General features: G+C 70.4%; 46 protein-coding genes and 4 pseudogenes. 28 read left to right on the forward strand and 22 right to left on the reverse strand.

Translation table 11 applies throughout. From position 1 onward, the window contains the following. Positions 1–41 precede the first annotated feature (41 nt). The 4 genes from ACIQZO_RS38145 to ACIQZO_RS38160 form a co-directional block, all read right to left on the reverse strand. Positions 42–560 carry a rhodanese-like domain-containing protein gene (locus ACIQZO_RS38145; protein WP_403635685.1) on the reverse strand — a complete coding sequence of 173 codons (519 nt, stop codon included), beginning with the start codon at positions 558–560 and terminating at the stop codon, positions 42–44. Positions 561–641: 81 nt separating this feature from the next. After that, positions 642–1,388, reverse strand: coding sequence for a sulfite exporter TauE/SafE family protein (locus ACIQZO_RS38150; RefSeq protein ID WP_403635687.1), 747 nt, complete (start codon positions 1,386–1,388; stop codon positions 642–644). After that, positions 1,385–1,744: a rhodanese-like domain-containing protein gene (locus ACIQZO_RS38155; RefSeq protein ID WP_403635752.1), complete on the reverse strand. Its 360-nt coding sequence runs from the start codon at positions 1,742–1,744 to the stop codon at positions 1,385–1,387. The genes ACIQZO_RS38150 and ACIQZO_RS38155 overlap by 4 nt, the downstream gene beginning before the upstream one ends. A 41-nt stretch (positions 1,745–1,785) precedes the next feature. Further along, positions 1,786–3,162 (reverse strand): rhodanese-like domain-containing protein, encoded by a 1,377-nt coding sequence (locus ACIQZO_RS38160; protein ID WP_403635688.1) that lies wholly within the window; start codon positions 3,160–3,162, stop codon positions 1,786–1,788. Positions 3,163–3,315: 153 nt separating this feature from the next. Between ACIQZO_RS38160 and ACIQZO_RS38165 the strand changes: the two genes are divergently transcribed. Together ACIQZO_RS38165 and ACIQZO_RS38170 are read left to right on the forward strand one after the other, a co-directional pair. Continuing rightward, a complete protein-coding gene (locus ACIQZO_RS38165; RefSeq protein WP_403635754.1) occupies positions 3,316–4,227 on the forward strand; it encodes an ABC transporter ATP-binding protein in 912 nt (303 codons plus the stop codon). Next, positions 4,224–5,045, forward strand: a complete 822-nt coding sequence (locus tag ACIQZO_RS38170; protein WP_403635690.1) for an ABC transporter permease subunit — start codon at positions 4,224–4,226, stop codon at positions 5,043–5,045. The genes ACIQZO_RS38165 and ACIQZO_RS38170 overlap by 4 nt, the downstream gene beginning before the upstream one ends. A 14-nt stretch (positions 5,046–5,059) precedes the next feature. On the opposite strand, the gene ACIQZO_RS38175 is transcribed toward ACIQZO_RS38170, so the two are convergent. The 3 genes from ACIQZO_RS38175 to ACIQZO_RS38185 form a co-directional block, all read right to left on the reverse strand. Further along, complete coding sequence (locus tag ACIQZO_RS38175; RefSeq protein WP_403635692.1) at positions 5,060–5,713, reverse strand: CBS domain-containing protein; 654 nt, start codon at positions 5,711–5,713, stop codon at positions 5,060–5,062. A gap of 9 nt (positions 5,714–5,722) precedes the next feature. Further along, positions 5,723–6,184: a Crp/Fnr family transcriptional regulator gene (locus ACIQZO_RS38180; RefSeq protein ID WP_403635693.1), complete on the reverse strand. Its 462-nt coding sequence runs from the start codon at positions 6,182–6,184 to the stop codon at positions 5,723–5,725. A 93-nt stretch (positions 6,185–6,277) separates the two neighbouring features. Then, a complete protein-coding gene (locus ACIQZO_RS38185; protein WP_403635695.1) occupies positions 6,278–7,705 on the reverse strand; it encodes an MBL fold metallo-hydrolase RNA specificity domain-containing protein in 1,428 nt (475 codons plus the stop codon). A 206-nt stretch (positions 7,706–7,911) separates the two neighbouring features. Between ACIQZO_RS38185 and ACIQZO_RS38190 the strand changes: the two are divergent. The 12 genes and pseudogenes from ACIQZO_RS38190 to ACIQZO_RS38245 form a co-directional block, all read left to right on the forward strand. Then, positions 7,912–8,067: pseudogene (locus ACIQZO_RS38190) on the forward strand (alcohol dehydrogenase); the annotation flags it as partial. A gap of 110 nt (positions 8,068–8,177) precedes the next feature. Continuing rightward, positions 8,178–8,858, forward strand: a complete 681-nt coding sequence (locus ACIQZO_RS38195) for a helix-turn-helix domain-containing protein (RefSeq protein WP_403635697.1) — start codon at positions 8,178–8,180, stop codon at positions 8,856–8,858. 377 nt (positions 8,859–9,235) lie between these two features. Then, the gene (ppsA, locus tag ACIQZO_RS38200; RefSeq protein ID WP_403635699.1) at positions 9,236–11,683 is read left to right on the forward strand and encodes a phosphoenolpyruvate synthase; all 2,448 of its coding nucleotides are present in this window, start codon (positions 9,236–9,238) and stop codon (positions 11,681–11,683) included. A 61-nt stretch (positions 11,684–11,744) separates the two neighbouring features. Continuing rightward, positions 11,745–12,248, forward strand: a complete 504-nt coding sequence (locus ACIQZO_RS38205) for a flavodoxin domain-containing protein (protein WP_403635700.1) — start codon at positions 11,745–11,747, stop codon at positions 12,246–12,248. A 97-nt stretch (positions 12,249–12,345) separates the two neighbouring features. Continuing rightward, entirely contained in the window at positions 12,346–12,939 is a 594-nt protein-coding gene (locus ACIQZO_RS38210; RefSeq protein ID WP_403635702.1) for a hypothetical protein, read from the forward strand. Next, positions 12,932–15,613, forward strand: coding sequence for a cation-translocating P-type ATPase (locus ACIQZO_RS38215; RefSeq protein WP_403635704.1), 2,682 nt, complete (start codon positions 12,932–12,934; stop codon positions 15,611–15,613). Before ACIQZO_RS38210 ends, ACIQZO_RS38215 begins: the two co-directional genes overlap by 8 nt. A 21-nt stretch (positions 15,614–15,634) precedes the next feature. Then, positions 15,635–15,934, forward strand: a complete 300-nt coding sequence (locus ACIQZO_RS38220; protein WP_403635706.1) for a DUF1876 domain-containing protein — start codon at positions 15,635–15,637, stop codon at positions 15,932–15,934. Between the two features lie 168 nt (positions 15,935–16,102). Continuing rightward, the gene (locus ACIQZO_RS38225; protein ID WP_403635707.1) at positions 16,103–17,005 is read left to right on the forward strand and encodes a universal stress protein; all 903 of its coding nucleotides are present in this window, start codon (positions 16,103–16,105) and stop codon (positions 17,003–17,005) included. Continuing rightward, positions 17,005–17,862 carry a universal stress protein gene (locus tag ACIQZO_RS38230; RefSeq protein ID WP_403635708.1) on the forward strand — a complete coding sequence of 286 codons (858 nt, stop codon included), beginning with the start codon at positions 17,005–17,007 and terminating at the stop codon, positions 17,860–17,862. The genes ACIQZO_RS38225 and ACIQZO_RS38230 overlap by 1 nt, the downstream gene beginning before the upstream one ends. A 7-nt stretch (positions 17,863–17,869) precedes the next feature. Then, positions 17,870–18,037 carry a cation-transporting P-type ATPase gene (locus ACIQZO_RS38235; protein WP_403635709.1) on the forward strand — a complete coding sequence of 56 codons (168 nt, stop codon included), beginning with the start codon at positions 17,870–17,872 and terminating at the stop codon, positions 18,035–18,037. Further along, positions 18,010–19,245 carry an HAD-IC family P-type ATPase gene (locus ACIQZO_RS38240; RefSeq protein WP_403635711.1) on the forward strand — a complete coding sequence of 412 codons (1,236 nt, stop codon included), beginning with the start codon at positions 18,010–18,012 and terminating at the stop codon, positions 19,243–19,245. The genes ACIQZO_RS38235 and ACIQZO_RS38240 overlap by 28 nt, the downstream gene beginning before the upstream one ends. After that, complete coding sequence (locus ACIQZO_RS38245; protein WP_403635712.1) at positions 19,178–19,336, forward strand: DUF1918 domain-containing protein; 159 nt, start codon at positions 19,178–19,180, stop codon at positions 19,334–19,336. The genes ACIQZO_RS38240 and ACIQZO_RS38245 overlap by 68 nt, the downstream gene beginning before the upstream one ends. 226 nt (positions 19,337–19,562) lie before the next feature. Here ACIQZO_RS38245 and ACIQZO_RS38250 read toward each other — a convergent pair whose 3' ends face one another. The 3 genes from ACIQZO_RS38250 to ACIQZO_RS38260 all read right to left on the reverse strand — a co-directional run bounded on the left by ACIQZO_RS38250 (position 19,563) and on the right by ACIQZO_RS38260 (position 21,548). Continuing rightward, positions 19,563–20,279 carry a response regulator gene (locus tag ACIQZO_RS38250; protein ID WP_403635714.1) on the reverse strand — a complete coding sequence of 239 codons (717 nt, stop codon included), beginning with the start codon at positions 20,277–20,279 and terminating at the stop codon, positions 19,563–19,565. Between the two features lie 114 nt (positions 20,280–20,393). Next, positions 20,394–21,038 carry a CBS domain-containing protein gene (locus ACIQZO_RS38255; protein WP_403635716.1) on the reverse strand — a complete coding sequence of 215 codons (645 nt, stop codon included), beginning with the start codon at positions 21,036–21,038 and terminating at the stop codon, positions 20,394–20,396. Between the two features lie 45 nt (positions 21,039–21,083). Then, on the reverse strand, positions 21,084–21,548 hold the full coding sequence (locus tag ACIQZO_RS38260; protein WP_403635717.1) for a Crp/Fnr family transcriptional regulator: 465 nt from the start codon (positions 21,546–21,548) through the stop codon (positions 21,084–21,086). Positions 21,549–21,728: 180 nt separating this feature from the next. On the opposite strand from ACIQZO_RS38260, the gene ACIQZO_RS38265 reads away from it, so the two are divergent. Then, positions 21,729–22,214 carry a pyridoxamine 5'-phosphate oxidase family protein gene (locus ACIQZO_RS38265; RefSeq protein ID WP_403635756.1) on the forward strand — a complete coding sequence of 162 codons (486 nt, stop codon included), beginning with the start codon at positions 21,729–21,731 and terminating at the stop codon, positions 22,212–22,214. A gap of 222 nt (positions 22,215–22,436) precedes the next feature. On the opposite strand, the gene ACIQZO_RS38270 is transcribed toward ACIQZO_RS38265, so the two are convergent. The 5 genes and pseudogenes from ACIQZO_RS38270 to ACIQZO_RS38290 all read right to left on the reverse strand — a co-directional run bounded on the left by ACIQZO_RS38270 (position 22,437) and on the right by ACIQZO_RS38290 (position 26,361). Further along, positions 22,437–22,649 carry a hypothetical protein gene (locus ACIQZO_RS38270; RefSeq protein ID WP_403635760.1) on the reverse strand — a complete coding sequence of 71 codons (213 nt, stop codon included), beginning with the start codon at positions 22,647–22,649 and terminating at the stop codon, positions 22,437–22,439. A gap of 95 nt (positions 22,650–22,744) precedes the next feature. Then, positions 22,745–23,284, reverse strand: a pseudogene (locus ACIQZO_RS38275) (recombinase family protein); the annotation flags it as partial. A 303-nt stretch (positions 23,285–23,587) separates the two neighbouring features. Further along, positions 23,588–24,814: a PP2C family protein-serine/threonine phosphatase gene (locus ACIQZO_RS38280; RefSeq protein WP_403635718.1), complete on the reverse strand. Its 1,227-nt coding sequence runs from the start codon at positions 24,812–24,814 to the stop codon at positions 23,588–23,590. A gap of 245 nt (positions 24,815–25,059) precedes the next feature. Then, positions 25,060–25,473, reverse strand: coding sequence for an SHOCT domain-containing protein (locus ACIQZO_RS38285; protein WP_403635720.1), 414 nt, complete (start codon positions 25,471–25,473; stop codon positions 25,060–25,062). A 51-nt stretch (positions 25,474–25,524) separates the two neighbouring features. Next, positions 25,525–26,361 (reverse strand): class II glutamine amidotransferase, encoded by an 837-nt coding sequence (locus ACIQZO_RS38290; protein ID WP_403635722.1) that lies wholly within the window; start codon positions 26,359–26,361, stop codon positions 25,525–25,527. A gap of 282 nt (positions 26,362–26,643) precedes the next feature. On the opposite strand from ACIQZO_RS38290, the pseudogene ACIQZO_RS38295 reads away from it, so the two are divergent. Next, positions 26,644–26,924, forward strand: a pseudogene (locus ACIQZO_RS38295) (LLM class flavin-dependent oxidoreductase); the annotation flags it as partial. A gap of 305 nt (positions 26,925–27,229) precedes the next feature. Here ACIQZO_RS38295 and ACIQZO_RS38300 read toward each other — a convergent pair. The 4 genes from ACIQZO_RS38300 to ACIQZO_RS38315 all read right to left on the reverse strand — a co-directional run bounded on the left by ACIQZO_RS38300 (position 27,230) and on the right by ACIQZO_RS38315 (position 31,839). Beyond that, positions 27,230–28,660 (reverse strand): DUF2252 domain-containing protein, encoded by a 1,431-nt coding sequence (locus ACIQZO_RS38300; RefSeq protein WP_403635724.1) that lies wholly within the window; start codon positions 28,658–28,660, stop codon positions 27,230–27,232. Between the two features lie 28 nt (positions 28,661–28,688). Next, the gene (locus ACIQZO_RS38305) at positions 28,689–28,832 is read right to left on the reverse strand and encodes a hypothetical protein (protein WP_403635725.1); all 144 of its coding nucleotides are present in this window, start codon (positions 28,830–28,832) and stop codon (positions 28,689–28,691) included. 354 nt (positions 28,833–29,186) lie between these two features. Further along, the gene (locus ACIQZO_RS38310) at positions 29,187–30,281 is read right to left on the reverse strand and encodes a glutamate--cysteine ligase (RefSeq protein WP_403635726.1); all 1,095 of its coding nucleotides are present in this window, start codon (positions 30,279–30,281) and stop codon (positions 29,187–29,189) included. A gap of 199 nt (positions 30,282–30,480) precedes the next feature. Then, on the reverse strand, positions 30,481–31,839 hold the full coding sequence (locus tag ACIQZO_RS38315; protein ID WP_403635727.1) for a chloride channel protein: 1,359 nt from the start codon (positions 31,837–31,839) through the stop codon (positions 30,481–30,483). 483 nt (positions 31,840–32,322) lie between these two features. On the opposite strand from ACIQZO_RS38315, the gene ACIQZO_RS38320 reads away from it, so the two are divergent. The 5 genes and pseudogenes from ACIQZO_RS38320 to ACIQZO_RS38340 all read left to right on the forward strand — a co-directional run bounded on the left by ACIQZO_RS38320 (position 32,323) and on the right by ACIQZO_RS38340 (position 35,755). Next, positions 32,323–32,571, forward strand: coding sequence for a hypothetical protein (locus ACIQZO_RS38320; RefSeq protein WP_403635729.1), 249 nt, complete (start codon positions 32,323–32,325; stop codon positions 32,569–32,571). A gap of 414 nt (positions 32,572–32,985) precedes the next feature. Beyond that, entirely contained in the window at positions 32,986–33,435 is a 450-nt protein-coding gene (locus ACIQZO_RS38325) for a DUF6325 family protein (RefSeq protein WP_403635730.1), read from the forward strand. Position 33,436: 1 nt separating this feature from the next. Beyond that, on the forward strand, positions 33,437–33,619 hold the full coding sequence (locus ACIQZO_RS38330) for a hypothetical protein (RefSeq protein ID WP_403635732.1): 183 nt from the start codon (positions 33,437–33,439) through the stop codon (positions 33,617–33,619). Between the two features lie 84 nt (positions 33,620–33,703). After that, a pseudogene (locus ACIQZO_RS38335) lies at positions 33,704–34,811 on the forward strand (MFS transporter); the annotation flags it as partial. A gap of 299 nt (positions 34,812–35,110) precedes the next feature. Beyond that, positions 35,111–35,755, forward strand: a complete 645-nt coding sequence (locus ACIQZO_RS38340) for a GAP family protein (protein WP_403635734.1) — start codon at positions 35,111–35,113, stop codon at positions 35,753–35,755. 171 nt (positions 35,756–35,926) lie between these two features. Here the strand turns inward: ACIQZO_RS38340 and ACIQZO_RS38345 are convergent, their stop codons facing one another. The 3 genes from ACIQZO_RS38345 to ACIQZO_RS38355 are packed head-to-tail and all read right to left on the reverse strand — an operon-like array spanning position 35,927 to position 37,096. Beyond that, positions 35,927–36,100: a hypothetical protein gene (locus tag ACIQZO_RS38345; RefSeq protein WP_403635762.1), complete on the reverse strand. Its 174-nt coding sequence runs from the start codon at positions 36,098–36,100 to the stop codon at positions 35,927–35,929. 43 nt (positions 36,101–36,143) lie between these two features. Next, entirely contained in the window at positions 36,144–36,359 is a 216-nt protein-coding gene (locus ACIQZO_RS38350) for a hypothetical protein (RefSeq protein WP_403635736.1), read from the reverse strand. Between the two features lie 5 nt (positions 36,360–36,364). Further along, positions 36,365–37,096 (reverse strand): DUF4158 domain-containing protein, encoded by a 732-nt coding sequence (locus ACIQZO_RS38355; protein ID WP_403635738.1) that lies wholly within the window; start codon positions 37,094–37,096, stop codon positions 36,365–36,367. 208 nt (positions 37,097–37,304) lie between these two features. Between ACIQZO_RS38355 and ACIQZO_RS38360 the strand changes: the two genes are divergently transcribed. From ACIQZO_RS38360 to ACIQZO_RS38390, 7 genes are all read left to right on the forward strand, one after another. Next, positions 37,305–37,841, forward strand: coding sequence for a hydrogenase maturation protease (locus ACIQZO_RS38360; protein WP_403635740.1), 537 nt, complete (start codon positions 37,305–37,307; stop codon positions 37,839–37,841). A gap of 42 nt (positions 37,842–37,883) precedes the next feature. Then, complete coding sequence (locus tag ACIQZO_RS38365) at positions 37,884–39,053, forward strand: 4Fe-4S dicluster domain-containing protein (RefSeq protein ID WP_403635742.1); 1,170 nt, start codon at positions 37,884–37,886, stop codon at positions 39,051–39,053. Then, positions 39,050–39,535, forward strand: coding sequence for a cyclic nucleotide-binding domain-containing protein (locus ACIQZO_RS38370; protein ID WP_403635744.1), 486 nt, complete (start codon positions 39,050–39,052; stop codon positions 39,533–39,535). The genes ACIQZO_RS38365 and ACIQZO_RS38370 overlap by 4 nt, the downstream gene beginning before the upstream one ends. After that, a complete protein-coding gene (locus tag ACIQZO_RS38375; protein ID WP_403635746.1) occupies positions 39,532–40,338 on the forward strand; it encodes an FAD/NAD(P)-binding protein in 807 nt (268 codons plus the stop codon). The genes ACIQZO_RS38370 and ACIQZO_RS38375 overlap by 4 nt, the downstream gene beginning before the upstream one ends. Before the next feature lies 1 nt (position 40,339). Further along, positions 40,340–41,158, forward strand: a complete 819-nt coding sequence (locus ACIQZO_RS38380) for an oxidoreductase (RefSeq protein ID WP_403635748.1) — start codon at positions 40,340–40,342, stop codon at positions 41,156–41,158. After that, positions 41,155–42,519 (forward strand): Ni/Fe hydrogenase subunit alpha, encoded by a 1,365-nt coding sequence (locus tag ACIQZO_RS38385; protein WP_403635750.1) that lies wholly within the window; start codon positions 41,155–41,157, stop codon positions 42,517–42,519. The genes ACIQZO_RS38380 and ACIQZO_RS38385 overlap by 4 nt, the downstream gene beginning before the upstream one ends. Before the next feature lie 372 nt (positions 42,520–42,891). Further along, positions 42,892–42,993, forward strand: a 102-nt coding sequence (locus tag ACIQZO_RS38390) for a universal stress protein (RefSeq protein ID WP_403635758.1), incomplete at its 3' end; no start/stop codon positions are given.

Below are 42,993 nucleotides of genomic sequence, written 5' to 3' on the forward strand. Positions count from 1 at the left end.
CAAGAGTCCGATCGACTACGAACGCGAGTACTGGACCGGCCTCACTGTGGGGCTGGCCGCATAGGAAGGACTCCACACTTCGAGGGGATTGACACGGAGAGGACCAGTCCGCCTGCGACGGCGGCGGCGACGAGCTGGAAGGCGGGGTGGAGCAGGCCGAGCCCGAGGCCTGCCAGGACGAGAGCGCCGGCGGTCAGGCGGACCTGGCGTTCCATGCCCCACGTAGTGCGCGAGCCTTGCTCGGGGCGGTGGAGGTCATGTCCTGCGGCGGCCCAGGCGCCGGTGCCCCCGGCGAGGGTGGTGGTGTCGATGCCGTGCTCTGCGAGCGTCTTGCGGGCACTGTCGGAGCGGGCTCCGGAGGCGCAGACCACCAGGATGTCGCCACGGTCGGCGGCGTGGTGGATGGCGGGGAGGGCACGTGAGATCTGATCGAGGGGGATGTTCAGGGCGCCGGGCAGGTGACCTGTGGCGTATTCGCCGGGAGTGCGGACGTCGAGGACGGTGAGCTGGTGCAGGCGGGTGAGGGCCTGTGCGGAGCTGAGTGCGTGGGGGGTGGTCATGGCGGGCTGTCTCCTACTGGGTGGGGGGCGGGTGAAGTTACCGGGCGAGCTGGGGGTGGGGCCGTGGGGGCGGAACCGCTTTCAGTGGATCGCGTCCGTGAGCATGAAGGCCGCGACCGACAGCAGCACGACAGCGAAGGTGCGTTGCAGGGCAGGGCCCTTGATCACGGCGGACAGGCGCTTTCCGTCCCAGGCGGCGAGGATCGCCGCCCCGGTGAAGGGTGCGACGACTGCCCAGTCCAGAGGCCCGGCCCCGCCGGTACGGACGGTGAGCGCGGCGAGCGAGTTGACGGTGATGACGAGCAGGCTGGTCCCGATGGCCGCCCGCATCCTCAGACCCAGCACTCCTACCAGGGCGGGGACGGCGAGGAATCCGCCGCCGACGCCCAGGAATCCGGTGACCGCCCCCAGGCCCGCGCCGGCTCCGGCGGCCCGTACCGCGTGGACCGGGCGGACCTCGTTCTCGGGTGCGGGGGACTTGAGCATGCGCAGGGCCGCGAAACCCGCGACGGCTGCGAACGCGGCGGTGAGCAGCTGTCCGGGGAGTCGTGCGGCGAGGGCGGCTGCCGCCATGGCGGGAGGGATGCCGGCGGCTGCGAAGAGGGCGCCGGTTCTCCAGTGGACGTTGCCGGCGGTGGCGTGGGTGTAGAGGGCGGTGGCGGACGTGGCGGTGACGATGATCAGCGATGCGGTGGTGGCGGCGGCCGGGGTGAAGCCGAGCAGGTAGATCAGTGCCGGGACCGCGAGTACGCTGCCACCGCCCCCCAAGGCGCCGAGTGCCAGGCCGACGACGGCTCCTGCGATCAGGGCGAGGACGAGCGTGCTCACGCTATCGAGCCGCGGTTTCCGTGGCCGTCGACGACCGGAAGTCCCGCTGCGGCCCAGGCGTTCATGCCGCCCGTGACGTCGACGGCCTCGGATCCCCGTTGGGTCAGGAGTCTCACGGCCTGCCGGGAGCGGTGCCCGGAGCGGCAGATCACCATCAGCGGCCGTCCTTCGGCGTCCCGAGGCAGGCCAGCGCCTGTCAGCAGGGCGGAAAGTGGGGCGTGCACGGCGCCGGGTGCGTGGCCGGCCGTCCATTCCGCCCGCTCGCGTACGTCGAGCAGGACGACGCCCTTGTCACGGGTGCGCTGATGGGCATCGGCTGGAGTCACGCGGGCGGGGCCGCGCCGGTAGGGGAACATCATCGGGTCCTTCTCTCGTCGGGAACGGGGAGGGCGAGCCGTCAGTCGTCGGAACGGGGTCCGGTGACCATCGGGAGGCCCGCGCTGCGGGCTGCGTCGAAGGAGTCGTCGACGGCCACGACGTGGCGTCCCGCGGCGTCGAGCAGGGAGGCCGCGATCCCCGCGCGCATGCCGCCCGCGCAGTGCACCCACACCACTCCGGCCGGTACCTCGTCCTGGCGTCGGTGCAGCTGGTGGATCGGGATGTGCACCGAGCCTTCGATCCAGCCCGCCGCGCGTTCGGAGTCCCGCCGTACGTCCAGCAGGATTCGGTGCTCGTACGGGTCCAGGGCGGCGAGGTCGGCGAACGTGGCTCGTGGGAAGTCCCGCAGTTCGTCGTTCGCGGAGATCCACTTGGCAGGTTCTCCGGTGGCGGCGGCGGCCGGGCGGTCGATCCCGACCCGGGTGAGTTCCCGCTGGGCCTTCGCCAGCTGCTCGGGGGATTCCGCGAGCAGCGTGACGGGCTTGCCCCAGGGGATCAACCACGCGAGGTAAGCCGCGATCTTCCCGTCGGCCTCGAAGTTGAACGATCCCGCTACGTGCCCCTGGGCGAATGCGATGCGGTTGCGCAGGTCGATCACCCACTCCCCGGCGGCCAGGCGGGCGGCGATGTCGGCGGCGTCCGCCACGGGAGGTGGGGTGAGGTCGAGCGGAGCCGGACCCGCGGCGTTGGCCGGGCCCATGTGGGCGTAGTAAGCGGGCACGTCGTCGAGCCCGGCCAGCAGGCCGGCGACGAAGGCGTCGACGCCTTGGACGAGGGCGTCGTTTCCGGCCTTCTCCTTGCCGATGGTGGTGGCGTCCCCGTCGGCCTGCGCGGATGAGCAGAAGCTTCCGAACCCGTGGGTGGGCAGGACCTCGGTGTCGTCCGGGAGTTCGGCGGCCAGCCGGTGCGCGGAGGCGTGCTGGGCACGGGCCAGCTCCTCGGTCAGTCGCGGCTCCACCAGGTCAGGCCGTCCCACCGTACCGATCAGCAGGGAACCCCCGGTGAAGACGGCGACGGCCTCACCCTGTTCCTCCAGCACGTAGGAGGTGTGGTGGGGGGTGTGGCCGGGGGTGGCCAATGCCCGCAGCGTGATTCCGTCGTCCACGGCGAAGGTGTCGCCGTCATTGACGGGGGTGTGGGCGAACGACACCCGGGCCGCGGCGGGCACGTGGTAGACCGCGCCGGTGAGGCGGGCCAGGTCGAGGCCGCCGGTGACGTAGTCGTTGTGGACGTGCGTCTCCACGACGTGGGAGATCTGCACCCCGCGCCGTGCCGCCACGGCGAGTACCTGGTCGACGTCGCGCGGCGGATCCACTGCCACGGCCGTGTGGGCACCGCCTGCCAGGTAGCTGCGGTTGCCGAGCCCTTCCAGTTCAAGGGTGTCGATGAAGAACACGCTGTCACTCCTTCTCATGGGAATTACCCCCGGGGGTATACCTCGAGCGTAGCACTAGTACCCCCGGGGGTATTTTCGCCGGCGCTCTGGGGGCTGCACTCGGCTCACTGCGCGTCGGTCCGGGCCAGGGCACAGACTGGTGGGGTGGGCGCCATGTACGCGATCGAGCTCAGAGGACTGACCAAGCGGTACGGGTCAGTGGTCGGGGTGGAGGAACTCACACTCGGCATCCGTCCGGGCGAGGTGTTCGGCTTCCTCGGGCCGAACGGGGCGGGCAAGACCACCACACTCAGGTGCCTGACCGGCTTGCTGCGCCCGACGGCCGGGCACATGAGGGTGCTGGGGATGGACCCGCTCGCCGATCACCGCCGGGTGGCTCGGGAACTCGGCTATCTCCCGGGTGAACTGCGGCTGTACCCGGAGCTCACCGGGGCACAGACTCTCGACCTGCTGTGTTCCCTCCAGGGCCGGCCCTGCACACGGCGAGCCGAGCTGTGCGAGCGGCTGGGATTGACGCCTGCGGTCCTGCGGCGCACGGTGGGCGGGTACTCGCGCGGCATGAAGCAGAAGCTGGGCCTGGTGCAGGCGCTGCAACACGATCCCAGGCTGCTGGTGCTGGACGAGCCGACCGAGGGCCTGGACCCTCTGGTAAAGGAGACGTTCTTCGAGCTGATGCAGCAGGCAGCGGCCGATGGTCGCACCGTGCTGTTGTCCAGCCATGTGCTACCGGAGGTGCAGCGGGCCTGTGGACGCGTGGCGATCGTCCGGGACGGGCGCCTGGTGACGGTGGAGAGCGTGGCCGCCCTCCGGGAGGCGCGTGCGCGGCGGATCCGCCTGACCTTCGGTGACGGGAAGGGGACACGCCCTTTGGGGCGCGCAGAGCAGTGGGTGCCCCGCTGGGAAGGCGACCGGGTGGAGCTCCTCGTACCCCCGAGCGAGGTGGTGGGAGCACTGCGTGAACTGCTGGGCCTCGGAGTGGCTGACGTCATCGTGGAGGAGGCGGGTCTGGACGAGGCGTTCCTGGATCTGTACCGCAACGGCAAGGCGGAGGCGGCGGCGCCGTGAAGACGCGATGGCCCCTGCTGTGGCTGGCACTGCACCGGCGTCGGCGGATGCTGGTGGCCCTGGTGGTGGGGATGGTCGTCTTCGAGGCGCTGATCGTGGTGGTGGCGAACACGATCGCGCCGGGGCAGCTGTTCTCGGCGGGCGGGAAGGGCCCGCCGTCGGCGTACCGGGCGTTCAGCGGGTCGGGCGGAGATGTCTCGATCGCGAGCTATCCGGGGCTGCTCGGGGCCGGACTCGTGCATCCGTTCTGGATCGCCATGCAGCTGACCGCGATCGGCGCCCTGGCCGCAGCCGCGGTGGCGGCCGACGTGGAATCCGGGACGATCGAGCTGATCATGGTACGCCCCGTGAGCCGCAACCGGCTGCTCACCGAACGGACGGCTGCCGTGGTGATCGCCGCGCTCGCTCTGAACGCCGCGGCGACGCTGACGGTGGCGGCCGGCGTCTGGCTGTCGCCGGACATCCACCGGGACGTGCCGCTCAGCGGTGTCTTCGCGGCGGGGCTGATGGGTTGCGGCTTCGCGCTGTGCCTGGCCGGACCGGCTCTGGCCGTGTCCGCATGGGGGAGCCGGCGCGCCCAGGTGATCGGTGCGACGATCGCGATCGGGGCGGTCGGCTTCGCACTGAACTTCGTCGCGCTGGCCTGGTCCAAGGCGGCGCCCCTGCGGTTCATCAGTCCCTTCCACTACTACACACCGGGTGACGCGCTGGCGCAGGGCCACGTGCTGTGGCCGCAGCTGGGAGTTCTGGTCGGGGTCGGAACAGTGGGGCTCATCCTGGGCCACGCGTTGCTGATGAAGCGGGACCTGGCCCCGTAGCGCGGGGACAGCGGTCAGGGGGATGCGGGGCCTGCGAGTCGGGAGTGCACACCGATCACGCCTTCGACAGACCGGGCGAGGCGAGTGGCCACGGGGATGAGGTGGGGGTCGCGGGTCTCTCCCCTCAAGGTGACGATGCCGTGTGTCACGTCGACCGTGATGTCGCGGTGCGAGAGCGGGAACAGGCGCTCGACGACCTCGTGGCGGACTTCGGCAGCGAGGTCGTCGTCGGACCGGAGGAAGACCTTCAGGAGGTCGGCGCGGCTGACGATGCCGAGGAGAGTGCCGTCGGCATCCACGACCGGGAGGCGCTTGATGCGGCGGTCGGCCATCACACGGGCGGCTCGGGGGAGGGTGGCGTCGGGGCGGATGGTGACGGCTGGGCTCGTCATGAGCTGCTCGGCGCGAACCGATCCGGCCTTCGCGGTGTCGCCGAGACGACGCATCTGCTCGATGAGGCTCGGTCCGTGCTCGTGGAACTCCTCCTTGGTGAGGAGGTCGGCCTCGGAGACTACGCCGACCACATGCCCTTCGCCTTCGATGACCGGGACCGCGGTGACTTTCCAGCGCTCCATCGCGGTGGCGATCTCCTTGAACTCGGCGGCGGCGGTGACGGTGACGACGGTCTTCGTCATGACGTCGTTGACGGTGTACGGGGTGGAGGTCATGGCTGGTCCTCAGCGGGCGTAGGCGAGCGGCATGTCGCTGTGGTGCGGTGCGAACAGGTCGAGGATCCGGGTGCGGGCCGAGTCGAGCCGACGGGCGATGACTGCGGCAACAGCCGTGGATATGCAACGGCCCACGGCGGGGTTCTCGTCGCAGAGCCTCCGCACGGCCACCGCGTCGAATTCGAGTGCGCGGACAGGGTGGGTGGTGACGGCGCCCAGGTGCCAGGCGTAGGGCGGGACCATCCAGGACCAGCCGAGGAGCTCTCCCGAACCGAGGGTGTCGATGACGGCGGCCTTGTGCCCGGGGACGTGCAGGTCAAGGTCGACGGTGCCGTTCTCGATGAACCAGAAGCGGTCGGCCCGCTGTCGCTCCCTGAAGATGCGGGTTCCGGCGGGGATGTCCACGCGGTGGGCGTGGGCGAGCAGGGCCTTACGCGCTTCGGGTTCCATCTCGCCCAGGAGAGTGTTCATGGTGTGCCTCCAGCCCTTCCCTTTCAGGCTCGCGCCAGTCCTTGGAGTGCGGGAGGGCTTCGCGGTGCATACCGCAGGCCCATTCGGCCCGGGTCAGCGGACCAGGACGGCCTCCCCGGGCTTGGGTACGACGGCCGTCCAGCCCAGCTCACGGTCGATGCGGTCCCGGAGGGTCTCGGCGGCGGTCTCCTCGCCGTGGACCAGGTAGGTGGTGTGCGGGGCGGGTGCGTCCCGCAACCAGTCGATGATCTGGTAGGCGTCGGCGTGGGCGGAGAAATGGGGTACGTCGGCCACCTCGGCGCGTACGGGGATGTACTCGCCGAACATCTTCAGGGTGCGGGCGCCGTCGACGAGGTCACGCGCCCGCGTTCCGGCGGCGGCGAAGCCGACGATGACGACGGAGTTGCGGGGGTCGGGCAGGAGCCGGCGGAGGTGGTGCAGGACACGACCGCCGGTGGCCATGCCTGCGGAGGAGACGATGACTGCCGGCCCGGCGGTGCTGTTGATGTCGATCGACTCCTGGACGGTACGGGCGGCCAGGAAGGGCTCCGGGCTGAACGCCGCCTCGCCCTGGGCCAGGATCTCGGGCCGCAGCTCGGGAGAACGGGAGCGCAGGGCGTCCCGGTAGACGTCCAGGGCGGCCAGGGCCATGGGGCTGTCGACGTAGACAGGTACGTGCCGGGGCAGCGTGCTGTCGCGGCGCAGCTCGGCCAGCTCGTGCAGGACGACCTCGGTCCGGTCGATCGCGAACGACGGGATGACCACGGTTCCGCCACGCGACAGCGTTCTGGTGACCACGGCAGCGAATTCGCGCCGTGCCGTCTCGTGGTCGTGGCGGCGGTCGCCGTAGGTGGACTCCATCAGCAGCAGGTCGGCACCGGAGAACGGCTCCGGGGGCAGCAGCAGGGGGTGCCCGGGGCGGCCGAGGTCGCCACTGACAGCCAGGGTGTGGCCGTCCTCCAGTGTGAGGTGGGCCCAGGCGGAGCCGAGGATGTGCCCGCCGTGGTGCAGCCTCAGCTTCGTTCCGGCCATGATCTCGATCTCGCTGCCGACTTCGACCGGGTCGAAGAACTTCAGCGTGTTCTCGACGTCCGCGTCGTCGTACAGAGGCTTGGCGGGGCGGTGCTTGGACCAGCCGTGGCTGTTGGCGTGCTCGGCGGCCTCCATCTGGAGGCGGGCGCTGTCGCGGAGCACGATCTCGGCGAGCCGGGCGGTGGGGGCGGTGCTCAGGATCGGGCCGCGGAAGCCGTGCCGGACCAGGCGCGGCAGATAGCCGCAGTGGTCCAGGTGAGCATGGGTGACGACCACGGCGCGCAGGTCGGCGGCCTCGAAGCCGGGCTTCTCCCAGTTGCGACGGCGCAGGTCCGCGAAACCCTGGAAGAGCCCGCAGTCGACAAGGATGCGGGCGTGGTCGCTCTCGATGAGGAACTTGCTGCCGGTGACCGTGCGTACCGCACCGAGCAACCGCAGGAGTGCGGGTCTGGGCGGGGCGGCGGCAGGGCGCGGTGCTGTCTCGGACACGACCGGCCCTCCCTTCGGTGAGGGGATCCGGTTCTCACCATCGCACCGCGTGCAGGGGCCGGCAGGGGGCCGACAGGCCCCGGCAGGGGACCGACCGGCCCATGCGCGGCCGGTCGAGTCCGGTTCAGCCTGGCGGTGACGCTCTCAAACGGTGCGGAATGGAAGAAAGGGACACCATGGAGGCGCTCGCCTTCCAGGGTTGCGGACAGACCGGCGGCGACGTCCGGACTGTCCGGCCCGGGGGCCGCGTGCTCGTCTCCTGCACCTCGGCATGCGGCCGCTGCCATTTCTTCCGCACGGGCCACTACGGCCGGTGCCGCGGGGACGGCGGTCGGGGCCCGAGCCACACCATCGACGGCACATGCCGCGCCCGCGCCACCGGGCCCCTCAAGGTCGCGCTCGGCGGCGGGCCCCGCACGATGCCGTCACCGTCTCGGCCACCCGGCCGTGAACTCGAGAGGACGTGAAGACGATGGTCAGGATCCGACACGGGCCGGGCGCCGCGGAGGCGCCGGCCGGACGCACCGACCTCGGGCGGCGGATCGCCGTGCGCCGTGAGGAACTCGGCCTCACCCGGGACCAACTGGGTGAGCGCTGCGGGGCCGACGGCACGTACATTGCCTACCTGGAGGAACACGCGGCAGCGCCTGCGGTCAGCTCCCTCCTGCGACTCGCCGACGCGTTGGGGACGACCGCTGCGGAACTCTCCGGTGCGACGACGGAGTACCCGCCCGGCAGCGGAACGGCCGCGCTGGACGTCGAGCTGGTCGAGCTGTCCGACGGAGAGTGCCGGCGGTTGCTGTCCACGCACGGCGTCGGCAGGATCGCCGTGTTCACCCCGGACGGTCCGGCGATCTTCCCGGTCAATTACGTAGTGGCAGGCCGCGACATCGCCTTCAGGACCTCGGGTGACGCGGTGCTCGCGCGGGCTGCCGGGACGGAAGTGGCCTTTGAGGTCGACCATATCGACGACGTCACGCGCCTGGGCTGGAGCGTCATGGCCGTGGGCGAGGCAGAAGGCGTCACCGATGCAGAGGAGCTCGGCAAGCTCGATGCCGTCTCGTACTCGCTGCCCTGGGCCGGCGGTCCGCGGACACACTGGATGAAGGTCACTGCGATCCGGATCACCGGGCGCCGGGTGATCCGGCCGTGAGTCCGCCTAGAGCCGCCGTCCTCGACACCGACGGGGTGCTCCTCCGTGGTGGTCCCGGACATGCCCCCGCCTGCACGGCCTGCGCCTGTCGGGCATGAGCCCCGCGGTCCCCTGTCCGGCCTGCCATAGGCAGGTCGGCCCCTCCGAGGTACGGACCGGTCGGCCCCTCGCCGCTGTCCCACTCGGCACTGCGACACAGTCGCCTCCCGGCGTGATCGTGGAATCCGGATGCCGATCCAGGCTCCGTTTCCAGAAGAGGTGGCCACGATGCAGCGCATCCGGATCCAGCCCCACCAGAAGCAGCCCCACAAGCCCGCGCCGCTGGACCTGCGCACGCCGTCCGGCCGCCCGCTCCCGTACTGAGTCCGGAGGTCGTCATGGCAAGCACACGGCACGTCATTCCGTTCGCGGAACTCGGCCGACAGGACGTCGGCGGTGTTGGGGGCAAGAACGCCTCCCTGGGGGAGATGACCGCCCACCTGGCCGGTGCCGGTGTGCGCGTCCCCCCGGGGTTCGCCACGACGGCCGACGCGTACGGAGAGCTGCTGGACGGACACGGACTGCGCGGGCGGATCGAGGAACGGATCGCGCGCCTGCGCGAAGGCGCTGCGCTCGACGAGGTCGGGGCCGCGATCCGGTCGATGACCCTCGCCGAGCCGCTGCCCCCAGGACTGCGGGCCGAGATCGTTTCCGCGTACGAGCAGCTGGGGCGTGACGAAGGCCGTGAGGACCCGGAGGTCGCCGTACGCAGCAGCGCCACCGCCGAGGACCTGCCGGAGGCGAGCTTCGCCGGCCAGCAGGAGACGTTCCTGAACGTGCGCGGGACCGCCCGGCTGCTGGAGTCGGTGCACCGCTGCTACGCGTCCCTCTACACCGACCGCGCCATCGACTACCGGGAGCGGATGGGCTTCGACCACCTCCAGGTCGCCCTCTCGGTCGGCATTCAGAAGATGGTCCGCTCGGATCTTGCCGGCGCAGGCGTGATCTTCACCCTCGACCCCGAGAGCGGATTCCCCGAGGTCATCGTCATCAGCGCGGCGTTCGGGCTCGGTGAGACAGTCGTCAGCGGGCAGGTCGACCCCGACGAGTACACCGTCTTCAAGCCCAGCCTGAGGGGCCCGGAGCTGGACCCGCTGATCGACGTACGCGTCGGAGCGAAGCGGCGGAAGGCGGTCTATGCGGAGCACGGACTGACCCGGACCGTCGAGACCACCGCAGAGGAGCGCTCGCAGCGGGTCCTGACCGACGCCGAGGTCCGGCTCCTCGCCGACTGGGCACTGACCGTCGAAAGGCACTACGGCTGCCCCATGGACCTGGAATGGGCCAAGGACGGCCTCACCGGAGACCTGTGGATCGTGCAGGCCCGGCCCGAGACCGTACAGTCCCGCCGCGCCGCCTCCACCCTGCGCCGCTGCCGACTGACAGCCACGCCCGGTACACCCCTCGTGGACGGCACCGCCGTCGGCGAAGCCATCGGCAGTGGACCGGTCGTCCTCCTGGACTCGCCCGTCGACCTCGACCGCTTCCCGTCCGGCGGGGTGCTCGTCACCGGTATCACCGACCCTGACTGGGAGCCGATCATGAAGCGCGCTTCCGCCATCGTCACCGACCACGGCGGCCGCACCTCGCACGCCGCGATCGTCAGCCGCGAACTCGGCGTCCCCGCCGTCGTCGGCACCGGCCGGGCGACGCAGGCCCTGCACGACGGACAGGAGGTGACCGTCTCCTGCGCGGAAGGGGGACGCGGCAAGGTCTACGACGGGCTGCTCGCGTACGAGGAGACCGAGACCGACCTCGCCGACATCCCCGCCACCCGGACGTACGTCATGCTCAACCTCGCCGACCCTTCCGCCGCCTTCCGGTGGTGGCGGCTGCCGGCCGACGGTGTCGGCCTGGCCCGGTTGGAGTTCATCGTGGCGCACCAGGTCAAGGTCCACCCCATGGCCCTGCTGCACCCCGAACGCCTGGACCACGCCGACCGCTGCGCCGTCGATCAACTCGCCGAGGGCTACCTCGACCGCACCCGTTACTTCACGGACCGCTTGGCGTACGGCATCGCCCGGATCGCCGCCTCCCGCTGGCCCGCCCCCGTCGTCGTACGGACCAGCGACTTCAAGACCAACGAGTACGCACGACTCCTCGGCGGTCGGCCGTTCGAACCGGTCGAAGCCAACCCGATGATCGGCTGGCGGGGCGCGAGCCGCTACTACAGCGACGGGTACCGGGAAGGCTTCGCCCTCGAATGCCAGGCCCTGCGCCGGGTCCGCGACGAGATGGGCCTGACCAACGTCATCATCATGATCCCCTTCTGCCGCACCCTCGAAGAGGCCGACCGGGTCCTGGACGTCATGGCCGAGGAAGGTCTCAGGCGCGGCGAGAACGGCCTGAAGGTCTACGTCATGGCGGAGATCCCCGCCAACGTCATCCTCGCTCAGGACTTCGCCGAACGATTCGACGGCTTCTCCATCGGCAGCAACGACCTCACCCAGCTCACCCTCGGCGTCGACCGCGACTCCGAAGCCCTCGCCCACGTCTTCGACGAGACCGACCCGGCCGTCACCCGCAGCATCCAGACCCTCGTCCCGCGCGCCCAGTCCGCCGGCCGCCCGGTAGGCCTGTGCGGCCAGCGCCCCAGTGACGACCCCGCCTTCACCGAGTTCCTGGTCAAGGCCGGCATCGACTCCATCTCCGTCGCCCCGGACAGCTTCGCCGCAGTCAAGCAGCACGTGGCCGCCGCCGAAGCGGTCCGGTACGGGGAGGGCCGGACGGCCTCATCCGGGACCCGAAGGCCCCAAGCGGAGCAGCCGTCTCCCTCACGACAGTGAAGGAAGACACCACATGAAGGCGCTTGAAGCGCACCACAACAGAGAGCAACGGAGAGTCGTCATGACTTCCAAGCGTGTCCTGGTCGCCTACGGCACCAAACACGGTGCGACCGCCGGAATCGCTTCCGAGATCGGCAGGACCCTGCGTGAGGACGGCCTCGACGCCGTCGTGGTACCCGCCGACGACGTGGACGACGTACGCGGGTACGACGCTGTGGTGCTCGGCGGCGCCCTGTACGCCGGGCATTGGAGCGGCAAGGCCAAGCGCTGCGCCGAACGCAATGAGCACCTCCTCAAGCACCGCCCGGTCTACCTGTTCAGCAGCGGCCCCGTCGACAGCTCCGCAGAGCAGCACGACATCGCGCCGGTGCCGGCGGTGGCCCGGGAGATGGAGCGCCTCGGCGCACGCGAGCACATCACCTTCGGCGGCAGCATCACCTCCAGCACGCCCGGGTTCATCGCCCGGGCCATGGTCCGCGCGGGCAAGGGAGGAGACTTCCGCAATCCCGAGCGGATCCGGACGTGGGCCCACCACATCAGCGCCGAACTCGCCGCTCCCCGCTGAGCGGCTGGGCAGGATCAGAGCGCGGAGGTGCACGATGTCCGAGGCCGGCTCGCCCGGAGACGGGCCCACGCGATCGCGCCCGGCGAGAGCCGCCCGGGTGCGTCGGCTGTTCGACGGCTGTCCGAACGAGCTGCGTCGCCCGGTCGACCGGACCCGGCGCCGCTGGAACGTCGTCTTCGTGCTGTCCTTGCTGATCGCCCTGTTCAGCGGCGTCGTCGTCACGACGGCCGTCTGGGACTCCGAAAGCCGGACTGCCAGGGAAGCGGCCCGCCACCGGCACCAGATCGTGGCGACGACGGTCGGTGCCGCGGAGCGCGCGGTCTCCAGCCGCTCCGGCGGCAACTCGCGGGTGGTTGCTCCAGCCGCCTGGGAGTATCCGGCCGCTCACCAGCACTCCGGTACGGTCTCCGTCCCGCTCGGCACACCGGCAGGCCGGACGGTCACGATCTGGGTCGATGACGCGGGCACGGAAGCGCAGGCACCTTCGTCCGAAGCCCAACGCGCTTTCACGGCCGCAGCGGCGGGAGCCGGAGCACTCGGCTTGCTCGTCCTGGCCTCGGGGGCAGTGGTCCGCCTTCGTCTGCTCCTCGTCGAGACCCGCACCCTGACCCAGTGGGAGCACGAGTGGGAGGCCGTGGAGCCACGCTGGTCCGGCAGGCCGCGGCGCGAACAGGGACCTGGCGATGACTGAGGCAGGCACCCGGCCCCCATCTCCGGCCAACGGGTTGCCCCCGAGCCCCGACCCCCTCGAACCGTTGCCGCTCCTGAGGCGCGAACTCGGCACCGGGCCGAGCGGACTCTCCGTACGCGAGGCGGCCCGCCGCCTTGCCGTCTACGGCCCGAACGAAGTCCGCCGCAAGGCCCGTACCTCCCTGGGGCGTGAACTCGTACGGCAGCTGGTCCACCCCTTGGCGCTGCTGCTGTGGGCGGCCGCCGCGCTGGCGTTCGTCGCAGGCATCCCCGTGCTCGGGTGGGCCATCATCGCCGTGGTTCTCGTCAATGCGGCGTTCGCGCTCCTCCAGGAACGGCAGGCCGAACAGGCGGTGGAGACCCTCGCGAAGTACCTCCCCGAGCACGCCCTGGTGATCCGCGACGGCCGGCCCTCGGCGGTGGAGGCAGGCGAACTGGTGCCGGGCGATCTGGTCGTTCTCGAAGAGGGCGCCAAGGTTCCCGCCGACGCACGGCTGACCGAGGGAGGCATCGAGGTCGACCTGTCGATGCTGACGGGAGAGTCCACCCCCGCCGAACGCATCGCCGGTCCCGGGCTCATCGGGGCACCGCTGCTACAGGAACCCAACCTCGTGTTCAGCGGCACCGTCTGCACCGGGGGCCAGGCCCAGGCGATCGTGTTCGCCACCGGGGACCACACGGAACTCGGCCGCATCGCTGCCCTGAGCCAGCGCACCCGGCGCGACCCCAGCCCCCTGGAACAGCAGGTCAAGAAGGTCGCCTGGCTCATCGCCGCCGTAGCGGTCGCCATGGGCGGAGTGTTCCTGGCGGCCGGTGTCGCCGTGGGCCTGCCGCTGACGGACACCCTCATGTTCGCGATCGGCCTCCTCGTCGCCAACGTCCCCGAGGGGCTGCTGCCGACCATCACCCTCGCTCTCGCCGTCGGCGTACGCGTTCTCGCCCGCCAGGGAGCGGTGATCAAACGCCTGAGCGCCGTGGAAACCCTCGGCTCCACCAACGTCATCTGCACCGACAAGACCGGAACCCTCACCCAGAACCGCATGCGACTCCAAGCCGTGTGGACGCCGGAGCACGGAAGGGAAGTCGGCCCCTGGGACGGAGAGCTGCTGCGAACCAGCTCGCTGTGCACCACGGTCACCCGAGGCGAGGACGGCGAACTTCGCGGCGACCCGACGGAAATGGCTCTCGTGGAGGGTGCCGCTGCCCACGCCGCACCCGTCGAACTTGACGGCCGTGACACCGGGCGGCGAGCCCTTTTCCGCTTCGACCCCAGGCTGCGCCTGATGTCCGTCGTCCACGCCGATGGCCTGCAGGGCCTGCGCGTCATCGTCAAGGGCGCGCCGGAGACGGTGTTGCAAACCGTGGAAGGCAGTTCGGGGTCCGCGGCCGCCGCGGCGGAGGAACTCGCCCACGAAGGCATGCGCGTCCTGGCCGTCGCCGTCCGCACCCTGCCGGCCGGCGCCGAGGCACCGACCCGTCGCCAGGACGCTGAGACCGGGCTCCGCCTGCTCGGGCTCGTCGGCCTGTACGACCCACCGCGCCCCGAAGCCGCCGCCGCCGTCCGGCGCTGCCACGAGGCAGGACTCCGTGTGCACATCGTCACCGGCGACAACGGCGCCACCGCCGCGGCCGTCGCCCGCGAAGTCGGCATCGGCCTACCTCGTCTGCGGGTGGTGGCACAGGCCGAGTCGATCGGCGACCACGAACTCGATGCACTCCTCGCATCGGCTGACGCCGAAGTCGTCTTCGCCCGCTCCTCGCCCGAGACCAAGCTGAAGGTGGCCGACGCCCTGCGCGCACACGGCCAGATCGTCGCCATGACCGGTGACGGGGTCAATGACGCCCCCGCCCTGCACCGGGCCCACATCGGAGTGGCGATGGGACTCTCCGGCACGGACGTGGCCCGTGAGGCATCCACCATGGTGCTGACCGACGACAACTTCGCCACCATCGTCACCGCGATCGAATCGGGCCGCCGCGTCTACGACAACGTCCGCAAGTTCATCGTCTACATCTTCGCCCACCTCACCCCCGAGGTCGTCCCCTTCCTGGTCTTCGCGCTGTCGGCCGGCACGGTCCCGCTCCCGCTGACCGTCCTGCAGATCCTCGCCATCGACCTCGGCACCGAGACCCTCCCCGCCCTCGCCCTCGGCCGCGAACGAGCCGAACCGGGCACCATGAGCCGCCCGCCCCGCCCGAGTTCACAAGGAGTCATCTCCCGCGACATGCTCATCCGCAGCTGGGGCTACCTCGGTACCGTCTCCGCCATCCTGGTCATGGGCGCGTTCTTCTACGTACTGTGGCGCGCGGGCTGGCACCCGGGCGACCCCACCGGCACGGGCAGCCCCCTGCACCACGCGTACGTCACCGCGACCACGGCCACGTTCGCCGGCATCGTCACCTGTCAGGTCGGCACCGCCTTCGCCGCCCGCACCGACCATGCCGCCCTGCGCGACATCGGCCTCTTCACCAACCCCCTGCTCCTGGCCGGCATCGCCTTCGAGCTCGCCTTCACGGCAGCCCTCGTATACGCGCCGCCCCTGCAAGGCCTGTTCGGTACCGCCGCCCTGCCGCTGGACGTCGTCGCCCTCATCGCGACCTTCCCCGTCCTTGTCTGGGGCACGGACGAACTGCGGCGATGGGTCCGGCGTACTCACCACCCCACGAAGCCCTGACCCTTCTAACGGAGGCCTGCCATGTCACACATCGCTGAGTGGAAGGTCCATCTCTACCTCTTCGAGGAGGACCACACGACGAAGGCCCGCCTGGAACTCGACACGGGCACGAACAGGCTCACGGGCCACGGCACCGCCCGCTGCGCACCCCAGGACACCGACGTCCCGGAGATCGGCGACGAACTCGCGGTCGCTCGCGCCATGGAGGATCTCGCCCTCCAGATGAAGCGAGCCGCCTACGGTGACATGCAGGCCGCCGGCGCCCCGTCCCTCCAGGAGTCACTGAAACCGTACACAGGGTGGCTGGACACCGAAGTGTGAACACGAAGGATCGGGGCCGGCCTGGCCAACGCGTTCGAAGGGGATCCCGCACGCCGTCCTCGGCAGGGACCTTTGGCCCCCATGAAGGCCCTGAGCGGCCCTCTTCCCGGCGGGGCCCTCGGTGTCAGCGTGAGATCAGACCCCAGTGGCCCTGGGCGAGGAGGAATCATGAACAACACCGTCAGCGGCTCCGAACTCGGATCCGTCATCGTCGGCGTCGACGGCTCCGAGCCCGCCCGTCAGGCCGCGCTCTGGGCAGCGGGAGAGGCGGAACGCCGCAGGCGTCCGCTGCACATCGTGTACGGCGCCGACACGGACGGCCGGGCCCTCTACGTATCCGTCGAGACCATCGAGCGCGTCCGTGGCGCCGGCCGTGAACTGCTCGACGGCATCGCCGCCGCGGTCAAGGAACAGCACCCCGGCCTGGTCGCCACCACAGAGTTCAGCCGTGGCGACCCCGTGGCCAGCCTGCACCGGGCGGCTGGCCTTCGCGGCACCATCGTGGTCGGCAACCGGGGTCTGGGCGGATTCAACTCGCTCATGCTCGGATCCGTGGGCCTGAAGGTCGCGGCCGGCGCGAGGACACCCGTCATCGTCGTCAGGGGAACCGACAACGCCGCCGAGAACGGGATGATGCTCGTCGGGGTCCGTGACGAGCACGACCTCGACTGTGTGCGTCACGCGGCCCGCGAGGCCGAGCTCCGCAAGGCGGAGCTGCGGCTGCTCCACGTGTGGAACGTGCTCGAGTCCGTCGGCAGCGTGGTGACCATGATGGACGACGTCACGGAGATCGCCGACGAGTACGTCCGGCACCTGACCGCGGTGACCGACCAGATCCGCCAGGAGTTCCCGGGCCTCACCGTGCGGGCGGACGCCGAGAAGGGCATGTCCGTCGCCGGTGTCCTGGTCGAGGCTTCCCGACACGCCGACCTGCTGGTCATGGGCGGACGTCGGGCGTCCGCGTACCTGGGACCCACCCTCGGGCGGCACACCCATAGCCTCGTGCACCACTCCCACTGCCCCGTGCTGCTCATCCCGCGCCACACGGACAAGCACGGAGGCGAATCGTGATGGCCGCCGCCGAACGCCGCGAGATCGTCGTCGGCATCGACCCGGCCGGGGACTGGCACCTGCCCCTTGCCTGGGCGTCGGACGAGGCTCACCGCCGCAAGACCGGGCTCCGGCTCGTCGTGGCAGTGCCTCCGCCGCACCAGAAGCGGCAGGTCAACGGAACCCCTCGCACCACGGCCCTGCACCAGGCGGGCTCGGAAGCCCTCGCGGCCGCTGCGGACTGGGCGGGGGAACGGCATCCGGGGGCCGGCGTGGCCACCGATCTGATCGAAGGAATCCCCGTCCCCGCCATCGGCCGCCTGTCCTACCGGGCCCGCATGCTCGTCCTCGGATCCCGCCACCTGAGCCGGACCGCGGAGTACTTCAGCGCAGGCTCCACGGTGGTCCCGGTCACGGCCCAGGCACACTGCCCGGTCGTTGTGGTCGGAAACCCCGAGCACATCACCCAACAGCCGTCCTACCTGGTCGTGGGCATCGACGGCAGCGAGTCCTCGAAGGCGGCGCTGGCGCTGGCCTTCGAGGAAGCCGACCTGCGCGGCGCCGCACTGCGTGCCATCGCGGTGTGGCAGCCGCCGGTCTTCCTGCTTCACGACGAGGAAGTCGCACTGCAGGCCCAGCGGCGGATGCTGTCCGAGGCCACGGCCGGCTGGTCGCAGAAATACCCGGATGTGAAGCTCTCCCACGAGATCCCGATCGGGCATCCGGTGGAGGAGCTCGCGGAGGCGGCCGAGCACGCCCTGGCCGTGGTGGTCGGCCGCCGCGGACGCGGAGGCTACTCCGGCATGCGCCTGGGTTCCGTCGTCCACGGACTGCTGCACCGGGCGTTCTGCCCGGTGATCACGGTTCCGGCCGAATAGGACCGCCATGGCGACGACCCCGGCCACCGAAGAGGTACCTGGGCGCACGCTCGGCGGGCTCACCGATGTCGAGGCGGTACGTCGACTGGCCGAGCACGGGCGCAACGAGATACCGCCCGCCCCGGCGGCCCCCCCTGGTACGCCAGGGTGCTGGCCCAGCTGCGCGATCCGCTGATCATGGTGCTGCTGGGCGCGGTGGCACTGACGATCGCGATCGGCGACCACGCCGACGCGGTGGTCATCGCCGTGGTGATCGTCGTCAACACGGCCGTGGGCGTCGTGCAGGAGACCCGTGCCGACCATGCCGTGGCCGCTCTCTCGGAGATGTCGGCACCGAAGGCACGGGTCCTGCGGGACGGTGCTCCGCGCGAGGTCCCCGCCGCCGTCGTGGTGCCCGGCGATGTCCTGCTGCTCGCCGAGGGCGACATCGTGGCGGCCGACGCCGATGTCTCCGAGGCGTCCGCCCTCGTGATCGACGAATCCATGCTCACCGGGGAATCCGTCCCCGTGGACAAGGCGGACGACTCGACGGTGGGCGCGGGGACCGTGGTCGTGCGAGGCCGGGGCGTGGCGACGGTGAGGGCCACCGGCTCCGACAGCGCGCTCGGCCGGATCGCTGCCCTCCTCGACACCGAACGGGAGCCGACACCCCTGCAACACCGTCTCGCCTCGCTGGGGCGCATCCTGGCCGTCGTGACCCTGGCCCTCTGCCTGGTGGTCTTCGCTCTTGGGCTCGTACGGGGCCTGCCGCTCGGGATCATGGCGGTGACGGCGATCAGGCTCGCGGTCGCGGCGGTCCCGGAATCGCTGCCGGCCGTCGTGACCCTGGCCCTGGCACTCGGCGCCAGGCGCATGGCGGCCCGGCACGCTCTCATCCGTCGGCTCCCCGCCGTGGAGACCCTCGGTTCCGTCACGGTCCTCGCCACCGACAAGACGGGCACCCTCACCGAAGGCCGCATGGTCGTCCAGCACGTGTGGACGCCACGGGCCGAGGTCGACTTCTTCGGAGTGGGGTACGAACCGCAGGGAGACGTCCTGGTCGAGGGCAGGCCGCCGACGGTGTCCGAGCTCGTCCCCGTACAGGAGCTGTTGGTGGCAGCGTCGCTCTGCAACGACGCCTCCCTGCGGCCGCCCCAGGGAACGCCCCGGACGAGGACCGGTGGACCGCGGTCGGCGACCCCATGGAAGCCGCCCTCCTGTCGGCCGCCGTCAAGGCGGGGTGCGGCGAGCCGGAGCTCCTCAGGCGCACCCACCCCTGGTCGAGCACGGTACCCACGCCCGCGTCGGCGACGAGATCGTGGTGGGCGGTCCCTCGGTGGGCCAAGCGGGTCGCGATGGCGAAGTCGTCGGTCTGCACCACGACGACGGCACCCCGCCCTATGACGTCCGCTGGTCGGACACCGGCAGGACGACGCTCTTCTTCCCCGGACCGGACGCACACGTTCGGCATCTCGGCGCGGAGGACTCCGGCTGACGACTTCAGCCTGAGCGGGAAGGCGGGGGCAGGAGGACGGCCTGATCCCCCGTCCCGACCTCGGGACCGACGACGTCGCAGCGGGCTTCGCAATCTCGCCGAGCGGGCCGAACGGCTGGGCGGTGAATTCTCCGTATCAACGGGGCCGACCGGGCGCGGTACGAAACGGGAATGGCGGGTACCGCTGGATGGAGGCGACTGCCGGGTGCGGGTCCCCCGCCGGTGGTCAGCTCCGGCCCTTGCCGCGCTCGGGCTCGTGCCCGTGTTCGTGGACCTGTGCGGCGATGACGGCGGCCTGCACCCGGCGCTCCACCCCCAGCTTGCCCAGCAGCCGTGAGATGTGGTTCTTGACCGTCTTCTCGGACAGGTACAGCCGCTTGGCGATCTGCGCGTTCGTGAGGCCCTCGCCGATCAGTTCGAGCACGGAACGCTCCCGCTCCGAGAGGGCGGCCAGCCGCTCGTCCTCCGGGTGTTTGGCGGTCTCCGGGCCCCTCAGCGAGTGCATCAGCTGAGCGGTCGTCGCCGGGTCCAGCGTCGACTGCCCGGTCGCCACGGTCCGTACGGCCGAGACCAGGTCCGACCCCTTGATCTGTTTGAGGACGTAGCCGGACGCACCGGCCATGATCGCGTCGAGCAACGCGTCCTCGTCATCGAACGAGGTCAGCATCAAGCAGGCGAGATCCGGCATCCGCGAGCGCAACTCGCGGCACACGGTGATCCCGTCGCCGTCGGGCAGCCGGACGTCGAGCACGGCGACGTCCGGGCGCAGCGCCGGCCCGCGGGCCAATGCCTGCTCGGCGGTCGATGCCTCGCCGATGACGTCGATGCCGGGCTCCGCGTCCAGCAGATCGTGCAGGCCACGGCGTACGACCTCGTGGTCGTCCAGGAGGAAGACCCTGATGGGTGCCCTGGACGAGACAGCGGGTGCTGGTGCGTCGGACATGTACGCCCCTGTAGACGATCGGCTGTGCGTACGTCTTGTCGTACGCATTGTCTCAGGGGAGCGGGCGGATGCATCTTGTGGTGCGTCCCGGGGCCGGCGCGGCGGTGAAGGGTTTCAGGCAGCTCCGGCGGGCTGCCCTTCCAGCTCCATGCGTACGTCCACCACGCCTTCCACGGCACGGATGGCGCGGGCCGTCAGCGGTACCGGGGCGCGGTCACGGAGAGATCCGCGCAGGGTGACGACGCCGTCCTTCACCGATGCCTGTAGATGTACCGGGGGAGCGAGCTCGGTGAGAACCGCGTTGCGGATCTCCTCCTCGATCTCCTCGTCGGTGCGCAGGAACACCTTGAGCAGGTCGCTCCGGCTCACGACCCCCTCCAGCATCCCCACGCCGTTCACCACGGGGAGGCGCTTCACGTGCTTGCGGGCCATGATCTGGGCAGCCTCGGCGAGCGTGGCGTCGGGGTGTACGGTCACGGCCGGGCTCGACATCAGCTCCTCGGCCAGCACACCCCCCGCCTTGGAAGCCTCCTCCAGCTGATCGGGAAGCCGGGGGTCGTCCCGCCGGAACTCCTCCTTCGGCAGCAGATCCGCCTCGGAGACCACCCCGACGACACGCCCCTCGCCCTCCAGGACAGGAACGGCGCTGACCTTCCACTGGTCCATCAGCTCGACGATCTCCTTGTACGAAGCCTCACGGCCGATCGCCACAGCCGTATGGGTCATGACGTCGCTGACGGTGTAACGGAACGCGGGCATGACGCCCTCCTCACTGCTGGGGGCTCAGGTGCAGGACACCGGCCGTCAGAGATAGCTGCCACTGCCGTGCGGGGCATAGAGGTCGAGCAGCCGGACACGGGCGGCGTGCAGCCGGTGCGCGAGCACCTGCGCGACCCACTGGCCCATGGCGGAGCCGAAGGCAGGGTCGGTATCCATCATCGTCCGCACCGTGGCGGCGTCGAATTCGTACGTGCGCACCGGCGTCGTGGCCACCGCGCCCAGCCTCCAGGCACTGGGCTGCAGCATCCAGGAGCACCCCACGAGCTCGCCCGGTCCGAGGCTTTCGATCACCGCCGGCTGTCTGCCGGGCACATGCACGTCCAGGGCGACGATGCCCGTTCGGACGATCCAGAACCTGGCCGCCCGGCCGCCCTCGTTGAAGAGACGGGCGTTCTCGGGGAAGTTGACCTCCCGCGCGACGCTCATCAGGCGGGAACGGTGCTCAGCCGGCAGCGCGCCGGCGACCTTCGTAGGGGGAGTGGTCCTCATGGCGGCCTCCGATCGATCCCGATTCAATTCTGGGCGGCTCCGCAGGTGCTCGGCATGGGCCGACCGGCCCCCGATTCCACAGGGCAGGGGACCATTCGGCCCTGGCGCGGGCTGCGAGGAGGCAAGGACGCTGGGCGAAGCCGAGGCCGACAGGATGAGGTCGGAGCGGAGGGCCGTGTGATGAATCATGAAACCGCCTGCAGGTCGGATCACGACGCCGTCCCGGACCCGGTGCGGTCCACGGAGCAGTTGGACCGATCCGAAGCGCTGCGGCTCCTGGGCAGCGTGTCGCTGGGCCGCATCGTCTTCACCCACCAGGCGCTGCCGGCCATTCGGCCGGTGAACCACGTCGTCGAGGGGGAGGACGTGGTCGTCCGGCTCGACGAAGGTGCGTCACGCGCGTCACTGGTGGCGATGCCCGGCACATTTGGCATCGTCCTCGCCTACGAAGCCGACGCCATCGACCCCGACACGCATCTCGGCTGGAGTGTCGTGGTGATCGGCTACGGCGAGCTCGTCGTGAACCGCAATGAAGCCGAACGGCTTGCGGCGCTGCTCGGCCCGTGGATGAACCAGCCGATGGCCGACCTCCTGCGCATCCGGTCCGAACTTGTCACAGGGTTCCGCCTGGGGCCGGAACCTCGGCCGATTTCCGCCGCCGGGTGAGGCCCCGGCCCCGCTCACACGATGGCCCCCGACGTGTCACGGCGGGCTGAACCGCCTGGTCATGACCACGCTGTGCTGGCTGTCGTCCGTCCTGGGCACCCGTCGCACGGCAGTCGGCCTGGCCGGCCCGCTCGCCATGGTGTCCGTCGTCGCCTTGTGGGCCTGACCGTGGCGGCCCTGTTCTCGTATAGCTACGGCCAGGTGGCGTGTAGCGCTGAGTAACTACTTGGGGCTGCGGTCGCGCTGATGGAGGGCTGCGAAGTCGGCGTGCGCCGTGGCGATGGCCTCCGGGTACGCCTGGGTCTTCTCGTGCTCGGCGAGTGACCGGTAGCTGCTGGAGAGGTTGGGGTTGTGTCCCTTGCGGCGGCCGGTGGGGATGAGCAGGTCGGGCTGAATCTGCTCGACGGTCTCGCCGTTCGCGCGGCGGCGGAGCACGTGTGCAGCATGTCGTCGGTGATGACCGGGGGCCGACCGCCGTGGCTGCCCTTGCGCGCTGCGGCGTTCAGTCCTTCGAGGGTGGACTCCCGGATGTTCTCGCGCTCCGTCTCGGCCATCGCGGCGAAGAACCCGAACAGCAGGCGTCCCGGCCCGCTGGGGTCGTACATCCCCTGAAGAGGACCGGCAAGCATCTCCAGCACCAGGCCGTGGGCGGCGGACCCGGCCCGGGTGCTGATCTTCTCCGAAAAAATCTTGTCACGGGGGATGTGCTTGGAGGCGAGTGCGTCGAGCTGCGTCTGGAGTTCCTGGGTGAGGGTCGAGCAGCGAGCGTATCCGATACGGATGTCCGCGCTCGGGGTGTCGGGGTCGACGGGTGCGGGCGCCGGAGTGCCGGCCCGCCATGGCTGGCCGGGGCCGCGGTCGGCGGGGGTTGGCACGCGCAGGAGTTTCGCGAGCCGGGGCACCTTGGTGAACCGGCCGGGATAGGTCCCGGCGACCGCGCCGGAGCGCGAGCGGCAGGGTGAGCCTGGCGATGCGTGACAACGCGGGCAGGGGTGGCGCTCGACGTCGTCCGCTTCGGAGGCGAGTGCGGTTCGAGGGTCCGTCATGACCCAGGGTGCTGTCACAAACATTTCCCAGAACGTGCCCGGTTCCACTTTTGAGTGAGAGCGAGTTGTGACAGTGGATCCACGATCCGGACCGCTCCCGCCGAACTGTTTTTGATCTTGCTCTGGGAAAGGAACGTTTGTGACAGTGACGCGCGGTCGGTCGGTCGACCTACCGAAGACGTACAGCCTTGGGGACCAACGGTGGCAGCGTGTCGCTGACGAGCTGCAGGGGGCGTGATGGGGCGAACTCGCCGCGTTCCGGTGCTGCCTCACGCCAGTAGCCGACGAGACAGGACCAGCTGGTCCACTCGGCCGGTCTCGAGGTGTTCAGTCGAGGACTGCGAGGTGGTCGGCGGCGCCTCCGCGCCACTCGATCATGAAGAGGGTGGCGTCGTCGCTGGTGCGTCCGCCCCGTTCCTGCTTCAGCGTGTGGGAGAGCCGGCGCAGATCCGCCCGCATTCCGTCTGACGGCGCCTGGCCCAGGCGGTTGACGCAGCGGATGAGGCGTTCCTCACCGAAGGTCTCCCCGCCGTCGATGCGCTCCTCGATGATGCCGTCGGTGTAGCAGAGCACCCGGTCGCCCTGCTGGAGCGTGTGCTCTCTGATACGGGGCACCTCACCTCCGAAGCCGACGGGCAGCGTCGTTGCACTCTCCAGCTGCCGCACGACCTGGCCGTCGCGGATCAGCAGCGGTGCGGGGTGGCCCGCGTTGACCAGCTCCATCTCACCGGTGGCGATGTTCAGGTGCATCAGCTGCGCCGTGACGAAGTGGTCGGCCCCGAACTGCCGGGAGATGGCCTGGTCCATGAACGCGTACTTCTCGGCCAGGCTGATGAACACGCGCCGGGCATGGCGGTAGGCGCCGATGGCGATGGTCGCCATCGCGGCGGCGTCCAGGTCGTGGCCCATCGCGTCGATCACGGCCATGTGCAGGATGTTGTCGTTGAGGGCGTAGTCGAAGCTGTCGCCGGCGACGCGGTAGGCGGGCTCCAGGATGCCTGCCACCTGAACCTGGGGCACGGTCATCGTCAGCGGTGGCAGCAGGCCCCACTGGATCTCCGCGGACACGCTCATCGGCTCCCGGCGCCGGGCCAGGAAGAACTGGTCGGTGTAGGCGTTCTTGGTGACCAGCAAGTCGGCGACCAGGCCGGAAAGCCGGCGCAGCAGGCGCCGGTCATCGTCGCCGACGGCGTCCAGCGTCAGGGCCATCACTCCCACCTGGTCGCTGCCGTCCAGCAGGGGCAGATACATCCGCACGCCACCGCCGGCCTGTGGTACCTCGACGACGTCCGCGCGCAGGAAGGCCCGGCCGGCGGGGGAGTCGGCCATCGGCTCGGGCTGGCCCACGTGCAGCTTCCTGCCCGGAAGCGGCACCAGCAGCTCCTGCGCATAGTCCTGGAGCAGAATGGACACCTCACGGCCGCCGATCCCGGCCACCCCCTCCGCGATCAGCGGCGGGATCAGCTGCGGCGGCAACAGCCGCGCCCGATCCAGCAGCAGGCCGAGTAGCCGCTCGCCGAAACCCTCAGACCGGTCCACGCTCTCTTCGCCCATGGTCCGGTTCGCCACCGCCTTCCGACCCGCCCACGCCGGTCACCGCTTCCGCACAACGTGACCTGGTCAAGCCGTCGGAGCGGCTCATTAGGCCATACGCGGCATGTCGCCTCGCACTGCCTGCGGTCTTGGATCCGAAGAGGCTGCCGACGGGGCGGGGTGAAAGGCGACGGATGTGGTGCCCGGGTGCTTTGCGAGCGGGGGTACCGCCGGCTGGTCTCCGTGGTCCGGTCGCCGCGCCCCGATCAGGCCGTGAGGACTTTGTCCTTGGCCTGCTCGAACTCGGCTTCCGTGATCTCGCCGCGGTTCTTGAGCTCGGCGAGCCGGGACAGTTCCTCCGCCGCGCTGCCGGCTCCGGCACTCTGGCGCACGTAGGAGCGGAACTCCTCTTCGTTCCGCTGGGTCCGCTTCAATTCGCGTTCGCCCATTCCGCGCCCGCGGGCGATCAGGTAGACGAACACGCCCAGGAAGGGCAGCAGGATCACGAAGATGGTCCATCCCGCCTTGCCCCAGCCGCTCAGTTCGTCGTCCCGGAAGATGTCGCCGATGACGCGGAAGAGCAGGAAGAACCAGAGTACCCAGAGGAAGACCATCATCATGGTCCAGAACATGTTCAGCAGCGGGTAGTCCACTGCCAGGTTCAGCATCGAGTCCTTCATGGGAGGTCTCCTGTCGGTTGTGACGGGGGTCCGTGACAATGCGACGCCGCGTCATACCGGTTCTGGGGTGAAGGGACACAACTGGTCGGCTCCGGCCCGTACGACGCCGTAGCTGCTCTCGGGTACCTCGTTCCAGGCGCCGGGCAGATCGCCGAGGGGTTCCGACACCACCAGGCGGGTTTCGTCGGACACTTCCTGAAGGAAGGTGATTTCGGGGTGCAGCTTGCGCAGCGAGTCCACCCGGCTGCTGTAGAAGAGTGACCGTGAGGCGCCCTGGCTGGAGTAGCGGAAGGCCCACACGGTCGTCCCGTCACTGACGGCGACCGTCATCTGCATCGGATACTCCACGCCGTGTTCGCGGCCGACGCGTTCCACCAGCCCCACCATCTTGGCGACGGCGCCCGGCGGGTCCTCCTCCAGGCCGAAGGTGAGCGCCAGGTAGAACATGGTCTCCGAGTCCGTCGTCCCCTCGATCTCGGAGTACAGCGCGGGGTCGACGAGCAGGGTGAGGTCCCGCCGCATGGCGTGGAAGCCGGCGACGGAGCCGTTGTGCATCCACATCCACCGGCCGTGCCGGAACGGGTGACAGTTCGTCTGCTGCACCGCCGTACCCGTCGACGCCCGGATGTGGGCGAAGAACAACGGCGAGCGGACGTGGTCCGCGAGCTCCCGCAGGTTGCGGTTGTTCCATGCGGGGCCGACGTCCCGCATGAGTGCGGGGGTGCCGTCGCTGCCTTCCGGGTACCACCCGACGCCGAAACCGTCACCGTTCGTCGTCTCGACACCCAGCTTGGAGTGCAGGCTCTGATCGATCAGCGAGTGGGCGGGTTTGTAGAGGATGGTGTCGAGCAGCTGGGGTGTTCCCGAGTAAGCGAGCCATCGGCACATGAGCGATCACCTGTATTTCTGACCTGAAACCGCGGGAATACCTTCGTGGCCCGCTCAACACCCGGCTCCCGGAGTCTGCAATGAGTTCGCTGGTCACCTCGCTGCCGCAGCCCGCAGCCCGCAGCCTTGCCGGCTCTGCTGTGAGTGCGCTGAGAGCGGAGTGCCGCTTCCCCGTGTCGCGGGCGGCGCCGTGTGCGCGGAGCGGGTGGCTCGTGTCCGGCCAACCTCATTTTCGCCTCCTTCGCCGCACATCGCCATGTGGCGCGGATCGGACGGCCGTCGCTGCGAGCTCGGGGCGGTGGAACCAGCCGAGCTGTCCGCTCCGAACCCGTCGCGCGCTCCCGGGCCGCCCTCGACGAGGAGTGCACGCTCCGGCCCGCCCGAGCGCACGAGGACCACGGCTGGGACCGCGCGCTGTTCGCCTACGGCTCTGGATCTCCCGCCCCTGCACCGGCGGTCGCGTGCATCGCGAGCACCCTGGACCGACTCCAGATCCTGCCCGCCCGTCGGCACATCGTCTCGTACCCCACCCACTCGCCAAGCTCTTCGCCACCCTGGACCGGACCGGGTGGCAGAGGCATGGACCGACGACCGCCGCTCGTGGCCGGACTTTGCGGCCCACGCCTTCGACCGGATCGCGACGCGGGGCGACACCCCTTCGCCGATACCGGCGCAGGAACTCAGCACCATCCTGCGCAGCCTCAAGGACGGCCTTGGAAACGGCGTCCGGCACCGCGCGAACCCGCGTGACCTCATGGTCCGGGCCGGCCGCGATCGCCAGGGAAGCCGGAGGGCCGGAGGGCCGGAGCGAGTGCGGCGCGGCCGGCGCCGGACCCCGGTGTGGCCCGGCGCCGGCCGTGCCGAGTGGTCAGGCTGCGGGAAGTTCCTGTGCAGGCAGCCGGCCTGCGTGTACCGCGTCGACCAGAGCTTGATGGTCGCGTTCGTTCTGATCGGCGTAGGCCTCGGCGAATGCGGCGACCGCCCGGTCGAAGGATTCGCTGCGGCCCAGGTACGCGGCGATCGCGACGCGGTCTCCCGACCGTGCGTGCGCTCGGGCGAGAGTGAGGCCGCACACCTCGCCGAACGTCTCCAACTGTCCGGTTGACATCGACTCCGGCGTCGCGATGCCCTTCCAGTCGCGCAGCTGGCGGATGTAGAAGTCGCGTTGCTTGCCGTCGATCCCGTCCACCCGCTCCCAGCCCAGGAAGATGTCACTCGCCGCCTGCATCAACCGCTGTCCCGAGACCACGCGCTCACCCTGGTTGCGGTAACGGCTCGCGCCGACGTGAGCGGCGAGAACGGAGGTGTCGGCCTCCTTGGCCTGCAGGAAGAGCGGATCTTGGCCGTCGCGGCCGAGCAGCAGCAGGATCCAGCAGCGGGTTCCGACGCTGCCGACGCCGACCACCTTGCGGGCCGCGTCGACCAGCCGGTAGTCCTCCAGGAGCGCCCGCCGGTCGGTTGCCATCGTGAGGCCGTAGCGTTCGACCAGACGGCGGAGCTGGCGCTCGAATGTGCTGCGCTCGACGTCCGGCAGCAGGTCCGCGATCGGCACCAGCAACGGGGGGTCCGCCGCGATCCTCGGCCGGCCGTCGACCAGTTCCGTGAGTTTCTCGAAGACCTGCAGGGTGTCATGCGTGCGAGCCTTCGCCAGGGCACCGGTCAGCTTCTTCCGCCCGCTCTTGTCGAGCCGACCTGTGGTCAGGGCCTCGAGGCGGTCCGCGTCGATCTTCGCGTACCAGACGTCGAGGTTGCCCATGCCGGCGAAGCCGCGCATCGCCTCACGGTACGAGCGCACGGCAGAGCTCACGATGCGTGCGCGCTCGGCCTCGTCGAAGCCGTTCGCCCGGCCGGCGATGACGAGACTCGCCGACAATCGTTTGACGTCCCACTCCCAGGGACCGGGCAGGGTCTCGTCGAAGTCGTTGATGTCGAACATCAGCCGGCGCTCCGGAGAGGCCAGCAGCCGGAAGTTCAGCAGGTGCGCGTCCCCGCACAGTTGGGCCGTGATCCCCGAGTCCGGGCTGCCGGCCAGGTCGGAGGCCATGATTGCGGCGGCCCCGCGGTAGAATCGGAAGGGGGACTCCGTCATCCTGCTGTAGCGGATCGGGACCAGCTCGGGAACCCGGGCCGCAGACTGCTCCTCCAGTATCGCCAGTGGGTCCCGCCTCTCCGGAGACGGCCGGTACTCGGCGTGCCCGGACCGGGGCGAGCGGCGCCGGGCCTCCTTGCCGTGGTCCGCGCGTTCCTGGGGTGTGCTGTGGGGTGCCGCGCGCATGGCGGTGGTCGCGCTCTGGGACATCAGTGCACTCCTGCCTGCTCTGCTGCCCTCAGGACGGGAACGGCTCCCAGCTCTGCGAGAGCTGTCCTTGGGCATCGGCGACGGCATCGGCGGTGCCGAGTGCCGCGATGGTGTTGCCGGCGGCCGTCACGCTGCGGGCGGTGCCCACGACGGGGGCGACGGAGATCAGCACGTCCGGCAACCGCTCGGCAGCCGGACCTGCCTTGCGGGCGGGTCATGTGGGCGGGTAAGGGGCGGGCGAACGACATGTGACGTGGGTGCCCGCATGCCCGCGGACGACCCGCATGCCTTGCTCCAACTCTAGAACCCCTCCCGCTCCTGCGCGCGGGGCAGGCGTTCGAGCGGCTCATGTGCGCCGCGCGATGCCGGTCACCGCCCTGCACCCCACGGAACTCGTCGACGGCGCGGGCCGTCAGGGGCGTCTGGCTTTGCAGGCACGTCATCCGGACGGCTCGGCCAGGAGGACCCCGGTGGAGCCTGCAGCGCCCCGGTTCCGTCGGCCCACCGGTCACAGTCGGCGGGCGACTCAGGAGGTGGTGGCTCCTGAGGTGATCAGGGCACCGACCGCCCGTAGGCCGGCCTCGGCCAGGGCGCGGCGCTGGCGGTCGGCCGACGTTCCCTGCTGGAGCAGCCGATGGACGAGCGAGGTCACCTCGCGGTGGTCACCGTTGTCTTCAAGGGCGGGGCCGATGTAACGCAGGAGCGCACACAGCACGTCTCCGCTGCTCCGAAGTCGCCCCTTCGGGTCCACCAGCGTGCTGCTGATCCCGTGCCGGGCCGCATGCCACGTCGCCGCTTGCAGGAGCTCCGGTCGGCACGGCGTGTGAGCGACTCCCGCCTTTTCCTCGGCGATAGCGGTGGCGGCGAGCCCGCGGACGACGCCGGCGAGCATGACCGCGTCGTCCGCCTCCAGCTGCACGTCACAGCAGCGCACCTCGATGGTCGGGTAGCGCTCGGAGAGCCGGGCCTGCCAGTACAGCTGCCCCCGGTCCGGGATCACCCCGGGTTCCACCAGCGCATCGGCCCGCGCCTCGTAGTCCGCGAGCCCCGCGAAGTGCGGCGGTGGGCCACTGACCGGCCAGCGCCCGAAGATGATCGTGCGCCAACTGGCGAAGCCGGTGTCCCGCCCGTCCCACAGGGGCCCGTTCGCGGACATCGCCAGCAGCGTGGGAAGCCAGACGCGCAGCCGGTTCAGGACGGCCACCCCGGTCTCGCGGTCAGGCATCCCCACATGGACGTGCATTCCGCAGATCAGCTGCTCGTCGACCAGCAATCGGGCCTCTTGCTGCATCTTCAGGTACCTTGCCGTGCTGGTGATGGGTACGGGCACGGCATCCCTGACCGGCGAGGTGGCAGAGACGGCGATGCGGCAGCCGTTCGCCTGCGCGGCGGAGGCGACCGCGTGGCGCAACCGCAGGAGATGCCCTCCCACCTCCTCGAGGGACGTGCACACGGGGGTTGCGACTTCGATCTGAGCCTGCAGCAGCTCGTCCTGGACCTCGCGCTCTTCCGCGATGGGTGCCAGGCGGGCCGAGGCACGCACCTCCTGCACGAGCGGGGTGGGAAGCAAGGTCTCCGGGTCGACCAGCAAGTACTCCTCTTCGACCCCAACAGTGATCATGCTGGGTGGTACCCCCGAACCCGCGGTGATCAACCACGTAAAGGGCCACTACGGCACCGATGGCCCCTCGTGAGTGCGCGAGCGCTCGGCGGTGGAGCGTGGACGAGGACGTCCGGCCCCGCGGTCAGTGGCGGACCGTTCGTGTCCGCAGGGCATCCTGTACGTCCTCTACTGCGACGCCGCCAGCTCCCGCGGTGCGTCATGCCAGGGCAGGGCCTGTCCGAGCGTTGGCCTCGGATCTGCCGGTCGGAGCCGGGCTGAGCCTGAGTATCACGACGTAGGCGACCACCACCGCGACGATGACCAAAGGCATGACGGTGAGGCCCTGCGATCCCAGCAGGAGGGTGGCCAGCAGCACCGACGTCAACGGGAGCCTGAGCATGGTGACCGACATGGCTCCGATGCCCATGGCGAACGCCGGGGTGAGCTGCAGCCCTGGAAGGTGCGACATGGCGATCCCGCCCGCCGCCCCCAGGAACATCGCCGGGAAGATCGGGCCGCCCCGGAAGGCGCTCAGCGAGACGCAGTACGCGAGCCCCTTGCAGGCCACGAGAAGCGTCAACGTGCCGACGGTGTAATCGGCGCTGTTCGCGAGCAGCGGGCCCAGAGCGCTCTGCCCCGAGTACATCACCTCGGTCGCGGCCTTCCCGGTGCCCTGGGCGTAGGCGATGGCGAGCCCGCCGATCACCAGGCCCATCAGTACGGTGGCGGGAAGCAGGCGCCGTTCGACGCGCGGCTGCAGCCACAACGAGAGCCGTCGGATACCCGTGCCGACGATGGCCGCCACAAGTCCGATGACGAGTGCCCAGCCGAATTCGGCGACGGTGGGCGAGTTGGCGTGTGGTACGTCCCGAATCGCCAGCGAGAACGTACCGAGACCGGTCCAGTTGTCCAGGCCGATGAAGACGAGCGAGCCGATGCCGGCGGCGAGAAGGCCCGGCACCAGCACGACCCCGAGCATCGGCCCGCCGATCCCCGACACTTCCATGAGGAGGAAGGCCCCGGTAATGGGGGACCCGAGCAGGGTGCTGACCGCTGCGAAGCTCCCCGCGGCGCCGATGACGGCCCCGGCCTGCGGGGGCATGTCCGGCTTGAGCAGGCGTACCAGCCAGAGGGCGACGCCGCTGCCGAGCATGATGAGCGGCGCCTCGGGTCCGAGGACCGCGCCGAGGCCCAGCGTCGCCACGGCCGCGAGGAGGATGCCGGGAAGCTCACGCGGTTTCGGCGCGCCCGACGTCGACAGCCCCTCGGCGGGCTTGTGGCCGCCGATCCCGGGAAGGTAGCGGATGGTCACTCCGACCAGCAGGCCTGCCACGGCGAGCAGTGGAAGGGGCCACCAGGGTGGGGTCCCCCGGAAGCCCAGCACCTTGGGCAGGTCGGTGTAGGTCCAGGGCTGGAGCGCATCGACCAGCGCGAGGAAGCCGTACGCGCCTGCGGAGATCGGCACTCCGAGCACCGCCGCCATGACCAGGAGCCCGATGTAGCCGCGGGTCCTGACCTGGGCGAAGGGATCAGTCGATGGCGCCCCCGGTGCACCGACGGGACTATCGGCCGACATTGCGAATCAACTCCTCGCCATCGATGCCCGTCGGGAACGTGGCGATTCACCGGCGTCTACCCGACGTGATACCACGTGGCATCGATGCGCACCTGGCTTGCGCACCGCTGCCGTTCGGCGTCGGCGTGACGGTCACTCAGCCGGCCCAAACCCCGCCAGGAGGTTCACCCGATCGGTCCTGCGCCGTCGGCGCGGTCCGCCCGGTCGTGGCAAGCAGGGTGAGTACCGCGACCGCGCCGAGGAGGATGAGCCACGAGGAATTCCCACAGCCGGTATCCGAGGGTGCGGCCGTGCGCAGCGCCGCAGCACCCGCTACCCCGCACAGCTTGGTGCGGTCGCCGCTCATCGGGCCGGCTGGGGCGGGCCGGGCTGGGCGCGGTCGGTACGAGATTCCCGCGGCCTGGTCAGCGACGACTTTCCGCCCCTTCTTGAGCGTCTGGCCGCCCGCAGACTGCGCTACACCCGCTTCCATACCACCGCGCTGTGCTCGCGAACCGCCAGGCGTTGCCGACCAGACGTCACCACCATGCGGTGGGTATGGGCGGCATCACGGAGATCGCCACCTCGGCTCCCGGTTGCGACTCAATCCGCCGCAACACCAAGGCGCCGCTCGCGGAGACCCTCAGGCTCAACGGATATGCGACGGCACAGGTCGGCAAGTGCCACGAAGCGCCGGTCCGGCAGGCTGGCCAGGCGGGGGGCGGCTTCGGGCCCGGAGTGGGGGGCGGGTGATGTCCCAGTGCTCGACGACCTTGCCCTCGGCCATCAGGAACGCGTGCAGGTCCGCGCCGACATGTCACGGTCGAAGCAGACGCATCTGTCACCTTCGGGCCGGGATATCGGCCAGGATGCGGGCCGTCAGCCACCGTGCGAGGCTGGCAGGCGGACGGGCATTGGGCATCCTCATCGCCCTCGCCGGTGGCGGGTCGTATCAGTGGTGCGGAATCACGCTTGCGGGGCCGGCCATGATCGTCAACTTGCCGGCCGCCCCTCCAGCCCTTCGGGGCCACCGTGTCCATGTCGGCGCTCTGCGTTGGACCGGGTGAACAGGCAGGCACGTCCGAACGTGGGGTCTCGGATCCAGCGGCCACCGAAGAAGGCGCTTGACCTCGAACGGGTGCTCATCGAGAGAACGGAAGGGCAGACATGACATCGCCTGACACCGACGAACTGGGGCCGGTCGACTACCTCGTCGTCGAGTTCCCTCCGGCCACTTCGCACTTCACCGGAGAGATGGCCGCAGAGCTCGACAAGCTGGTTACCTCGGGGACCATCCGGGTCCTGGACCTGATCATCCTGACGAAGGGGGCCGACGGCGAGATCGACGTGCTGGAGGTCGATGGCGTAGAGAACGCCGGCGAACTGCGCGCCGCAGAGGCGCAGCTGGCCGGCCTGCTCGCGGAAGAGGACGTCGTCAACCTGGCCGCCGCCATGGAGCCCGGTACGACAGCCGGGGTGCTGGTCTGGGAGAACGTGTGGGCGGGGCCCTTCGCCTCCGCCGCACGCCGCTCGGGAGGCCAGCTCATCGCCAACGGACGTATTCCGATCCAGGCCATCCTGGCCTCGATCGAAGCCGACGACGAAGAAGGAGAATGAGATGCCCATCGGACCGATGCGCAGAGGGCGACGTGGGGTCATCGGCGCCCCCGTCGCTCGCACAGCGGCCGTCGTCGGCACGGCAGCGGTCGTCGCCCACGGGGTCGGTCGCCGCAGTGACCGGCGCGAGGACCGCCGGGACGACCGTCAAGACCGCCGGGACGACCGCCGGGACCGGCGCTGATCGAACCTCACTGCCGGTCCGGGGCGGCGCGCGCTCCCTCCCGGTCGCCCGAGGCGGCGGCCGGCAAGCGAAGGCGGCGGCTGCATCCTCGTGCTCGCGCGCCGCATCGCGGACGCCCCGCCCGGTGAACGCCGGAGCATCGACTTCGTGGGCGCGGTCCTCTCCGGGCTCGGGCTCGGGATCTTCGTCTACGGGGTGCTGCGGTCCGACGAATGGGGCTGGTTCCAGCCGAAGCCTGGCGTGCCCGCGTGGATCGGGGTGTCGCTGACGACCTGGCTGATGCTGGCGGGTCTGGCGTTGCTCTGGATCTTCCTGCGCTGGGAAGCCAAGGTCGTCGAGCGGGGCGGGGATCCCCTGGTCGATCCCGGCATGCCGCAGAACAAGCAGCTCACCGGCGGCCTGACGATGTTCTTCTTCCAGTACCTCGTGCAGATGGGCGTGTTCTTCGTCGTCCCGCTGTACCTGTCCGTTGCCCTGGGCCTGTCGGCGCTGGAGACCGGTGCCCGCCTCCTACCGCTCTCGGTGAGCCTGCTGGCGGCGGCCGTCCTGATCCCACGCTTCCTCCCCGACGTCTCGCCGCGGCAGGTGGTACGGCTCGGGACCCTCGCGCTGCTCGCGGGAGCGGTGGTCCTGATGGCCGCGCTCGACCTGGACGCCGGCGCGGAGGTCGTCACCGTCCCGCTGCTGCTGATCGGGCTCGGTATGGGGGCACTGGCGTCCCAGCTCGGGGCGGGTCACCGTGTCCGCGGTGCCGCAGGCGCAGAGCGCGGAGGTCGGCGGCGTCCAGAACGCCGTCACCAACCTCGGCGCCTCGATCGGTACGGCACTCGCCGGATCGATCATGATCGCCGCACTCACGACGTCCTTCCTGACCACCATCGAGGCGAACCCGGCTGTCCCCGACAGCATCACGAGCCAGGCGACCGTCCAGCTCCAGAGCGGCGCACCGTTCCTGTCCGATGCCCAGCTGGAGACCGCCCTCGACGAAGCCGGCGTGACCCCGGAGCTGTCCCAGGCGGCGCTGGACGCGAACGCCGCCGCCAGGCTCGACGGCCTGCGCGCGGCGCTCGCCATCCTGGCCCTGGCCGCGCTCATCGCCCTGTTCTTCACCGAGCGGATCCCGTCGGCCCAGCCCCGCCGAACGCCTCACCGACCGCACCGCCTCCGGGGAGCTGCCGAGGCCGGGCAGTGACCGTCTTGCCTCCCAGCAAGGGTGGCGAGCCCCTGCGTCTCGCGACCGAAGGCAGACCGCGACGGCCCACCCTGACGTTCACGCCCACCGATCGGCCGCCTTCACCGCCTGCCGTAGTCCGTGGCAGGGCAGAGGCGGTCGGGGGCACCAGCGTGGCTGGCTTGACCCGTCGGGCCAGGAGCCGCAGAGTCGGGACACGGCGCCACGCGGGTGCCAACACCCTGCCCGCCAGGCACGCCCCTGCAAAACATCCGTCCGACAATCTTGGGCGGGTCTGATCTCCGGGAGCGGTTGTGTCGATGGTCGTCGACCTGGTCGTGATCGGCACGGCCATCACCCTCGGACCGCTGCACAACAGCGCTTTCATCCTGCTGCTGGCGTCACACCGCGGTGTTCGCAAGGGCCTCGTCTTCCTGCTGTCGTGGCTGGGCAACCTGGTCGTGGTGGTTGCCTGTGTCGTGCTGCTGACTGGTGGGACGCCGCCCGTCCACCACAGCACGCAGTCGACCGCGGCGGTCGCCGCCAAACTGGCGATCGGCGTCGGCCTCGTGCTGTTCGGTGGCTATCGGCACCGGAGGCCGCCCCGCCCGTTCCGGCCGCCGAGCTGGACGGGCCGCGTCGACAACGCCTCGCTCGGCACTGCTGCCGCACTCGCCTGGTTGCTCCAGCCGTGGGCCCTGGTCGGTGCGGGCGCCGCCACGGTCGTCAGCGCCGACCTCTCCTCACTCTCTGACTGGTTTGCCTTGACCGGCTACTGCCTGCTGGCCACCCTCAGTCTTCTGGTCATGGAGATGTACACCGTCTGGGCACCGGGTGCCGCCCAGGCTCGACTGAACACTCTGCGGACTTGGCTCGAGCATCACCAGGACCAGCTGATCGTCACCCTCTCGCTGCTGGCCGGACTCTGGCTGATGAGCAGCAGCATCTACGCACTCGTCGCCTGACGGCCCACCGGGTGGCTTTGTCCACGTTCAGCGGCAGCGTTTGTCTGCCGGTTGACGGCGGTTGTTGATCGCTGGGCCTCGGAATGTTTACGAGAGATAGCGTCAGCGCATGAGGTAGCGCCGAGACGCCCCCGAGAACTGACCGGCCTCGGCTTCGCGGCTTGAGCCGGCTCACTCCTGCCTGTGACGGCGCGTCCGCTCCAGCTCCGAGTACCGCTTGCCCTCCGGCGTCTTCAGCGTGGCGACCAGGTCCCCGGGCAGCGCCGGGTCCGCCCGCCGGGCCGCCCTGGCGACCGTGGCGTGCAGCTGCTCCTCTGCCTTCGCGGCACGCCTCGTCGCGGGCATGTCGTCGTCACCCGGGCCCCGGCACCGGCCCGGAGCACGGGTCTCATGCCGGGGCTGCGGCTGCCTCACCCTGCGGGGTGCGCAGGCCGGGCATCGTCGCCCGGATGGACAAGCCCAGATCGAGACGGCTGTTCATGTCCACCTCGAACCGGCCGTACGGATTGACATGGGTCCAGAACGCGTCCACGAGCTTCTCCGACACGTCCGCGAACAAGTCCGCGGGCAGCTCCAGCCGCCGCACCCGCTCCAGCTTGTTCACCTCCGTCAGCAGGCTCTCCAGCCCCGGCGCCCCGGATCGGCCTTCAGCTCGGCAAAGTGCGACCGGCCGCCGCCCGCCACCGCACCCTCACTGCCCCCTCCTGCGCCCGTCTCGTCCTCGCTGCCGGCGACCATGTCCTCCAGGCGCGAGCGCGTCGCGTGCGAGATCCGTTCCACCCTGCTGCGGCAGAACTGGGCCTCGAAGTCCTTGACCGCCTTGCCCACCAGCCGCCCGACCCGCCCCGGGGCCGGCGGCTCGATGTGCTCGTTACGGCACCGGACCACCACCGCCGCCGCCAGTCGATCCCGCGACAGCTCCACCGGACACAGCTCAGCGGCCAGCCACTCGGCCAGCCGCTCCTGGTCCTCCTCGGTGTTCGCCCGGAACCCGTACGCATCCCGGATCTCCCTGCGGTGCCGCTTGACCCGGTTGCCCTGCCAGTCATAGTCCGCCCACGCCCCGGCCGGTACCTTCACCTGCTGGGTCACGTACTCCACCGCTGCCACGGGCATCTCCTTGGCGGACTCCGGAAACCGGGCCTCCACCTCAAACCCGTCGGCACAGGCCGTACCTGCCGCCTCCTCGCCGCCGCCCCGGCCACGGCACCCACGTAACGCAGCAGCGAACCCTGCTCCTGACTGTCGGCGGAGGACTTCTCTTGTTCTTTCATCTTCTGCTCCCGGCTTCGCGTGTCGGGGAGGTCGTGGGCGGAGTACCGAAAAGCCCAGCCCGAGCACTTCTCACGATCCGGTGCCCCCTGAACGGAGGGCCAGTGCCGAACGGTCCCCTTCCACGGCTGTGTGTCCCATGACCGAGCTCAGGGCCTCGGGGCCCCGTCCACCACGCGGTACTGCGCCGTGCACCGTTTGCCCCATGGCGCAGGACCCCGTCCCGTGAGTAGAGCAGGCTGTGCCTGGAGAAGCCCGAAGAGGGAAGCGGGTACCTATGAAGCCGCTCGTCGGCACGGCGGTCATCGGGATCGGCAACGAGTTCCGGCGCGATGACGGGGTGGGGTGGGCCACCATCGCGTTGTTGTGCGAACGGGAAGCACGGCGACCTCTCCCCTCCGGTACCGAGCTCGCACAGTGCGACGGAGACCCCGGCCGCCTGATCACCCTCTGGGAAGATAAAGCCCTCACCCTCGTCATCGACGCCTGCTTCCCACCTGCGGCGCAGCCCGGGCGAACACACCGGTGGTGTGTGGCCCCGGGCGATATGCCGCACCCGGCTACCGCAGGCAGGCAGAGCACGCACGGGCTGGGGCTCGCGGAGGCCCTGTGCCTCGCCGACAGTCTCGGGCGCGGCCCCGGCCGCCTCGTCGTGTACGCGGTCGAGGGAGCGGACCGCTCGCTGGGTACGGGGCTCACCCCGGCGGTGGCGGCCGCCCTGCCGCATCTGGCCCGGCGCATCGAGGAAGACGTCCGCAAAAACGGCGAGCGGACTCGCCGGACCAGGTTCGAACCGGGGAGTCCGCTGGTCTGACATGCTGCCGGATCTAGGCACCTGGAGACCGAGAGGTGGACCATGACCGACGCTTCGGATGCCGGAGCCGTCCTCGACCACCAGGCCGAGGTGGTTCTCGACCGCGACGGTCTGGCCGCGCTCGTGGATGTCCTGAAGCGGCGCGGCCGTACGGTGATCGGCCCGACCGTGCGCGACGGAGCGATCGTCCTCGCCGAGTTGGAATCCGCCGATGCGCTTCCCTACGGGTGGGGGGTCGACCTGGAGGCGGGGCGGTACCGGCTCCGCCGCCGCGAGGACGGGGCCGTGTTTGCGCACAGCGCGGGGCCCCAGTCGTGGAAGTCGTTCCTGCATCCGGAGCGCGTCCGCCAGTGGTCTGCGGACCGTGGCCCGGACGGTGCTCCGGTTGTCCGGGAGGAGGAGCAGGAGAGGGTTTCGTACGCGTTCCTCGGCGTGCGGCCCTGCGATCTGCGTGCCATTCAGATCCTGGACCGTGTGATGAGCGGTGGCAGGTACCGGGATCCCACCTACCTGTCCCGGCGGACGGGCGCCTTCCTGATCGCGGCCGAGTGCACCGAGCCGGGTGCCACCTGCTTCTGTGTCTCGATGGGGAGCGGGCCGGCCGTCGACGCCGGGTACGACCTCGCCCTCACCGAGGTCGTGGACGATGCCGGCCACCGCTTCCTGTGCCGGAGCGGGAGCGAGGAGGGAGCCGCGGTCCTCGCGGAACTGCCGGGCCGGAGCGCCGATGCCCCCACCCGAGCGGCCGCAACCCAGGCCGTGAGCGCCGCCGCCGAACGCATGGGCCGCTCCATGCCGCCGGTGGACCTGCGCACGCTGATGCGGGACAGCCTGGAAGCGGAGCGCTGGGACGACGTCACCGCCCGGTGCCTCAGCTGCGGCAACTGCACCATGGTCTGCCCCACCTGCTTCTGCACCACCACGCAGGACGTAACCGACCTGACCGGCGATCACGCCGAGCGCTGGCGCCTCTGGGACTCCTGCTACGACCTGGACTTCTCGCTCCTCCACGGCGGCCCGGTCCGGTCCACCCCGCGCAGCCGCTACCGCCAGTGGCTCACCCACAAGCTGGGTACCTGGCACGACCAGTTCGACAGCTCCGGCTGTGTCGGATGCGGCCGGTGCATCGTCTGGTGTCCCACGGGCATCGACCTCACCGAGGAAGCCCACGCCCTGCACCAGGAAGCCACGCAGCGGGAGAGCACGCCGTGACCTCGCATCCGGGTGGTCCTCCCGGCGAGGGGGTGTTCGCCGCTCTGACGGCGGAGCACCGAGGGAAGCTGATGGCCCTCGCCCGTGAAGCCGCCCTTCCGGGTGCCACACGGATCTTCGAGGAGGGGGAGAAGGCCGACCGCTTCTGGATCATCCGCTCGGGCACGGTCGCGCTCGATGTCCACATGCCAGGCCGGGGGCGCGTGGTCGTCGAGACCATCGGTGCGGGCAGCCTGCTCGGCTGGTCATGGCTGTGCCCGCCGCGGCAGTGGCACCTCGCGGCCGAGACCCGGGACCCCGTCCGCGCCTGGGAATTCGATGCCGCGGCCGTCCATGACCTGTGCGCCGAGGACACGGCGCTGGGCCTGTCGCTGGTCACCGTCGTCGCCGAGACCATCGGCGACCGGCTTCGAGCCACCCGCACCCGGCTGCTCGACCTGTACGGACCGCCGGGACCGCAGGGCAGCTGGCCGGTGCCATGACGCTCACGCCCCTCTCCTACCGCGTGATGGACCGCCGCGACGAGACGCACGACACGGTCACGCTCGTACTGGAGCCTGCCGCGGATGCCCTGAAGCCCTTCGCACCCGGCCAGTTCGCGATGCTGTACGCGTTCGGTGTCGGCGAGATCCCGGTGTCCGTGTCCCGGCTCGGAGACGGGCACCGGCTGACGCACACGATCCGCGCCGTCGGTGCCGTCTCCCGCGCATTGTGCGGCCTGCGGACCGGCGGGTGGGTCGGCGTGCGCGGCCCCTTCGGCACCGCCTGGGACACGGCTGCCGCCCACGGCAACGACCTGCTCGTCATCGCCGGCGGCATCGGGCTCGCTCCGCTCCGTCCCCTCGTCGACACCGTCCTGGCCGATCCCCACGCGTTCGGGCGGCTGAACGTCCTCGCGGGTGCCCGGACCCCCACCGACCTGCTCTACGAAGACGAGTTCCCCGCCTGGGGAAAGCCGTTCTGCGCCGTCACGGTCGACCGGCCTTCCGGCGGCTGGACCGGCCGGGTCGGAGTGGTCACCACGCTGCTCCGCGAGGCCTGCTTCACACCGTCGGACACGGTCGCCTTCGTCTGCGGTCCCGAGGTGATGATGCGCGCAACCGCACGGGCGCTGATCCACCAAGGGGTACGTCCCGACCGCGTCCAGGTCTCACTCGAACGCAACATGCGCTGTGCCACCGGCCACTGCGGACACTGCCAGCTCGGACCCCTGCTTCTTTGCCGCGACGGCCCGGTCGTCGGCTACGACCAGGCCGAGCCCCTGCTCACCGTCCGGGAACTGTGAGATGAGCACCCCCACCACACCCCAGCCCCGTGTCCGCCCCCGCCTCGGCGTGTTCAAGTTCGCCTCCTGTGACGGCTGCCAGCTCACCCTCCTCGACTGTGAGGACGAACTGCTCGGCATCGCCGCCGAACTGGAGATCGCCCACTTCCTGGAAGCGTCCAGCGAGCCCGCGCCCGGCCCGTACGACCTCGTGCTCGTCGAAGGCTCGGTCAGCACACCCGAGCACGTGGAGCGCATCCGGCGCATCCGCGCTGACGCCCGACACCTGGTCACCATCGGTGCCTGTGCTACGGCGGGCGGCGTCCAGGCTCTGCGCAACTACGCCGACGTCGAGGGGTACCTGGCGACCGTCTACGCCCGCCCCGAGTACATCGAGACCCTCGCGACCTCCACACCGATCTCCGCCCACGTACCCGTCGACTTCGAACTGCGCGGCTGTCCCATCGACCGCGGGCAGCTCGTCGAGGTCATCACCGCGTTCCTCGCCGGACGCAAGCCCGCCATCCCGAACCACAGCGTCTGCTTCGCCTGCAAACGGCGCGGCAACGTCTGCGTCACCGTCGCCCACGGCACGCCCTGCCTCGGCCCCGTCACCCACGCGGGCTGCGGAGCCCTGTGCCCGACCTACGGGCGCGGCTGCTACGGCTGCTTCGGGCCGGCCGCAACCACGAACCTTCCCGCGCTGGTCCCGCTCATAGAGCGTGACGGGATGAGCGAGGAAGACATCGGCAGGTTCCTGCACACCTTCAACGTGACAGCCTTCACCGCCGTGGAGGAGCAAGGACAGCCCGGCGTGACCGACGCTGAAGGACCCGGATGAACGATCCCACCCCCCGGTCCCAGGAGCTGCGCATCCCCTCACTCGCCCGTGTCGAGGGCGAGACCGCGCTGCACCTGAGGATCCACGACGGCACGGTCACCGAGGCGCGGCTCAAGATCTACGAGCCGCCGCGGTTCTTCGAGGCCTTCCTCCGGGGCAGAGCCCATACGGAGCCACCCGACCTCACCTCCCGTATCTGCGGGATCTGTCCGGTCGCCTACCAGATGAGTGCCTGCCGTGCCATCGAGGACGCGTGCGGCGTCGTCGTCGACGGACAAGTGGCTGCCCTGCGCCGCCTGCTGTACTGCGGCGAATGGATCGAGAGCCAGACGTTGCACATCCACATGTTGCACGCACCGGACTTTCTCGGTGCACAGGACGTGATCGGTCTGTCCCGCTCCCATCCGGAGCACGTCAAGCGCGGACTGCGCCTGAAGCAGACCGGCAACGCCGTGGTCGAACTGCTCGGAGGCCGGGCCATCCACCCGGTCAACGTCAGGCTCGGAGGCTTCCACCGCGCCCCGACCCGCGCCGAGCTCCGCCCCCTGGAAGAACGGCTGCGCACCGCCCTCGACGACGCCTGGGACACGTTGCGCTGGGTTGCCGGCTTCGAATTCCCGGACGCCGAGTGCGACGCCGACCTGCTCGCCCTCGCCGAGACCGGCACCTACGCCATCGAGTCCGGCGTTCCCACCGTGCTCCCGTACGACGAGACGGTCCCGCCGTACAGCTTCCCCCTGCGGGACTTCACCGACCACGTGGCCGAGGAGCAGGTCCCCCACTCCACCGCCCTCCACTCCCGGCTGGACGGCCGAAGGCATCTCACCGGCTCCCTCGCCCGCTGGGCGGTCAGCGGCCACCTGCTGTCCCCACTGGCCCTGGAAGCGGCACGGGAGGCCGGGCTGGGCGACCCCCCGTCACGCGCGGGCGCCGAGCGGGGAGAGGCCTGCAGGAACCCGTACCGAAGCATCCTCGTCCGGGCGGTGGAAGTCCTGTACGCGGTGGAGGAGGCCCTGCGGATCATCGCGGAGTACGAGCGTCCCGCCAGCCCGTACGTGGAGGTGCCGGCCCGGGCCGGCACCGGGCACGGTGCCACGGAGGCGCCGCGCGGCTTGCTCTACCACCGCTACGCGATCGACGGAGGGGGGCGTGTCACGGACGCCTGCATCGTTCCGCCCACCGCCCAGAACCAGGGCGCCATCGAGGAGGATCTGCGTCGACTGGTCCAGGCCGGGCTCGATCGGGGTGAGGGCTCCGAGTCCGAGCTCACCCGGTCGTGCGAGCGGGCCGTCCGCAACCACGACCCGTGCATCTCGTGTTCGGCCCACTTCCTGGAACTGGACATCGGGCGCACTCAGTGATCACGCCCAGGTGTCGCCGGCTGTTCCGGGTGAGGTCGCGGCCTGGGCTCGCGGCCGGTTCGCAAGGTGTCGTCACGTCGGATGGCGGCGTTGGGGCCGACCGCAGCCGCGGTCGCATGCACGTCGTTCGTCTGCGTCCGCGCAGATACCTCACCGGTCTCGCATCTGCCTCCTGCGCGCTGTGGGGAGGCTTCCGGTGTTCCCCGGATGACATACCGCCGTGTGCTCGGCGCGTTGGCACGGATGCGTCATCGAGTACCGTTTACGGTCGCTGCACGGCTACCGGCGCGATCGGGGACGACAGCGCTCCGGCCGGCCGGGCACCGGACACCTCACCGTCATTCCAGTCACCTACCAGACGGAGCAGTCGGCATGGAGCCAGTCGTCACTGTGGGCCTCGACGGCTCACCCGAGAGCCTCGCAGCCGCCCGTTGGGCCGCTGACGAAGCCGACCGCCGCAAATTCACGCTGCGC

It is taken from the genome of Streptomyces sp. NPDC097617, assembly GCF_044761485.1.
GTDB lineage: Bacteria > Actinomycetota > Actinomycetes > Streptomycetales > Streptomycetaceae > Streptomyces.

Bases quoted from the DNA above. Each gene is read 5' to 3' on its own strand.
- ACIQZO_RS38375 (WP_403635746.1), top strand. From the start codon at position 39,532: ATGACGCTCACGCCCCTCTCCTACCGCGTGATGGACCGCCGCGACGAG.
- ACIQZO_RS38380 (WP_403635748.1), top strand. From the start codon at position 40,340: ATGAGCACCCCCACCACACCCCAGCCCCGTGTCCGCCCCCGCCTCGGC.
- ACIQZO_RS38220 (WP_403635706.1), top strand. From the start codon at position 15,635: ATGTCACACATCGCTGAGTGGAAGGTCCATCTCTACCTCTTCGAGGAG.
- ACIQZO_RS38230 (WP_403635708.1), top strand. From the start codon at position 17,005: ATGGCCGCCGCCGAACGCCGCGAGATCGTCGTCGGCATCGACCCGGCC.
- ACIQZO_RS38255 (WP_403635716.1), bottom strand. From the start codon at position 21,038: ATGCCCGCGTTCCGTTACACCGTCAGCGACGTCATGACCCATACGGCT.
- ACIQZO_RS38260 (WP_403635717.1), bottom strand. From the start codon at position 21,548: ATGAGGACCACTCCCCCTACGAAGGTCGCCGGCGCGCTGCCGGCTGAG.
- ACIQZO_RS38385 (WP_403635750.1), top strand. From the start codon at position 41,155: ATGAACGATCCCACCCCCCGGTCCCAGGAGCTGCGCATCCCCTCACTC.
- ACIQZO_RS38215 (WP_403635704.1), top strand. From the start codon at position 12,932: ATGACTGAGGCAGGCACCCGGCCCCCATCTCCGGCCAACGGGTTGCCC.
- ACIQZO_RS38145 (WP_403635685.1), bottom strand. From the start codon at position 560: ATGACCACCCCCCACGCACTCAGCTCCGCACAGGCCCTCACCCGCCTG.
- ACIQZO_RS38360 (WP_403635740.1), top strand. From the start codon at position 37,305: ATGAAGCCGCTCGTCGGCACGGCGGTCATCGGGATCGGCAACGAGTTC.
- ACIQZO_RS38225 (WP_403635707.1), top strand. From the start codon at position 16,103: ATGAACAACACCGTCAGCGGCTCCGAACTCGGATCCGTCATCGTCGGC.
- ACIQZO_RS38290 (WP_403635722.1), bottom strand. From the start codon at position 26,361: ATGTGCCGATGGCTCGCTTACTCGGGAACACCCCAGCTGCTCGACACC.
- ACIQZO_RS38345 (WP_403635762.1), bottom strand. From the start codon at position 36,100: ATGCCCGCGACGAGGCGTGCCGCGAAGGCAGAGGAGCAGCTGCACGCC.
- ACIQZO_RS38155 (WP_403635752.1), bottom strand. From the start codon at position 1,744: ATGTTCCCCTACCGGCGCGGCCCCGCCCGCGTGACTCCAGCCGATGCC.
- ACIQZO_RS38235 (WP_403635709.1), top strand. From the start codon at position 17,870: ATGGCGACGACCCCGGCCACCGAAGAGGTACCTGGGCGCACGCTCGGC.
- ppsA (WP_403635699.1), top strand. From the start codon at position 9,236: ATGGCAAGCACACGGCACGTCATTCCGTTCGCGGAACTCGGCCGACAG.
- ACIQZO_RS38365 (WP_403635742.1), top strand. From the start codon at position 37,884: ATGACCGACGCTTCGGATGCCGGAGCCGTCCTCGACCACCAGGCCGAG.
- ACIQZO_RS38340 (WP_403635734.1), top strand. From the start codon at position 35,111: ATGGTCGTCGACCTGGTCGTGATCGGCACGGCCATCACCCTCGGACCG.
- ACIQZO_RS38165 (WP_403635754.1), top strand. From the start codon at position 3,316: ATGTACGCGATCGAGCTCAGAGGACTGACCAAGCGGTACGGGTCAGTG.
- ACIQZO_RS38250 (WP_403635714.1), bottom strand. From the start codon at position 20,279: ATGTCCGACGCACCAGCACCCGCTGTCTCGTCCAGGGCACCCATCAGG.
- ACIQZO_RS38205 (WP_403635700.1), top strand. From the start codon at position 11,745: ATGACTTCCAAGCGTGTCCTGGTCGCCTACGGCACCAAACACGGTGCG.
- ACIQZO_RS38280 (WP_403635718.1), bottom strand. From the start codon at position 24,814: ATGGGCGAAGAGAGCGTGGACCGGTCTGAGGGTTTCGGCGAGCGGCTA.
- ACIQZO_RS38315 (WP_403635727.1), bottom strand. From the start codon at position 31,839: ATGTCGGCCGATAGTCCCGTCGGTGCACCGGGGGCGCCATCGACTGAT.
- ACIQZO_RS38300 (WP_403635724.1), bottom strand. From the start codon at position 28,660: ATGTCCCAGAGCGCGACCACCGCCATGCGCGCGGCACCCCACAGCACA.
- ACIQZO_RS38285 (WP_403635720.1), bottom strand. From the start codon at position 25,473: ATGAAGGACTCGATGCTGAACCTGGCAGTGGACTACCCGCTGCTGAAC.
- ACIQZO_RS38310 (WP_403635726.1), bottom strand. From the start codon at position 30,281: ATGATCACTGTTGGGGTCGAAGAGGAGTACTTGCTGGTCGACCCGGAG.
- ACIQZO_RS38180 (WP_403635693.1), bottom strand. From the start codon at position 6,184: ATGAACACTCTCCTGGGCGAGATGGAACCCGAAGCGCGTAAGGCCCTG.
- ACIQZO_RS38265 (WP_403635756.1), top strand. From the start codon at position 21,729: ATGAATCATGAAACCGCCTGCAGGTCGGATCACGACGCCGTCCCGGAC.
- ACIQZO_RS38175 (WP_403635692.1), bottom strand. From the start codon at position 5,713: ATGACCTCCACCCCGTACACCGTCAACGACGTCATGACGAAGACCGTC.
- ACIQZO_RS38330 (WP_403635732.1), top strand. From the start codon at position 33,437: ATGCCCATCGGACCGATGCGCAGAGGGCGACGTGGGGTCATCGGCGCC.
- ACIQZO_RS38195 (WP_403635697.1), top strand. From the start codon at position 8,178: ATGGTCAGGATCCGACACGGGCCGGGCGCCGCGGAGGCGCCGGCCGGA.
- ACIQZO_RS38325 (WP_403635730.1), top strand. From the start codon at position 32,986: ATGACATCGCCTGACACCGACGAACTGGGGCCGGTCGACTACCTCGTC.